The sequence below is a fragment of the Mariniphaga sediminis genome (genome assembly GCF_003573545.1).
Lineage (GTDB): Bacteria > Bacteroidota > Bacteroidia > Bacteroidales > Prolixibacteraceae > Mariniphaga > Mariniphaga sediminis.
Window position 1 is genome coordinate 115343 of record NZ_QWET01000007.1, and the last position, 57671, is coordinate 173013.

At 39.8% G+C, this 57671-nt stretch carries 52 protein-coding genes (2 of these 52 running past the window's edge); 8 read left to right on the plus strand and 44 right to left on the minus strand.

The genetic code is table 11. The features are described 5' to 3' along the window. Together D1164_RS10860 and D1164_RS10865 are read right to left on the minus strand one after the other, a co-directional pair. Positions 1-160, minus strand: partial view of a TM1266 family iron-only hydrogenase system putative regulator gene (locus D1164_RS10860; RefSeq protein WP_119350007.1) — the 5' portion only. 113 nt of this gene lie to the left of the window's left edge; only the first 160 of its 273 coding nucleotides appear in the window; its start codon is at positions 158-160; its stop codon lies beyond the left edge, outside the window. A 251-nt stretch (positions 161-411) separates the two neighbouring features. Then, positions 412-2457, minus strand: coding sequence for a hypothetical protein (locus tag D1164_RS10865; protein WP_119350198.1), 2046 nt, complete (start codon positions 2455-2457; stop codon positions 412-414). Positions 2458-2663: 206 nt separating this feature from the next. Between D1164_RS10865 and hydE the strand changes: the two genes are divergently transcribed. Further along, positions 2664-3743: a [FeFe] hydrogenase H-cluster radical SAM maturase HydE gene (gene hydE, locus D1164_RS10870; RefSeq protein WP_119350008.1), complete on the plus strand. Its 1080-nt coding sequence runs from the start codon at positions 2664-2666 to the stop codon at positions 3741-3743. 43 nt (positions 3744-3786) lie between these two features. Here the strand turns inward: hydE and D1164_RS10875 are convergent, their stop codons facing one another. The 38 genes from D1164_RS10875 to D1164_RS11055 all read right to left on the minus strand — a co-directional run bounded on the left by D1164_RS10875 (position 3787) and on the right by D1164_RS11055 (position 45011). Continuing rightward, entirely contained in the window at positions 3787-4542 is a 756-nt protein-coding gene (locus tag D1164_RS10875; protein WP_119350009.1) for a sulfite exporter TauE/SafE family protein, read from the minus strand. A gap of 196 nt (positions 4543-4738) precedes the next feature. Next, the gene (gene glyA, locus D1164_RS10880; RefSeq protein WP_119350010.1) at positions 4739-6019 is read right to left on the minus strand and encodes a serine hydroxymethyltransferase; all 1281 of its coding nucleotides are present in this window, start codon (positions 6017-6019) and stop codon (positions 4739-4741) included. A gap of 229 nt (positions 6020-6248) precedes the next feature. Next, positions 6249-7526: a right-handed parallel beta-helix repeat-containing protein gene (locus tag D1164_RS10885; protein ID WP_119350011.1), complete on the minus strand. Its 1278-nt coding sequence runs from the start codon at positions 7524-7526 to the stop codon at positions 6249-6251. Between the two features lie 46 nt (positions 7527-7572). Next, complete coding sequence (locus tag D1164_RS10890) at positions 7573-8820, minus strand: TolB-like translocation protein (RefSeq protein ID WP_147372154.1); 1248 nt, start codon at positions 8818-8820, stop codon at positions 7573-7575. Positions 8821-9018: 198 nt separating this feature from the next. Then, a complete protein-coding gene (locus D1164_RS10895) occupies positions 9019-10809 on the minus strand; it encodes an arylsulfatase (RefSeq protein WP_119350199.1) in 1791 nt (596 codons plus the stop codon). Then, entirely contained in the window at positions 10806-10970 is a 165-nt protein-coding gene (locus tag D1164_RS23765; protein ID WP_194074853.1) for a DUF1016 N-terminal domain-containing protein, read from the minus strand. Before D1164_RS23765 ends, D1164_RS10895 begins: the two co-directional genes overlap by 4 nt. Before the next feature lie 242 nt (positions 10971-11212). Beyond that, positions 11213-11902: a DUF6994 family protein gene (locus tag D1164_RS10900; protein ID WP_119350013.1), complete on the minus strand. Its 690-nt coding sequence runs from the start codon at positions 11900-11902 to the stop codon at positions 11213-11215. Between the two features lie 130 nt (positions 11903-12032). After that, positions 12033-12704 carry a hypothetical protein gene (locus D1164_RS10905; protein ID WP_147372155.1) on the minus strand — a complete coding sequence of 224 codons (672 nt, stop codon included), beginning with the start codon at positions 12702-12704 and terminating at the stop codon, positions 12033-12035. Positions 12705-12866: 162 nt separating this feature from the next. Beyond that, positions 12867-13865 carry a type II toxin-antitoxin system antitoxin SocA domain-containing protein gene (locus D1164_RS10910; RefSeq protein ID WP_119350015.1) on the minus strand — a complete coding sequence of 333 codons (999 nt, stop codon included), beginning with the start codon at positions 13863-13865 and terminating at the stop codon, positions 12867-12869. Positions 13866-13870: 5 nt separating this feature from the next. Then, on the minus strand, positions 13871-14170 hold the full coding sequence (locus D1164_RS10915; protein WP_241558282.1) for a toxin: 300 nt from the start codon (positions 14168-14170) through the stop codon (positions 13871-13873). A 333-nt stretch (positions 14171-14503) separates the two neighbouring features. Next, positions 14504-15082 carry a helix-turn-helix domain-containing protein gene (locus D1164_RS10920; protein WP_119350017.1) on the minus strand — a complete coding sequence of 193 codons (579 nt, stop codon included), beginning with the start codon at positions 15080-15082 and terminating at the stop codon, positions 14504-14506. A gap of 239 nt (positions 15083-15321) precedes the next feature. Continuing rightward, on the minus strand, positions 15322-15942 hold the full coding sequence (locus tag D1164_RS10925) for a hypothetical protein (protein WP_147372156.1): 621 nt from the start codon (positions 15940-15942) through the stop codon (positions 15322-15324). Positions 15943-16102: 160 nt separating this feature from the next. Continuing rightward, a complete protein-coding gene (locus D1164_RS10930) occupies positions 16103-16738 on the minus strand; it encodes a chloramphenicol acetyltransferase (protein WP_119350019.1) in 636 nt (211 codons plus the stop codon). A 156-nt stretch (positions 16739-16894) separates the two neighbouring features. Further along, positions 16895-17419, minus strand: coding sequence for an Imm63 family immunity protein (locus tag D1164_RS10935; RefSeq protein WP_119350020.1), 525 nt, complete (start codon positions 17417-17419; stop codon positions 16895-16897). 1 nt (position 17420) lies between these two features. Beyond that, positions 17421-17714, minus strand: coding sequence for a barstar family protein (locus D1164_RS10940; RefSeq protein ID WP_119350021.1), 294 nt, complete (start codon positions 17712-17714; stop codon positions 17421-17423). Next, complete coding sequence (locus D1164_RS10945; RefSeq protein ID WP_119350022.1) at positions 17689-19182, minus strand: serine hydrolase domain-containing protein; 1494 nt, start codon at positions 19180-19182, stop codon at positions 17689-17691. Before D1164_RS10945 ends, D1164_RS10940 begins: the two co-directional genes overlap by 26 nt. Before the next feature lie 277 nt (positions 19183-19459). After that, positions 19460-20011 carry a hypothetical protein gene (locus tag D1164_RS10950; RefSeq protein WP_119350023.1) on the minus strand — a complete coding sequence of 184 codons (552 nt, stop codon included), beginning with the start codon at positions 20009-20011 and terminating at the stop codon, positions 19460-19462. A 45-nt stretch (positions 20012-20056) separates the two neighbouring features. Beyond that, positions 20057-21178 (minus strand): Fic family protein, encoded by a 1122-nt coding sequence (locus tag D1164_RS10955; RefSeq protein ID WP_241558280.1) that lies wholly within the window; start codon positions 21176-21178, stop codon positions 20057-20059. Between the two features lie 137 nt (positions 21179-21315). Continuing rightward, positions 21316-21900 (minus strand): hypothetical protein, encoded by a 585-nt coding sequence (locus D1164_RS10960; RefSeq protein WP_119350024.1) that lies wholly within the window; start codon positions 21898-21900, stop codon positions 21316-21318. Between the two features lie 384 nt (positions 21901-22284). After that, the gene (locus D1164_RS10965) at positions 22285-22803 is read right to left on the minus strand and encodes a cupin domain-containing protein (RefSeq protein ID WP_119350025.1); all 519 of its coding nucleotides are present in this window, start codon (positions 22801-22803) and stop codon (positions 22285-22287) included. A 214-nt stretch (positions 22804-23017) separates the two neighbouring features. After that, entirely contained in the window at positions 23018-23941 is a 924-nt protein-coding gene (arsM, locus tag D1164_RS10970; protein ID WP_119350026.1) for an arsenite methyltransferase, read from the minus strand. Between the two features lie 12 nt (positions 23942-23953). Beyond that, entirely contained in the window at positions 23954-24673 is a 720-nt protein-coding gene (locus D1164_RS10975; protein WP_147372157.1) for a PIG-L deacetylase family protein, read from the minus strand. Between the two features lie 84 nt (positions 24674-24757). Then, positions 24758-24931: a hypothetical protein gene (locus D1164_RS23770; RefSeq protein ID WP_172594429.1), complete on the minus strand. Its 174-nt coding sequence runs from the start codon at positions 24929-24931 to the stop codon at positions 24758-24760. Positions 24932-25005: 74 nt separating this feature from the next. After that, complete coding sequence (gene sigZ / locus D1164_RS10985; RefSeq protein WP_119350029.1) at positions 25006-25554, minus strand: RNA polymerase sigma factor SigZ; 549 nt, start codon at positions 25552-25554, stop codon at positions 25006-25008. 371 nt (positions 25555-25925) lie between these two features. After that, positions 25926-26390: a hypothetical protein gene (locus tag D1164_RS10990; protein ID WP_119350030.1), complete on the minus strand. Its 465-nt coding sequence runs from the start codon at positions 26388-26390 to the stop codon at positions 25926-25928. Positions 26391-26464: 74 nt separating this feature from the next. Then, positions 26465-26707: a hypothetical protein gene (locus D1164_RS10995; protein WP_119350031.1), complete on the minus strand. Its 243-nt coding sequence runs from the start codon at positions 26705-26707 to the stop codon at positions 26465-26467. 282 nt (positions 26708-26989) lie between these two features. Beyond that, positions 26990-28729 carry a hypothetical protein gene (locus D1164_RS11000; protein ID WP_119350032.1) on the minus strand — a complete coding sequence of 580 codons (1740 nt, stop codon included), beginning with the start codon at positions 28727-28729 and terminating at the stop codon, positions 26990-26992. 148 nt (positions 28730-28877) lie between these two features. After that, positions 28878-30284 carry a Gfo/Idh/MocA family oxidoreductase gene (locus D1164_RS11005; protein WP_119350033.1) on the minus strand — a complete coding sequence of 469 codons (1407 nt, stop codon included), beginning with the start codon at positions 30282-30284 and terminating at the stop codon, positions 28878-28880. A 70-nt stretch (positions 30285-30354) separates the two neighbouring features. Then, positions 30355-31926: a sulfatase family protein gene (locus D1164_RS11010; RefSeq protein WP_119350034.1), complete on the minus strand. Its 1572-nt coding sequence runs from the start codon at positions 31924-31926 to the stop codon at positions 30355-30357. A 381-nt stretch (positions 31927-32307) separates the two neighbouring features. Next, a complete protein-coding gene (locus D1164_RS24030) occupies positions 32308-33561 on the minus strand; it encodes a 3-keto-disaccharide hydrolase (RefSeq protein WP_119350035.1) in 1254 nt (417 codons plus the stop codon). Between the two features lie 118 nt (positions 33562-33679). Further along, positions 33680-35152, minus strand: coding sequence for a Gfo/Idh/MocA family protein (locus tag D1164_RS11020; RefSeq protein ID WP_119350036.1), 1473 nt, complete (start codon positions 35150-35152; stop codon positions 33680-33682). Between the two features lie 67 nt (positions 35153-35219). Further along, complete coding sequence (locus tag D1164_RS11025) at positions 35220-35669, minus strand: hypothetical protein (protein ID WP_147372158.1); 450 nt, start codon at positions 35667-35669, stop codon at positions 35220-35222. Positions 35670-35704: 35 nt separating this feature from the next. After that, positions 35705-37315 (minus strand): RagB/SusD family nutrient uptake outer membrane protein, encoded by a 1611-nt coding sequence (locus D1164_RS11030; protein ID WP_119350038.1) that lies wholly within the window; start codon positions 37313-37315, stop codon positions 35705-35707. Between the two features lie 18 nt (positions 37316-37333). Next, the gene (locus tag D1164_RS11035; protein WP_172594430.1) at positions 37334-40759 is read right to left on the minus strand and encodes a SusC/RagA family TonB-linked outer membrane protein; all 3426 of its coding nucleotides are present in this window, start codon (positions 40757-40759) and stop codon (positions 37334-37336) included. 303 nt (positions 40760-41062) lie between these two features. Continuing rightward, complete coding sequence (locus tag D1164_RS11040; RefSeq protein WP_119350040.1) at positions 41063-42067, minus strand: FecR family protein; 1005 nt, start codon at positions 42065-42067, stop codon at positions 41063-41065. A 487-nt stretch (positions 42068-42554) separates the two neighbouring features. After that, on the minus strand, positions 42555-43208 hold the full coding sequence (locus tag D1164_RS11045) for a DUF4386 family protein (protein ID WP_119350041.1): 654 nt from the start codon (positions 43206-43208) through the stop codon (positions 42555-42557). A gap of 94 nt (positions 43209-43302) precedes the next feature. Beyond that, the gene (locus tag D1164_RS11050) at positions 43303-44226 is read right to left on the minus strand and encodes an AraC family transcriptional regulator (RefSeq protein ID WP_119350042.1); all 924 of its coding nucleotides are present in this window, start codon (positions 44224-44226) and stop codon (positions 43303-43305) included. A 440-nt stretch (positions 44227-44666) separates the two neighbouring features. Then, entirely contained in the window at positions 44667-45011 is a 345-nt protein-coding gene (locus tag D1164_RS11055; protein WP_119350201.1) for a translation initiation factor, read from the minus strand. A gap of 274 nt (positions 45012-45285) precedes the next feature. Here D1164_RS11055 and D1164_RS11060 point away from each other — a divergent pair, with 274 nt between their 5' ends. After that, complete coding sequence (locus D1164_RS11060; protein ID WP_147372160.1) at positions 45286-46146, plus strand: MBL fold metallo-hydrolase; 861 nt, start codon at positions 45286-45288, stop codon at positions 46144-46146. A gap of 146 nt (positions 46147-46292) precedes the next feature. Here D1164_RS11060 and D1164_RS11065 read toward each other — a convergent pair whose 3' ends face one another. Next, the gene (locus D1164_RS11065) at positions 46293-47819 is read right to left on the minus strand and encodes a DUF1846 domain-containing protein (RefSeq protein WP_119350044.1); all 1527 of its coding nucleotides are present in this window, start codon (positions 47817-47819) and stop codon (positions 46293-46295) included. Between the two features lie 83 nt (positions 47820-47902). After that, positions 47903-49249 carry a GntP family permease gene (locus D1164_RS11070; RefSeq protein ID WP_119350045.1) on the minus strand — a complete coding sequence of 449 codons (1347 nt, stop codon included), beginning with the start codon at positions 49247-49249 and terminating at the stop codon, positions 47903-47905. A gap of 156 nt (positions 49250-49405) precedes the next feature. Between D1164_RS11070 and D1164_RS11075 the strand changes: the two genes are divergently transcribed. The 3 genes from D1164_RS11075 to D1164_RS11085 all read left to right on the plus strand — a co-directional run bounded on the left by D1164_RS11075 (position 49406) and on the right by D1164_RS11085 (position 51540). Continuing rightward, a complete protein-coding gene (locus D1164_RS11075) occupies positions 49406-50809 on the plus strand; it encodes an RtcB family protein (RefSeq protein ID WP_119350046.1) in 1404 nt (467 codons plus the stop codon). Between the two features lie 135 nt (positions 50810-50944). Beyond that, positions 50945-51220, plus strand: a complete 276-nt coding sequence (locus D1164_RS11080; protein ID WP_119350047.1) for a type II toxin-antitoxin system RelE/ParE family toxin — start codon at positions 50945-50947, stop codon at positions 51218-51220. A gap of 17 nt (positions 51221-51237) precedes the next feature. After that, the gene (locus D1164_RS11085; RefSeq protein ID WP_119350048.1) at positions 51238-51540 is read left to right on the plus strand and encodes a HigA family addiction module antitoxin; all 303 of its coding nucleotides are present in this window, start codon (positions 51238-51240) and stop codon (positions 51538-51540) included. A gap of 248 nt (positions 51541-51788) precedes the next feature. Here the strand turns inward: D1164_RS11085 and D1164_RS11090 are convergent, their stop codons facing one another. Further along, a complete protein-coding gene (locus tag D1164_RS11090; protein WP_119350049.1) occupies positions 51789-52499 on the minus strand; it encodes a DUF3575 domain-containing protein in 711 nt (236 codons plus the stop codon). 316 nt (positions 52500-52815) lie between these two features. Here D1164_RS11090 and D1164_RS11100 point away from each other — a divergent pair, with 316 nt between their 5' ends. Beyond that, positions 52816-53154 carry a hypothetical protein gene (locus D1164_RS11100; protein ID WP_147372161.1) on the plus strand — a complete coding sequence of 113 codons (339 nt, stop codon included), beginning with the start codon at positions 52816-52818 and terminating at the stop codon, positions 53152-53154. A 210-nt stretch (positions 53155-53364) separates the two neighbouring features. Further along, positions 53365-54738 carry a sigma-54-dependent transcriptional regulator gene (locus D1164_RS11105; RefSeq protein WP_206610986.1) on the plus strand — a complete coding sequence of 458 codons (1374 nt, stop codon included), beginning with the start codon at positions 53365-53367 and terminating at the stop codon, positions 54736-54738. On the opposite strand, the gene D1164_RS11110 is transcribed toward D1164_RS11105, so the two are convergent. After that, positions 54705-57248, minus strand: coding sequence for an ATP-binding protein (locus D1164_RS11110; protein ID WP_119350052.1), 2544 nt, complete (start codon positions 57246-57248; stop codon positions 54705-54707). The two genes, D1164_RS11105 and D1164_RS11110, sit on opposite strands and share 34 nt — an antisense overlap. A gap of 269 nt (positions 57249-57517) precedes the next feature. Between D1164_RS11110 and rpsL the strand changes: the two genes are divergently transcribed. Next, positions 57518-57671, plus strand: partial view of a 30S ribosomal protein S12 gene (gene rpsL, locus D1164_RS11115; RefSeq protein WP_119350053.1) — the start only. 221 nt of this gene lie beyond the right edge of the window; the window shows 154 of its 375 coding nt (coding positions 1-154); its start codon is at positions 57518-57520; the stop codon falls past the right edge of the window.

Sequence of the window (57671 nt, forward strand, 5' to 3'; positions counted from 1 at the left end):
GGGTAATCACCGAAGTGTTTCCTTTTGCATTCGGTAAACCGGTTCGCGCCAGTATAAGGTCGGCATGTTCACTTAGTACGTTGTTTACCACACCCGAACATTTTTCACGATCATCGATAATAATTCCCACAAAACCGAGGCGTTTCTCGCTATTGTTCATATTTAAATCTTTATGCGGGAGATATCCGATATCTTTGGGAAGTAAATTCAGAATGGTAAGGATTTTATCCTTATGTATTTTTGTATCCTCATTCTTCCCTAAGGTCAGCCTTGCCTTCCCGCAGGATTTCGCATAAAAGTAATGCTAAAATGATTTTCGATGAATGTTAAATAACATTCATTTTTATGTTGTTGAATAGCTTTTGTGCAGCATTTTATCGGTTTCTATTTTCAATTCTTTATGTAAAACATTTAAAGCAAATGGTCAATTGCCTCCTGGGCGGCATCCAGAATAGGCTGGTTGGAGAGTGGTTGCCCAACGGCTTTTTGCATCCATACTTCCGGAGTGAGTTGCCCCAACGCAAAAATTCGTTCTACCTCCGGAGCAAACGGGTGCGATTTAAAGTGTTCTTCAAGCTGAAAATGGATTAAGTGCCCGTATGCATAGTTGGGCAGGTACATGGGAGAATTAATCATGTGCGAATAAACAGCCAGAATGGTTTGGTCTTCGATGCCGAACACCGGAGCAAAATATTTGTTCCACACGTTTTTACTGATTTCAAGCGTAGCATTTTTTAGTTCCTCCGCCGTGCAATCCGGATTGCTGTACATCCACTTCCACATTTGCATATCCACCATTGATACACCCATTATTTCGTAAACCGACCAGAGAATATCCAGTGTTTTCAGGTATTCTTTGTCCGGATTTTCATCTTTCATATTCAGCAGGAATAAGTCCCTTTCCTGAAAAACAAATGCGAGTGCTTCGGTAAACGCTGTGTTGGGTACGCCATTCATCGTATAATAGGGTACATCGTGCAGCGAAATGGTTTGTTCTACGTTGTGTCCGAATTCGTGAACCGCAATATTGTATCCTTTATAATCCATTCCTTCATCCGGAATACGGGTGCGCAACCGGGCTTTTTCCTCTTTCATGGATGCGCCCCAGGCATGGCCGGAACCACGTGCAGCATCGACGGTAATTTGGGAAGCGAGGAATGCGGCCTTTTCATTTTCAAATCCCAGGTTTTCCAAAATATTGACCAGGTCGTTTTCCAGCGCCATCGCGTCAGGATATCGTGTGCGGGTGATGGCATTCAGCTTTTCTTCGGGGATTGAACTGCGCGCTTTGAACCCGTCGTACCAGATGTCCCAGGGCTGCAAATCGCGTCCCAGCCGCTTTTTGATGATTTCTCCGGTTTGTTTGAGCTGGGGAGCGCTTAAAAACTCATGAAACAAAGCCTCCACCTCATTCTGCGGAATTTGCATGTAACCTGAAAACGATCTTTTTATGGCTGTATTGAGTACGGGATGATATGGATCGAACGCTTTAAATGCCCTGAAATAATTGATGATTTTCTGATACCTGGTTGCAGGCTCCGGAGTGGCTTCCACAGGTTTTCCGTTTTGAAGTACCTCGTTTTCATACGGTTTCCAGTTGTACTCTCCTGAATTGATGACTTTTTCAGGAATAGACTGGTCGATGATCCGTTGCATCACCCGGTAGATTATTGCCTGTTTTTCAAATCCGTTTTCGGAAAGGGCATAATTGGCTTTTAATTCGTCACGCAGGTTCCAGTGGCTGAGCAAAACCATATTTTCGGGGAAAAGCGTTTTCCCGTTTTTGTCGAGTAATTTTCCCATATAAATGTTGTATTCAGCAATGTAGGCATCTGCTTCTGCTGAAACGGCGGCACTTTTTTGATTGAGTTCAGAAGGCGCCCGCGAATTGAAAATATCACCCATTCTGGCGTATGCCCATTCCTGGTCGGACCAGTTTTTGCCCAGTTCATTTTTTTCTTCGGCAGAATAGAACGGGAAGTTCAGGGCTACCAGGAATGCAATTTTGTTGTCGTAAAAATCATTGTTCAAATGAGCGCCGGCGCTGTAAGCCGAAAACATGTGATCTACCGGATGGAGCGGACCGGTTTGTAAGTCCATGTTTTTTCTTAAGTCGAGGAGCATTTTATTAAAATGGCCAAAAAGGGATTCGAAATAATCAGACATTTTGGTAAAAACCATTTGTTTCTCCTCACTATTTCCGATATAATTGTCAGCACAAAAAGAAATAAAATCTTCTGCCGTACCATCGGTTTGCCGCCAAAGCGATGCCGCATGGCGTACTCCTTTTTCTACGTTTTGCCGGTTGATTTCAGGAAATTTTTCACTGATTTTCTGAATGGCGTCACCGGAATGTTTTTCTGTAATTATCATTTGTGTAGTTGATGTTTCTTTTGCTTTTTGCCCGCAACTCCATACAAGTATAAGAACAAAAATAAGGCTTAGTAACTGTTTCATATCCATGCCGTTTAAACGTTGATAAAAATTTCATGGAAAAATAGGGCATTCCCGGTTGAAATCCAATGATTTTATCACACAAAAAGGAAAATCAAATCGTACCTTCTCCTATATCGATTTCTGATTTCTGTGCACTGTGAAATGTTTTAATGAATATTTTTTGTCAATTGGTTTCTCATTGATTTCCAACTGCTATTTTTGTCATTGTGAAAACGGTTACCGAAATAGTAAATCAACAATTATTTTCTGCGGAAGACCTGCGCGTATTATTAACTGCGAAAGGCAGGGACAGGGAATTATTGTTTGCAAAGGCCCGTGAGGTAAAAGAATCGGTGACAGGAAAAAAAGTTTACTTCAGGGGGCTGGTAGAGTTTTCCAATGTTTGTTCGAAAGATTGTTTGTATTGCGGTATCAGGAAGAGCAATGGTAAAGTAGTACGCTATAACGCTACGGACGAAGAGATCCTTGAGGCTTGTCGTTTTGCCTGGGAAAAACGTTTTGGATCGGTGGTGCTTCAGTCAGGCGAACTGGAATCAAAGTCTTTTGTGCAAAGGGTGGACAAACTGGTGAAGAAGATCAAGCAACTTTCCAATAATGAATTGGGTATTACGCTGAGTTGCGGCGAACAATCACAGGAAACGTATCTCCGCTGGTTTGAAAGCGGTGCTCACCGCTACCTGTTGCGCATTGAAGCGTCGAATCGCGAACTGTATTATAAAATCCACCCGGATACACCCAAACATTCTTTTGAAAAGAGGGTAGAGGCACTTCAGTTTTTACGGGAAGCCGGATATCAGTTGGGCACGGGGGTAATGATTGGCCTGCCGTTTCAAACATCGGACGATTTAGTCAATGACTTGTTGTTTTTCAAGAAGATCGATATCGATATGTGTGGGATGGGGCCATACATTGAACATGAGCACACGCCGCTTTATCAATTCCGGCATCTGCTGCAACCCAAAATGGATCGATTTCACCTGGCGCTCAACATGATTGCTGTTTTGCGTCTTTTAATGCCCGACATCAATATTGCTGCTGCTACTGCGTTGCAGGCTATTGATCCGGCAGGTCGCGAAAAAGCGCTGACTGTGGGAGCCAATGTAATCATGCCCAATTTAACGCCTTGTGAATACCGCAAAGAGTACCTTCTTTACGAAGACAAACCCTGTCTGGATGAAGATGCAGCGCTTTGTCGCAACTGTCTTGAAGCCCGTATTGAATTGGCCGGAAGTGAAATAGGATATGATGAATGGGGCGATTCGAAACATTTTTTTAGCCGGCAGTAGCTCACCCGAGCATTTAGCAAGTAATTGTCATTTAAGCATTTCGTCAGCTAAACACGCCGAATAAATTCAAAATGACAATGACGAGAGCCAGGATTAAAACATAGCGGACATATTTTGCACCGCCTTTCACGGCAAAATGAACACCCAGCCAGGCGCCTGCCATGTTACCCACTGCCAAAACGAGACCGGCAAGCCAGTTCACCTGACCATAGAACATAAAAATGCCAATGGTAAAAATGGTGTAAACTAATACGATATATACCTTAATGGCATTGGCTTTTACCAGGTTGTGCCCGCATCCCAAAACCAGTCCGGCCAGCAATAAAAAACCCACTCCCATCTGGATAAATCCTCCGTATAACCCGATAAAAAAGAAAAGAATGTATTGCAGTAAAGTAGGCTTTGGATGTTGATTTTCTGCACGTTCGGCTACCCATGCGTTTGGTTTCAGGACTACCAGCAGAAGCATTCCTACCATCAGAATGGCAATTATTTTTTCGAGAACCAGCACATTCATTTCAACGGCGATCAATGCCCCGATGACAGAACCTGCTAAAGCCGGAAGTACCAGCCGGAAATCAGACGTCAGATCAAGCACCTTTTTTTGCCGGAACGTGTTAACCCCGATGATATTTTGAAATAAAATGGCAATGCGGTTGGTGCCGTTGGCAACATTGGCCGGCAGCCCTAAAAACATGAGCAGGGGAAGCGTAAGCATGGAACCACCACCGGCTGTGGTGTTAATAAAACCGGCAACCAGTCCGGTACCGAGGAGCGCTAAAATCAGATACCATTCCATCCGAACTTTACTATTTAAGGTTTAAGACTAAAGTACGATGTCTTAATGCAGTATTGAGTCCATTCTGAAAAGGTTTTATTGAATTTAAATCTTCAAAGTACAAAATCGTATTAAATTTTATACTTCCTGTTTTCAGAATGGACTCGATGTTTAATTCCCGTTAAATTATCTGCTCATCCAACTTTTCAACATGAGACTAATAAGCGAAAAGCGGATAATCTTTCATCATTTGGTGTACTTTCGCCCCAACTGTCTTCAGTGTTTTTTCGTCTTCGATATTTGAAATTACATCGTCAATCAGCTGCACGATAACCGGCATCAGGTTTTCTTTTACACCGCGGGTAGTGATGGCCGGGGTTCCCACGCGCAATCCGGAAGTTTGGAAAGGAGAGCGGCTATCAAACGGAACCATGTTTTTGTTGACCGTAATTTCGGCTTTTACCAGTGTGTTTTCTACCTGTTTCCCTGTAATTTCAGGAAACTTGGTACGCAGGTCAATAAGCATAGAGTGGTTGTCGGTTCCACCGGAAATCACTTTATATCCCAAATCCATAAAAGCTTGCGCCATTACCTGGGCGTTTTTTTGTACCTGCGCCTGGTATTCCCGGAAGGAAGGATCAAGCGCCTCGCCAAAGGCCACTGCTTTGGAGGCAATAACATGTTCCAGCGGACCACCTTGCTGTCCCGGAAATACAGAAGAATCGAATAAGGACGACATCATGCGAATTTCCCCTTTCCGGGTAGCTATTCCCCATGGATTTTCAAAGTCTTTTCCCATTAAAATAATACCACCGCGCGGGCCACGTAAGGTTTTGTGAGTAGTAGAAGTAACCACGTGGGCGTATTTTACAGGGTTTTCAAGTAAATCCGCAGCGATTAGTCCTGCGGGATGTGCCATATCCACCATGAACAAGGCGCCTGCTTTGTCCGCAATTTCGCGCATGCGCTGGTAGTCCCACTCACGGCTGTAAGCAGAAGCCCCGCCAATAATCAGCTTCGGTTTATGTTCCAGCGCCAACGCTTCCATTTCATCGTAATCAATCAGTCCGGTATCTTCTTTTACCCGATAAGCTATCGGATTATATAAAATTCCGGAACTGTTTACCGGTGAACCATGTGACAGGTGACCTCCGTGCGAGAGGTCGAGTCCCAGGAAAGTATCACCCGGCTGTAAAATAACGCTCAACACCGACGCATTGGCCTGCGCCCCGGAGTGTGGCTGTACATTGGCCCATTCTGCGCCATACAGTTTTTTGATACGTTCGATGGCCAGCAGCTCCGTTTGATCTACAAACTGGCAGCCACCGTAATACCTGTGCCCGGGGTAGCCTTCTGCATATTTATTGGTCATTACCGATCCCATGGCTTCCAGCACCTGATCGCTTACAAAATTTTCAGAGGCAATCAATTCAATGCCACTTAATTGCCGTTCACGTTCTTTCTGAATAATGTCAAAAACAAGCGTATCTCTTTTCATTTGTGCATAAACTTTGAAATTAAGGCCAAAGGTAAAACATTTTGAATGAGTGTTTGGAAGTTGCGCGGGGGAATTACGCACTAGTTTTAAACAATTAATTTTGGGATGACCTGCGAAAATCAAATTTACTACAAATACAAAAAACGGATGGAAATAACTCCACGACAGATTTTGCCTTTTTACAAGGGAAGGAGCTTTTTTGTCGCGGAGGAGGATGTTCTCATTTCAATTACTCTTTTATCACTTCCCCTTCCGGGTGTCCTTCCATTTTATTGTTTATCATTTCGGGGGGCAGGCCGTTGGCCTGGATGTAAACAGCCGCTTTTTGTGTTTGCTCTCCTGTACTTTGGAAAATATTGTCTTTCAGTATCAAATCACGAGCCGGCGAATTAATGGAGAAACCGTAACCACTGCCATTTGTTCCGTTGTTTTCAATGACATTTTCCAGAAAAGTATTGCGGTGTGGTGCATTCGATTCCCTCTCTCCCCTCAGGTGCACACCGTCGCTTCCGTTTTCAAAAATATGATTCCCGGTGAAAACCACATCGGTATCTTTGTGGCCGGTGCAAATGCCAAACCGTCCGTTGTGGTGAAAGCGGTTGTTTGTAACGCGGCTTTGGTAAACACGCCAGCAGATAAATAGTCCGTCGTTGTCGTTGTGGTGAACATCATTGTTTTCAATGGTAGTGAAAGGTGAGCCCGTTCCCGGGTGCATGCCGGTGTTGCCACTTCCCGAAATTTCGCTGTTGCGGATAGTTACATTTTCTGTGATTTGCCAACTGATGCCTTCGCCATTAAAATTTTTGACATGCACCTTGTCAACGATCACTTTTTTCGATTTAAAAACAAGAATGCCGGCGCTGTTGCATCCGTCGGCAAAAAAGTTTTCCTCCCGGTTTCCGTCCACCGTGAGGTTTGAGACAGTTACATTTGCGGCTTCTATAATTTCAATAACCGAAGAGGCATTGGATATCAGTCCATCCCTGTCTGATCGGTAGTCGCGTTTCAGGTAATCGTCAATATAGATAATATTATCGCGGATATCGGTAATATATGCGGTTGATACATTCCAACAGGAACTTTGGTCTCGGTCGGTAACCTGTATTTTCATTCCCGGGTCAAATCCGTCGGCATTTTCTACGGTGATTTTTAGTTCGCCATAATCGGCATCCACGATAAATTTTGTTTGCACTCCTTTTGCGCGTTTCAAAACTGTTTCCCTGCCGGAGCCGATCAGTCTTACATTCGAACTCATCCGCACCGGTGCGGTAATTTCAAATACTCCTGACGTCAGTTTTACCGTGCCGCCTGTTTTGGCTACTGCATCAATAGCCAACTGAATGGATTGGTTGTTGAATCCGCAAATATCGGCTTCGTTTCCGCCTACCGTCATCTCTTTTTCCACAACCTTTGGCGAAACCAGTGCATCGGCCTTTTCTGTAGCGTTTTGGGCCTTTATGAAAAGTGAGCCCGTTAGAAAGAGGAAAATCAGGAAAAAGTTTTTCATCGCAAACTGGTTTTAATTTTTACTATAAAAAGAAGAAAATTTTCTGCTACTCCAGGTGAATAATATAAACCTGCCGGCTGCCGGAGTGAGTGGAGTTGAATCCAATGATATTGCCGTTTGGACTCCACCGACAGTGAATGTCGCAGCGCCAGTGGCTGTTGAATTCCTCCGGTTGAGTAAAGCGTCCTAAAGGAAGGACAGCCTCCATTTTCATGTCCATCAGGTAGATTTTCTGTTCCCGCAACCCGCGACTGGGGTAGGTGTCTGTTACCATCCATTTTTGGTCCGGGGAGAAAGTGCCGTGTCCGTCGTAGTCCAGCAACCCATTTCCCAGGCGTTTGTAATCCTGCTTTCCAATGGTGAATAAAACGTGCGCATATTGTTTGGCATTGTAGTTCGCAGTTACCATCAGTTCATTGCCGTTCAGCCAGTCGAAATGCGAACCTTCCCAGCCATCGGGAAAGCAGCGCTGCAGGTTACTGCCGTCCCGGTTAACCGTAAACGAGGTGGTATTCCGGTTGGGTATGGCCCGTGCCAGCCAGAAGATTTTACTACCGTCGCGGCTGAATAAGGTGTGGTTGAAATATTCGATTCCTTCTTCCGGGATTTCCGGGACCATCTCTTTTACCTGCGCTATGGACACAATTAACTTTGCATCTCCGGTTTCCAGGTTCACGAGAAACAGACCGTCATCCTCCGGAAACTGCGTGTTTTCTTTGGCATCCTGGCCGTTGCCGCCGTAACCATAATCCGATCTGGTTTTGCGCAACCGTGCAAAGTTAATGCTTACGGCTTCTTTTCCGTTGGACGAAACAGCGCTGACAGGGTAGGGGATGATTTTGATTTCGGCTTTGGTGTGTACGTTCATAATGACAGAAACAAATTTCCCCTCGCGCAGATCGTTAAAAATGATAAGCGAATCGGGCGAAGTGCCCAGCCAGTGTGCCATACATCCCTGTTGAAAATTCCAGGCACGTGTTTGGGTTAGCGGAATAAAATCGTACGTTTTCATGTCAACCAGCCCCAATGTGGCCAAATCGTTTTCGTCCGGAAGCCGGTTTTTGATGTCGGTTTGTAAAACAGTGGCAAATTGCTGGTCGGCGCTCCATGAGTTAATGCCGTAATAGCTGGCAAACAGGTGTTCTTTGCTGCTTTTCGTGATTTGGATGGGCTCGGAAGGCTGGGGAAAGGTAACGGAGATGCCTGATTCTTTTGTGTTTGTGCTACAGGAAAATAAGGTTCCTGTTAATGCAACTAAAAATATTTGAAGAAGGGTTTGTCTATTTTTTTTCAATTTGTGAAGGAAAATCGGATAAAAAAAAAGTGTATAGTTTTTAATCATTTTGATCATTTATTATTGGTTGGATGTACCAAAGATAGAATTTTTCTTTCTATTACTGCGGGGCTTTAGCACTCTGGCAGCGAAGAATGTTGCGATAAATTACTGACCACACCTTTATATCCTGGCACAAGAATTAGTTTCAGGCGATTTTTATTGGCCGTTGGAAATGTCCTGCGGTAATACTTTTTCGAGTTCTACCCATAACGGAAGAATGCGTCGCCCTTCCGTCGCATAAAAAGGAACGAGGTCGCATTTCATTTTAGGAAAGTAGATATCATTCATTTCAATTATATCTGTCGGAATATTTTTATTTTCAGCCCGGATGATGGCTGAACGGGTTTCAAGGAACATTGTTCCCGCCGACTCCAACGGTTGGATGAATTTAAAACGGATGTTGTAATGCCCTTCCCTGATTTGCACCTTCCATAATCCGAATATTTCTTCCTGAGTCCAGATTCCCCGGGGGCCGCCAGCATCATTTCGGTTGAGGTAAACCGGGTTTTCCTGTTCGCTTCCTATTATAATCCGTGGTGGCTCCAGTAAATGTGGAGCGCTTGTTATTTCGAAAAGCAAACGATCCAGTTCTGCTTTCATTTCAACCGCCAATGTTTTGTTTGATGCAAGGATATTGTGCTGTTCATATTCATCTTCCCGGATATTGAAAAGTTCGAATCTTTCAACAGAAGCGTTGTATCCGGTATGCCCCACCAGTTTGAAGGGGCCTTTTTGCAGGGCTATGTTGTTGTATCGTTCGGGGTAGCGTCGTGTCCAGTAAAAAAACAGTGGTCTGTTTTCAAAAGTTTCGATTGATTCTCCGTTTAGTACAGGAAGAAGGCTTTTCCCATCGATAATCCGGTTTCCCGGTAAGTCGGCATGGCATAATTCCGAAAGTGTTGGTAATATGTCAATGTGGGCAGCAGGTACTTCAATGTCCCGGTTTCCTTTAAACAGGGCGGGTAACCTGAAATAAAAGGGTACGCGCACCCCGCCTCTGAAAACACTTCCCTTGCGGCCTCTCATGCCGGCAATGTACCGTCGTTGCTGCGGACCATTGTCGGTCATAAAAATAACGAGAGTATTTTCTGTAATGCGGAGTTCGTCGAGTTTTTGCAGCAGTTTACCCACGTTGTCATCGATATTGGAAACCATGGCATATACCTTTCGAGCATCTTCCCTGTCTTTTTCATTCATTTCCGGAAAGGGGCGGCTGTCATTTTGAAAGCCACTTTCCGGGTCGATGTTTTTGTACCTGTTGTAATATTCTTCCGGAACCTGCAACGGCGTGTGCGGAGCGTTAAAAGACAGGTAACAGAAAAACGGTTTCTGGTAGTTTTTTTCGATATACCCGATAGCTTCCCGGGCAAAAATATCGGAACAATAACCCCTGTAAGCTTTTTGTTTCCCATTGTGCCAGAGTAGGGGATCAAAATAGCTGCTGTCGCGTTTATAAAAGGTGGTAAAATCTCCGGGCTGGCCCATGCCGCCGGAAAGATGGATAAGCGATTCTTCGAATCCCTGGTCGCCGGGTCGGGAAGGGTAGTTATCGCCCAGGTGCCATTTGCCAAAGATTCCGGTAGTGTAGCCTTTTTGTTTTAACATTTCTGCAATGGTGACCTCCTCAGTTGCCATCATGGCGCCTCCATTGTATGTGTCGCGTATTCCGGTTCGCAGCGAATAGCGCCCAGTCATCAGGCTGGAGCGGGTAGGGGCGCAAACCGGTGAAACATAAAACTGGTTGAAACGGATGCTTTCGCGGGCAAAATTGTCGAGCACCGGCGTTTTTACATGTGGGTTGCCTGTAATTCCCAAATCACCGTATCCCTGGTCGTCCGTAATGATAATTATGACATTGGGATGTTGTTTTTTGTGCATTGAGTTCTGCCCCAATGCAGCTATTACCAGAAACGAGAGAGCAAGAATGATTTTACCGGTTTTAATCATAACATACATTTTTGTTCTTCTTCAACAATCATTCTTGCTATTTCAAAATAGGTCTGAACCATTGTTTTGTTTACTGTTTGAACAACAGTGTTTTGAATAAGTTTTAAAAGTTCTGCAACTCTATTGTAAAGATTTTTAGGATTATGTTTGATTCCGGTCATTTGCAATAATTTCAGTTATTACACAAATTTAGTTTTTTAATTTTCATCTTCATCAATCAGTAAATCTCATTTTTCGTCTCATATTTACGTTAGCAATAGTATTTTATCAGCTCCAGTGAAATAGATAATTTACATTAATCTATTTAAGAAGTACTTATGTGATGAATTAAAACTAACGCACTGCGCTGACCCTGCAATGCATTTATAATTTGTTAGTGGCTGGCTTTTTTATATTCATTCTCTCAGAAACTTTCTAAAATTCTTTTGTTACGACTATTCACCAAATCTATTGTTTGAGTTTTATATTTTTTATATTCATCAACTGTTTGAGGTAATGGTGATCGATTAAAGCTGTCAAATGGCAAAGAAAAATTTATTTGCCCTTTTTTACCAACAAAATCCTGCAACATAAAAAAATCAACATAGCCACTAAAATCAACAAATAAATCAAAAAAATCTTTGTATCTCATAAGTGTATCATAAAGTGGACTTTTTTCTTCTTGATAAAAGCGTCTAATGCATTCCAAAGTCAAATCAAACCTGTCGCAAATTATCCTGTTTATACCCCTTGCTTGATTTATAGTAAAACCATTCTTATTGTGAGCAGGAAAAATTATATGACCTCCAATAGTACGAACTTTATATTTTAATTCTTCTCTCTCCAAATCAGACAACCAACCATCAAATTTACCTTTATATTTTCCGTCAAAATGTGGACACATTCTATCGCTAGATAAATTATCGCCTAAGTTGTTTTTTATAAGTAATCTGCCATAGTTGTTGCGTATAATTTCCAAATCAAGAGTTTTTCCACACGGCAACGTTTTATTCCATAATAGTTTATGTGCTTTATACAATTTTTGACTGTCAGTATCAGGATCTCCACAATTACTATCTTTCCGAAAATCAAAATCGATATTAATTTTATTCATGTTAAAAATTCGTAGGTTAAAACCTGTCAAGCTTGCCTGTGACTGTTTGGCTATGAAGCGTAGCTTGTATTGTGCCTGCTGCAAACTATGCTTTATGAGCCTTTTTTAAGCACTGGCTTTTATTATTTATTCATTCAGTAATCACTGATATTCCCATTCCATGAATCGAAAATTCTGGATATTCAGTTATTACTGAATCAGGAATATACTCGTTGTAATATTGTTTTTCGAGCAAATGAAACTTCTCAATTTCATATCTTCTTGTCGTCTTTCCAAATTGGTCAAGAAAGTTGCTGATTTTTTGTTCAAGCCAGGAGTTCATTAAAAACTCATTTAGCTCTTCGTGCTTAATATTCTGCTGTCCAAACTGATTGATATAGTCCAGCGAGAGTTCAGTTGTCAAGTCTTTATAAAAAATTGGTGGTTCAAAATAAAGTGAACGGAGATTATCCATGTCAAAGTCTTCTTTAATCAGGGGTAAGCACTGATTTATCCTGTTAATTGTAGAGGCAAAAAGAGTTGGTTTTTGATTAAATACTCGTAGCTGAACAGAACTATCTCTAACATATTCAGTAAGCCCGATGCCAAGATCAAGAGTATCTTGTCCGACTATCCAACAGTAGGTATACGATTTTGAATAGAATCCAATTTCATATGACTTGTCAATTTTGTTTTCGATTTTCACCAGAACTGTGTCTTGAGCAGTTTTAACAGTTTCAGAGTCAGTCGACTCTTTGGACTGATTAGAATTATGGCAGGACAATAATACCAAAGTGATTATGAATGAAATTATCTGTTTCATTTTTTTTAGTATGGTACACAATAGATGGGTATATGAAACATTTGACATTTCAACGCGATTTTCTATCAAACCGTTACAAAGTTTATTAAATGTACTGCCCTTAAAATTAGTGCTTTCAGCTAAATCTGGCCGAGAGCGATGGGAAGATGTGCGGCTGGAGTCTCAATTTAATTCAAAACTATAATTATAGTCAATCAACTTTCTTTCTGCGTTATTATCAATCCAGGCTTTTTCTTTATGACTGATTTCAATAATCTCGTTTGTTGATGTGTTTTTAAATCTTTCTGCAACCGACTCTAATATTTGCAATTCATTTTCAGTAAACAATTCCTTGTCAAAAGTCTTGTTTGGATTTGTTTTAAATTGTTCTCCTGTACCACCATCGGCAAAATTGGTATAATAAATATCCAATTCGTCTTTGTTGGCTAAATATTCAAAAATACTATTGAAATTATTAGGTACAGGCCCCATTGGAATGGCTCGATACTGAACTCCACTCATTGAAAATCCTGATTGTTTATGCATGATAAAATCAGCATAGAATAACAGCTTATTTAACTTGGTTTTCCATGGTTCAAGTTTCTCGGTAAAAAACACAACCATTTCAGAAAACTTCCTAAAATCTGGTGTTTTAAATCCTGTTAAATTATTGGGACGGCATGTGCCAAAGAAGTAATTCTCCAATTGCTTTTCAAACTTGTTCTTCTTTTGCTCTTCCAATAAATTATCTATTGTCTTATGTGTTTTTTCTATAAATTTCTGGTCAAGTGTTGTGCAGTAATTAACCAGTTTTTTGAACTCATGTGGGTCGTCGGCCAACTGGATTAATTTTGCGTTTGACTGGTTTGGCACTTCGCCTCCTTCGTATTGACGATATCCGTTTGTGCCAAAACCCAATATCTCGGACATCTTTGCTGCCGAAAGATTGTATTTTTCTCGAATTGAAATAATTTGTTCCGGAAAGGGGATGCTGTATTTTACCCTGTATTGATTTACTAATTGATTGTAATTCAATTGGGCAAATGCATCATCTTCAAACTGCTCGCCTGTATCTTCGCATTTGTACGAATGAAATAACACCTTGAATTCGTCTTTGCGAAAACTCATGGTTCTCCACTCTTTTACAATGCTCATTTCTTTACCTGTAAATGGACTTTTCATGATGTTTATTTTTTTAATGGATAATTCATAGGGTGTTCGGCAATATGAAAAGAAATACAAACTGCTCCGTTGTTTTCAATTCCCATACTTACTTTGATGTACACTTCTTTCTTTTTTACCTGTTTGCCAAAAACCCACATAGGCAATATGCCACGCATTTTTTCGTCTAAAGGACCTTGTGAATAATCTTCAGCCTTTAACGAACTTATAATTTCTTTACGTTTGGCAGGTGAAATTTCTAAATCGTGCAGCGTTTGTTGATTCTTGCCGCGGTCATCAAGAAACAGTATGCCGAAAATTTCCATTTTCACCTTTAGTTCCTTTAAGTATTTTTCAACTTCTTGTTTGGATGCCATATATAAATTAAAATCGATGTAAAGATACGGTGTGTCTTTGTGTTTTGCAACTTTAAAGTTGATAAAATGTTACTGAATACATTCTGTTGAACTTTAAAGTTGGTTTTAACAAATTAAATCTCATTTCAAAATACTTAACCATTGAACAATGTAGGCGGGTTGACAAAAAAGCATGTGTGTGGTTGTGAAGGGCAGTCAAATTCTTGCTTTTGTGTGCTGGTATTTCCAACAGAAATCCCACCCGACCCGCAGGAGGTGACAATTTGTTGTGTTGCGTTTTTTTTAATTTAAAAATTTAATTGATGGAAAATATTTCACTTTCCCTTTTCTGTAGACAATAATTGTATTTAAAATAATCAATAAAATATTATATAAATATAATCCTCCGTATATAAAAAGTATGGAGCCAAATCCAAACGGAATCAGTGAAACACGTAAAATCACACTTAGGGTTGGTAAAATGAAGACAATAAATAGTATTATCGTCCATGTAATCTGAAAGTTCAGGATGGATTTGCCAATAGAATCTACATTTCTAATTTTGTCCTTTTTAATAACCCAAATGGCCAATGGAATTATTGTTCCGAGCAATGGAAATGCTAAAAATCCTAACTGAGATAAATTGAGCATTGTTAGTATATTCTTATCTTCTTGTACTCTCCATTCAATTACATCATCTGGTGATACTTTTAATGCTACAGCTAATCTTTTCAGAGTATCGCCTCGTGGAACAGATTCTCCATTTTCAATACGTTGAATAGTTCTCAGACTTAATCCTGTCTTGTCCGCAAGCTCCTCTTGGGATAGTCCTTGCTTAATTCTTAAATCTTTTACTCTTTTTTGTAATTCTAAATTTTTCATTGCTCATGAATTTTAAATTATTGAGTAAAAGTATATTGTCTCAATAGTCAGTTTAACGTCGAGTTTACGACTTTTATATGCCAACTTTGTCATTAGACCAAATTTCAGTTATTAGTACCAGTTTGTCAATATGCAATACAAGGGTTGGCATAAGTTTTTATAGCGGATTTCCGGAGCGACTTTCTGGCGGACAGAACGGAAAATAGTGCGGGAATGTCCCACTGCACCCGCCATAAAATTTATACATTGTTAGCTTTAGTTTTTTTATGTTTGTCAGTGCGGTACTCCAATTGCTTCCTGGTTATAAATTTATAGACACGTTTTGATTCCGATAAAGAAAAAATGAAAAGAATTGTCACAATTATAAATTCTCCAATAATGCCAAATTTTAGCCAGTTATTATTAAACTCCACAAATACTTTATTAAAGACAATGATGAAAAACATTGAAACTAATATCATGATTGATATTATAATCCAATAAAAAATACTTCTTGGTTTGAAAATGTAATTATTTACTATCTCTTTCTCCCAAAGACTTATGTTTTCATTACAGTAACTGTTGATTTTTTCTTCAAGTTTGATAATATAACCGCTATGAATATTTTGCACGCACATTTGAGAAATTGCATATAATACAAAAACAACTGCGAGCTGCGATAAAATTAATAAAATAAGGACTCTTGTTTGTTCGTGTTTAATTATATTCTCGTCCCAATATATCCCAAGTGCAAAAAGTAATATTGTCAGAAGAACAAAAATAGATTTTTGCATACCTTGTTCAAAAAGTATAATTTCTTTTCTGAGTTCATTCTTTTCGCTAAGAATTATATCTATCTTCTTGTCAACAGAAATTTTCATAGTAGTAAATTCAAAATTAAAGCTAACGGTCACTTGTAAGTTGTCGCTGCGAATTGCGGGTGATTGGCCGTCCGCAGGACGAAAGACAATCATGCGGGAATCCGAGGAGACAATCTACACCAAACACAGTAATGCAATTTACAAAACCTATGTGTAGGTTTTATTCCATTTCATCAATAAATGTTTGTAATTTATCAATATATTTTCCAACGTGAAATCCATCTATAAGTGAATGATTTGCCTGTACCGAAAAAGGCAACAATGTCTTTTCTCCTTGTTTATAATATTTTCCCCATGATATTCTCGGAACCGAATCGTTTTTATTCAATGATATAGTATGGGAGATATGGGTAAAAGAAATCCAGGGAATACAGGTAATGTATATCAAATCATCTCTTCCAATTAGTTTGTCCAGTCCAAAATAATCCTTTTGATTTTTACTTGTTTGATTAGCTGTTTTTTCAAACTCACAAATATCATCGGTTAACTCTACTGTTACCATTTTGAACAAATCATCTTCTTTGTTTTTGTTCATGTCGGTAAAAGAAGGATGTATCTTATCGTGTAACACGACTTTATCATCCCGTATCCGGTATTTAAAGTTTTCAATCTGGTTTATTACTGTCGTGGCAGCAAATACCATTGAATAATAAAACGACAATCCTTTTTGTTTGGTAAACTTCATAAAATTGGAGACATCTATATCCATACAAATATTGAATTGCGGATAATCCATTCTGTGAAAAAACTCATAGTGTTCTTTTCGTTTCCAATTTTCTAAATCAATAAATTTCATTTTTTTTTGTCTGTCAATTGTACAATGCTGTGTTCTTTTTTGCTTCTGACTAACGTAAAAATAAACATCAGATTATCAGTCGTTTGCTTTTTTGATGTTTTGCTCATTTTCATCTGTTCTACTCCTTCAATTTTACATTAGCATAAAAAGTCATTGCTAGCAGTTGTTTTTCCCATTTTCAGGATACTTTTCAAATGCTAATTTTTCAATTTCTTCTTCTGGCAATCCTTTTTCTTTTAACTCTCTGTAATATGTTGCCCTGAGTCCAGCTAAGTCATCGAACGGATGACTTTCTAGAATTTGCAAATGCTCCTCATGCTCTTTTCTACTCCAATTTTCGTTAAGAACAGAAAGAAGTTCTATTTGCTTGTCAAAGGCTATTCTTCTGCAATCTTTGTCCTCAATTCTATTTTTTAGTTCATATTTAAAAGCCATTGAGGTGGTAATACCTGAAAAAATCCAGTATAAAAGTTCATCAAGATTTTCAGTTGTTCTTCTTTCAAATTCTGCTCCTCTCTCAATTAGCACATAATGAAGTCTCCCTTGTTTGTCTATTTCAATAAGTGGTAGCGCGTCTCCAGATGAGAATCTATGTGTCGGTAACAAATTGGCAGGTGCATCAATCTTTTTCGCCAATTCTTCGACTTTTTTTCTAATATGTCGATACCCAATTTTTGCCATTTTAATCTATTATTTGAAATTCAATATGGTCATGTTTTCTTATTATGCCTGTCAATACCGAAATAAGTTCATCGCCCAAATTTTTCCTGCTTTTTGTAAAGTTTGTCCAGATAAGTTTTAGTGTTTCATTGTAACTGAAAACTCCAAAATCTCCACATAGAATATCATTAAAAGCGTCCAGGTTATGACCCGTTTTAACGTTTATATCTTTTGTTAGAACTCTGTCCACCTCGTCATAGAATGTTTCAAGGTCAGAAAAATTATCTCCGTCAATTATTGCAATTTTCTGTTCCATTTGCTTCATTTAGAATAACCGATAACGGCTTGTTATTTATTTGTTCGTCATCAATTTTTATAAATCTAATAATATTTCCTCTCTTTTGTTTTATCAAGAGTTCTTCAATTTTTCCGCTTCCATTCCTTTCAAAAATGAAGTCTCCTAAGAGTAGTTTTGAAGAATTAAATTCGTCAGGTTTACCTTCAATTGGTTTAAGAAGTATTTTCTCAATTGAATTTTCTGCGAATAAAGAATCTGTTTGTTCGTGGATTCGGTAGGTTATTAAAAGTTCAGTATTTAAATATATTCCATTGAAATCATTTAAGCCTTTCTGATAAACCAACTTTGTATTATCCTCTTTTTTTTCGGATTCTTCTCTGAATAAATTTTTGTATTTATTTATTTGTTCTCTTGGGACAGAGTCTTTTACAAACATTTCAGCAACAGAAAATGCGGAGCGCATAATATAACTTGAACCTGAATTGCTCAGTAAAACCAAACCAATATTGTGTTCTGGATACAATATTGTTAGATTTCTAAAACCCTGAAATACACCATCGTGCCAGTAACAATCATTTCCTCTTTTCATTAAACCATAAGCGTAAGGCACTTCTTTTCCAGTATTCAGGGTATCTGTTTCTAGCATTTGAATGATTAATGGATTTTTTCTAGAGTATTCGGATAATAAATATTTTGTCCAAGTAGTCATATCGATAAGATTGGAGTAGACAGAGCCTGTTCCTTGAGGGCTTATGTTATCACTTGTTCGGTTATACCTGTAATTTTCATACAAATATCCGTAAGCTCTATTATTTATCAGGTCTGCACTGCTTCTTTGGAAAACAGTTTCAGTCAGACCTGCTGGCTTAAATACATTTTGGTTTATCCAGTCAAAATAACTTGTGTCAGTCACGTTAGTTATTAATTGTCCTAGCAAAACATAATTTGATGAGCAATATTGAAATTTATTACCTGTCAGAAAATTCAGATTCGATTGACTCTTGATTATTTTGTAGATATTTTGATGTGTTGCAACATTGTTGAAAGTTTGTCCAGATGCAAGAAATATATACGGCCAATCCCAAATTCCACTAGTATGATGGATTAAATTTCTAACCTGTATAGATTCCCAAAGTTTATTCTCATTTTGAATATAATTTGCAACTTCAAGACTTGGATTAATCCTTTTTTCTTGGATTAATTTTGAAATACCATAGCCAGTAAATTGTTTCGACACCGAAGCTAAACCAAAGAGAGTTGAACTTGTAATTGGTATCTTATGCTCTAAGTCAGATAATCCAAAACAATTCTGGTAAACAATCTTTCCCTCTTTCACAACAGCAATTGCACAACCAGGTCTTTCCGATTCATTAAATACAGAATATAGACTATCTATTATTACATCATAATTCTTAATGGAATTCTGCGCACTTAAACCAATTGTAAGAAGAGAAAAGAGAATCAGTAATTTCAGTTTTGCTATCATTTTCGTTGTCTTGTCTTCAATAATAAACGCTAACGGCAGTCTGTCTAAAAAGTAAAATTAAGCCGCCGAGATTTCAATATTTCATTCTTTTCAAAGTTAGTTACCCGAATAATTACTCCTTATAAAAGGTTTTTAGACAGTTTGACGGTCACTTGTAAGTTGTCGTTGCGGATTTCGGCGCGCGTTCCTGTCCGAAGGACACGGAACTACGAAACGAGAATCCGCAGTTGGCGAACCAGCGAACCCCGCCCTGCAATGTGTTCTTTGTTACCATTAGTTATTTATAATATTTTTCCCAGATTTCATCCAATTCTTTTCCTGTCCGTCCATATTTCTTAATATAGTATGCTGCACCTTTATACCTTGCTTTAATATCTTCTCTTTCCTCATAAACATTGGAATAAGATTCTATAATTGGTTTATCTAACAATATTTTGGAGTATTTAAATTTGTTTTCCCCTTCTAAAGTTACGAGTGTTTTATATTTCAGTCCAATTATTGCTTTTTCAAAGTCTTCGCTGTCAAAGTCAAATGATTGACTCTCTAGTTTTATTATGCTGTCATTATATTGGATATCAATAACCAGAAAATAGTGGTGGATTCTGTTACTCTCAGTCTCATATTTATAAGTTAATCTGCATTCAACTTCTGTTCCGTATTTTTTTATCGTTTCTCGTGCATTCTCTCTTGACTTATCTGCAATTTGTCCTAAATATGAAATTCCAATAATCATTGCAATGGCAATAATAGAAAGTATTATTCCGGCAGATTTCATAGAGATTTTTGGCGAATTTTTCTTGTTATTATTTAACTTTTTCTTAGTCGTCATATCAGTTAAATCTGGTTTTTGTTACAGACTGGGTTTTAATTTTTACTATTCTATATCTACCAATTCATAACTTGTACTTCGTCCGCCTCCTTCAGTTTTTCTCAAAATATTTTTATTTATTAAGTCCTGAATATCTCTCAAAGCAGTATCTGTTGAGCATTTGGTAATTTTTGCCCATTTCGATGAAGTCAATTTTCCATCAAATCCATCAAGTAATTTATTAAGAAGTAATTTTTGCCTGTCATTCTGAAGTTTCGTTGCATTTAAATTCCAGAATTTGTGTTTGTAAATTACTTTCCCCAGAACTTGGTTTGAAGAATTTAGCGCATTGAATAAGCACATTAAAAACCATTCCAGCCAATTTGTAATTTCTACAGTTCCTTTTTGTGTTTTTTCAAGATTATTGTAGTACTGCTTCCTTTCTCTGCTTATTTGTGCAGACATGCTATAAAATCGTTGTGATATTCCGTCCGACTTTGCTAATTGCATATCAGTTATTGCTCTGGCTATTCTACCATTTCCGTCTTCAAAAGGGTGAATAGTGACAAACCACAAATGCGCAATTCCTGCTTTAATAACAGGGTCTTGTCCTTCATTTTTGTTGAACCATTCTAAAAATTGGTTTATTTCATTCTCAATAGTTGAAGCGTCCGGAGCCTGATAGTGAACTTTTTCTTTTCCCAAAGCACCGGAAACGACTTGCATTGGGCCTGTTGAGTCGTCTCTCCAGTTTCCAACAATCATTTTATACATTCCACTTCTTCCAGTTGGGAATAGGGCAGCATGCCAATCAAAAAGTCTTTCTTTTGTTAGTGGTAGAGAATAATTTTGTGTGGCATCCAACATCATTTCTACAACTCCTTCAACATCTCTGTCGGATGGAATTAATCCTGAAATTTCCATTCCCAGACGACGAGCCAACGATGAGCGCACTTGCTCCCGATCTAAAATTTCTCCCTCAATTTCGTTTGATTTTATAACATCAAGAGTCAATGTTTCTAGTGTTGCTTCATTTCTAAGATCAAAACCCAGTGATTCCATTTTACCCACAAGCTTTCCTTGTAAGTTTCTTACTTTTCCTAACAACGAGAGCAGTTTTTCATTGTCCCATTTAAAGTTAGCCCAACCTTCTTTTTGATATATGTAAATTTTTATTCTCCGCAACATTTGCGATAAATATACTACTTATTCTCCGCATATTCATTTTAATCGTCGCAGATTATGCGACAAATAAAGATATTAATCGCCGCATATTGTTTTTTTAAACCCCGCCCTGCAATATGTACATTGTTATGGGCTGGGTTTTATTTTAATCTGTAAGCAATACCTAAACTTAAACATATTGCTGTCATTTTCTGATTTCCGTCCTCCAACTTCGGATTTGAAATAAAGTAGTCACTACTAATCAATAAACACCATTTTTTTGCAAAATTATAACGAAATGACGCACCCAAATCAAATGAGATTCTGGTTCCTTCATTTTTTTCATATTCACTTAGGTCAGATGTCGCTGACACAAAACCAATCATTCCCTTCAAATCAAAATCAAGTTTTTCAATAACAGGAATTGATAACATTGGACCTCCCATCAAACCGCCATAGCTCCATATTGCATCAACTCCATTAATATTGGCAGAATAGGCAGCACCAAACCAAGATGCAGAAATTCCAACGTATTGCCCAAAAATGTATCCAAAATTTATTGGGTTAAAATTGATTCCCCATTCAGCAAAACCAGCATTGACATTACTAGGTGAATTATCAGCAAAATCACCAATGGGAAACGATGGTCCTAATGAAATACCAATTAAACCTTTTCTATCTAAACTTTGCGCAAATACATTGCCACTCAGTACAACTAGGGATAAAATAATAATGAACTTTTTCATTCGAATTCGTTTTAGCTTTATAATAGGTTGTCGTCTTGTTATATTATTATTTACTACTAAAAGTTAATTCTAAGATTTTTTTGATGGTAATTTTTGTTTGTCCGCTTGGGTTACTTCCTTTTTTAACCTTCCGACTAACGTCAAAGTTAATCTTTTGATTTATTGACATTTAGTTGTTTTGCTTTTTCTCATTAAATAATGGCTAAAAAAAGACGTTAGCAAAAAAACTCAACTGTTTTACAACCAGTAGGAGGATTGCCCATAACGGTCACTTGTATGTGGTCGGGCGAGATTTCGAAAAGAAATCCAATCAGACCCGCAGGAAAGTGGGCAATTGGTCTGACCTGTCAGACCGCTAAAACCCCGCCTGCCATATACAATTTGTTAGCGGCTGGTGTTATTTTTTTTATTCTTAATCTTTTTCCATTTTTCTTTAATATCTTTTTCACCATCGAAATAGTTTACTTGTGAATCGTTTTTAAATATCTCCATTGTTGGTGCAATTAAAATTTTATTCGAATCAGGGTATACTGCAACATCGTATCCAATAAATGTCCTAACGTCCAGGAATATACAAACCTCACTGGTGTGATTATATAATTGGTGAGCACCCTTTTCCCCTTTCTCGAAGAAGATCAAATCTCCAGTATTTACAATTTCTAATCCTTGGGGAGTTCTCAATGTTGCAGAACCAGAAATTATCATAAAAAGCTCTTCTGCATACCGATGAAAATGGTAGGGAGCTGAGTATTGGTCGGGATTTAATTGTCTTAAATCAAAGTTTAAGTTTTCAGGATTAATTCCCTTATTTATTCTTGAAACATCTGTGAAAATCTTGTAATTGTCAGTTTTATTAGGTGTTTCTTGAAATTCTCTTTGGTCTGATTTCAAAATTTTTGCCATAATCTAAAATCTTTTTAAAATCAAAACTATCAAGTTGCTTTATCGTTTTCCACTTGCCGCCAACGTGTTTGTATATGAAAAGTTGCGTTTATTTACACGCAACTTTTCGGTTTAATTCGGATCATAAATATATGAAAAAGCGAATGGATTAAGTATTTGTCAGCCATTTTTTATATACGTTGTTAGCTGCTGTGCTTTCGGTGAACATTGTTAATCAGCAACAACCTGTTTCTCCGCTTGATTCCGTTCCGCAACAACTTGCTTTTTCAGATGTAGTATTTTTTTCGCTTCCACAACATCCACTATCGGTCGTTTCGCAACAGCTACCTTCGTCTAATTTGTCCGCATAGATTGTTACGCTATAAATTCCTGAACCTGATTGTTTAAATTTATCCAATTCTTCTTGATTTAGGTATTTTAACAACAAGTCGTTTGGTAAGTCTATTTTTCGTTCTGTTTTAATTTGGATATTCTTAAATCCTGCCGATTTAATAATTCCTAAATATTCGCCTTTTTCACTTGCTCCTGCCACGCAACCTGAATATAACTCTGCTGCCTCCAAAATTCCTTTTGGAAGTGAACCAATATAAACAATATCGGAAATACTAAAATGCCCACCTGTTTTTAAAGTTCTGAAAACTTCGTTAAATGCTTTTGTCTTGTTAGGTACAAGGTTCATAACACAATTACTTATTACCACATCTGCTACGGAACTTGTAATATTCTGCATATCTTCGATTTCACCTAATACAAATTCTACATTTTGATAGCCCAATTTTTGAGTGTTCTGCAAGGCTTTTATAACCATTTCGGGTGTCATATCAATCCCAATTACCTTTCCAGTTTCGCCTACAATCCTACGAGCAATAAATGCATCATTTCCAGCACCAGAACCAAGGTCGATAACTGTGTCGCCTTCGTTAATATTTGCGATTTCCGTTGGAAGTCCACAACCCAATGATAAGTCTGAGTCTTTTTCATAGCCTTCTATGTTTTCATAGTTTTCAGCCATTGAAGTGCTAAACTCGTCTGTGGTGCAACATTCTGAATCTGTAGAACAGCAACCTACTTGAATATTGCCTTTCGCAATGTTTCCATAGGATTTTCTGATTTCTTCTTTAATTGTTTCTGTATACATTCTTTTTGAAATTTAATTGTTTATTAATTCGGTTATTGATGAAAGCATTTTTGGATGCGTTTCATTTTCTAATTCAAAATAAGTTTTATCTCCAATTCTGTCAATTACATTAGTGGTCTTGACCATTTCTTGGTAGGTGTCGTAACAAAGCAAGGCCTCTTTCATTTTTTGAATATTGGCATTGCCCAATTTTTCGGTTACCATAATATCCTCTTTTTTCGTCCAAGTAACTCTTGGTATTCCGCCTTCAAAGAACATAGGAAGTCCAGTATCTATAACGGTGAAATATGCAAGTCGTTTCCAAAATTGTAATGTATCTTTTTTGCCGAAAAAAAGCCTTTTGATGATATGATGCAGTGCAATATGGTCGTGATGTCCACTTCCACCGTGAACAGGATAGGTGATGACTACACTGGGTTGGTAGTGCTGCAACCAATTTAATATTTCGATTTCAAGATGAAAAGGATTGACTTTTGCAAGTCCACCATCTTGGTAATCTAAAATGGTCATTTCTGAAATGCCTAAAGTCTTTTGCACTTTTTGCATTTCTTTTTCTCTTACTGCTCCCATTTCAGAAATGGACAAACCAAGGTTGTGTCTTACTTTGGTAGCTCCTCCTTTTGTAAGTGTCAGAAGAATAACCTCGTTTCCTTCTTTAATCTGTTTGTCGATTGCTCCAGCTGGTCCAAATGATTCGTCATCAGGATGTGGAACGATGTACATGATTTCCATATTGTCTTTTGATTTGTTTATATAAACACGCAAAACGGTTAAAAAAGACGCAAAAAAAAGCGAGCTACGGCTCGCTTTAGAAAATTAGTCGCAACTTTTAGTGCAACAACTTTTTGTTTCCAAATCGGTCGGACAACATTTTGTTTTATCGCAACATTCGGTTTTTGTTTTTTCGGTTACTTTTTGGTCATTTATTCCTGCATACACTGCAAGTGAAGTAACAAAAGCAACCAAAACAATGATTACAATTTTTTTCATTGTTGTTAAAATTTTGGGATTCAGGCAATATCACCCTTATGTATATGATGTAGAAATATAAAAAAGGCGCAAAATTAGGAACAAGCGCAATTCTTATCTTCTGTGTCCCTCAAGTTTCCATAACTGTCGCTTGGATAATTGCAACAAGCTAATATGAGTTCTTTCAGTTTTTCTTTGCCTCTCTGAACTCTTGACTTTGCACCTGAATAGGAAATATTAAGCTGTTCCGCCAAATCTTTTTGACTGATATTTTCAAATTCCGATTTGGTCAATGCCACTTGGTATTTTTCTGGAAGTTGTTTGATGAAAGGTTTTATACAGCAATCTGCGATAGTAGCGTTTAAAGATTCGGTTTCCTCTTCGGAAATAAGCGTATAGTCGTTTTCAATGTTATTTTTTTTGTCAGATTTTCTAAAGTGGTCGATTGTAGTGTTACGTGCTATTCCATAAATATATTGCTGTACACTTTTAGCTTGTGCAATTTTGTCAGCATTATTTATTATTTTAAGAAATACATCCTGTAAAATGTCATTGGCTATATTTTCGTCCTTTACTTTTTTTAGTATGAAGTTTTTTAATTCTATATGGAAATCATTCCAAATATTTTCGGTTATGTCGTTCATTAAATTTGTCAATTTTGTTCCTTTCCTATACTAGGACGTAGAAAAGTTTAAAAGGACGCAAAATGTTTTTTCAGCATTTCGACTAACGTCAAAGTTAATCTTTTGATTTATTGATATTTAGTTGTTTTGCTTTTTCTCATTAAATAATGGCTAAAAAAAGACGTTAGCAAAAAAACTCAACTGTTTTACAACCAGTAGGAGGATTGCCGCTAACGGTCACTTGTAAGTTGTCATTGCTGATTTCGGAGAGTGTTCCTGTCCGAAAGATACGGAACTGCGAAACGAGAATCCGCAGTTGGCGTACCACCAAACCCCGCCCTGCAATATGTACATTGTTATAGCCAGTTTTTTATTTCATTTATCTCGTAATTTTACTTCTTATTCCAGTTTAGGTCAAACTTTTTAATTATATCCCCATTTTCGTTAATCGAATCATTTGGAATAGCAGGACTTAACGAATGAAATGGGGAATATCCTTCTTGTTTATGATACCAGTGTTTTTCGAGTTTTGAATATCTTCCACAGCATTCTAAAGAAAAATATGTGAATTTATCATCTGCATTTTCTATCTGAACATTTATCCATTCAGGGATTGCATATTCCATCCACAATAAATCAATTACCTCTTCTGCTTCAATTGGTTTTGATGTTTGATTCAATTTTTCTACTTCTGGAAATGTAATCTCACCGTCTTCTAATCCATCTCTAAAGTTGGAACTTATTTTAACAATAAATTTAAATTGTTCTGGCAGTTTATTAATTACCATCTCCTTTGTGAAAGGGTAAACTTTATTTACTGCTTTTATCAGATTATTATAGAATTCTTTTTTGTTCATTATTTATTATACATCGTTGAAACATATTTATCTCAAACTCTTTTTCAGTTGTTTTTACTTTCATAATGTTTAGGCTATTCACATTGAAAGTTTCTACCTATTTCTTTGTCGAATTCATTAATTAGTTTTTCCAGAATTTCCAATGGCAAATCAGTTCGGAATGTTGAAATTTGAATCTTCTTTAAATTATCATTTCTAAAAATCTCGGCAACAATTTCATTTCTATCATTATCCCAAAGTTCAATGCCGAGTCCATCTCGGACAATGTCACTGGCAATTATTATTTTATAATTGATATTGTCAACTGTAATACTCATCTTTTAAAATTCCGACTAACGTCAAAGTTAATCTTTTGATTTATTGATATTTAGTTGTTTTGCTTTTTCTCATTAAATAATGGCTAAAAAAAGACGTTAGCAAAAAAACTCAACTGTTTTACAACCAGTAGGAGGATTGGCTATAACGGTTGGTACATGTTGTCGGGGCGGATTTCGGAGAGCGTTCCTGTCCGGTAGGACACGGAACTGCGAAACGAGAATCCGCAGTTGGCGTACCACCGAACCCCGCCCTGCAATATGTACTGTGTTGTGTGTAGTTTTTTATTTTTCATTTAACGAATTGCTTGTATTTCTCAGTCCTATATAAAGTTTATCATATATTTTTTCACATGCTGTCAGATAGTTGCCGGTTATTTCGTTTGAGTCTATTCCTAAAGACTTAAAAGCTTTAATAAGTTTTTGGACTGAATTACTTCCTTCTTGATGTGAGTCTAATTGCCTTAAAATATTTAGTGCTTCCAAAAGTTTCATTAATTCCATTTCTTCATAGTCATTCACAAGTCGTGAATTTATTTCACCGGAATCATTTTTTAAGTCCAATCCAGTTTCATTTGAGATTCTGATATAATTGAGAATGAGATTTAACAGTTTGATGCTTCTAAACTGTTCAGAAGGTGACTTTTTGAAATTATCGAGGTCAACTCTTATAATATTTTTTAGAATATTTCGCAATTCTTTCTCTACCAGATTTTCTACAAGAAATAAATGTAATTTCTTCTGTCGGACAAGGAATGCATCTTTTGATAATGTATGCGCTAGATGGTGCGTGATTGGTTTTATGCTGGCATTATTATACCAAGCGTAATAATTCAGGTCTTTTCTATTTATTTTTATTAAATCCTGGCTTGAGAGTTTTAATCCAAAATTGTCGTTTAAAATCGTCGCTAGAAGTTCGCCAAAACGAAGATAACTGAATACTAGTTTTTTTGACCTTTCTGCTATATTTTCTTTGGTTTCATCAATCTTGGATTTATCCACCTGATATTTATTCCAATAGGATATAACTTCATTAGGAGTTCCTTCATATAATTTAAAAAGTTCGATTTCAATGTGATTTCTTCCAATTCGATTACATCTTGTGACAGACCATTGATTTTTATAGCTCACGCCACCAGTTTCAGGGCAGACGCTATAATTCTCGTCTTGTTCATATTTTCCAAGGACTTCATCCGAAACGTAAACATAATCCCAATGTTTTGCATTTAATCGGGTAATTTTATCCTTATACCCTGACCAGTAGTGAGCTTTTTCTTTTCTGTCCCATTTGCTGAAAGGAATATTATTTCCAAGCTTTATTTGCCTAAAACCCGTTACCTCAGTGAAAATCTCATTTTCGGAAATTTTATTGATTCGAAAATGGCTAAATTTTGTAGTTTTTTCGAAAAATCTATTCTGTCCGAGTAGCCCTTCGAGTTCGGTATTCAGTGGTAATATTCTTGTTTCACAATAAACTTGGATTAGCGTTTTCTTTTTTAGCATCAAATAATCCTGTAAATAATCTTTACGGATTTTGACATAGCTTTTTGAATAAATTGGAAAATCATAAACAGATTTGGGAATGGACTGCACAACATCCATCTGCGGTTTACTTAAATCATCCCAATTTATATTTGTTTCTGTCAATCTTGGGGTTAAACCATAAGTCAATAAAAAGTATGGGTCAATCTGGAAGGTGATATTATTCGCAGATTCCCAAGATATAACAAGAGGTTTTACCTTGTCAAGTCCTTCTACTCTTGTAACAAAAACAGTTGATTCTCCTTCATACTCGTAATTCTCGTCATATGCTGGACGCACTGAGCTATCCGATGTTTGATTTATTTCATCGGGTTTTATATGTTCTATTAGTTCAGGGTTAATCAGTAAAGTTTGATAATCTCGTGTAGAATTTATTCCAGATTGCAATTCATGTGTATTTAATTCACTAACATAAATGTATTCTCTTTCTATAGGAGAAAAATTTTTTACGTCGGCAAATATGTCGGGGAACCAATTTTCCATTTAATTATCTTATCTCAATGTTCGTTCTATTTTAAAATTACACACAACGACTGTATATATGTACTTCCCTCCCTGCACTGTGATAAAAAGGGGAAGTCCGGTTTTATCGTTTTGTTCGGAATAAAACCGGATTTGCCGGAAGCTGATTTTACGAGCAATTTCCTCTTGTAGGATGCGGCTTAATGTCTGTCAGCTCCTCGATTCTTACCGGCCGTTTTTCATCGATAGATTTTCGTGCAGCAATTCCAATCAGGCACGACATAGCGCCATCCCGTGTGCCAGCCGCATGTTTTAAGGGATCGGACATATCCGGATAACGGAAAATTTTATCCTGCAAACGGGAATCGCCTCCGCCGTGTCCACCTTGTCCGGCTCTGATTTTTAAAATTTGATGTTCACGATCGAAGTTATTCATCACAAAAATTTCATCATGGTCGATTTCCCCCTGATCTTCCTGATTCATCTCTGCCGCATGCAGGGTTGCCTGGTTAATTTTTTCCTGCCTGCGCCAGGGGATTCCGCTCCACGACTCCACGCGCCCTTCTTTCCCGTTAAATGCAATGCGCCAGCCTTCGTAAGGAGAATAGGTTGTAAGCGAATAATTGACAACGATATCGTTTGCATATTTAATTTGAAGAGACATTTTATCATAAATGTCAATTTGCTCCCGCCACAGGCAATTATCCCGGATGTAACCATCGTATTTTTCGTTTGCCACATAGAGTTCCATCGACCGTTTGTCTTTTGTAATATCCCAGTAGTACTGGCATTTATCGGTGTACGCACAGTTTCGGCAATTTGCCCCTCTGAATGAATTGTTTTTTCCGTAATGTTCCAATGCGCCGTAAGCTGTAATTTCAACCGGGTCGGAATCGATAAACCAGTTCAGTATATCAAAATGGTGCGTGGCCTTATGGACCAGAAGGGTACCTCCCTTGTCGCGCTCTCCGTGCCACCTTCTGAAGTAAGATGCGCCATGGTACACATTAAGATACCAGTGGAAATCAACGGAAGTAATTTTTCCTACCGGTTTTTTAACCAGAAATTCTTTTAATGCAGTGGGAAGGGTGGCATACCGCATATTAAAACCGACAATACATTTTTTGCCTGTCCGTTTTTCAGCATCCAGAATGGCCTGTAGTTTTGTTTCATCGGTGGTAATGGGTTTTTCCGTCAATACATCCACCCCCAGTTCCATACTTCTGATAATAAACTCATGGTGATTGGAGTCCATGGTGGTTACCATAACCAGGTCGGGCTTTGTTTCGGCTATCATTTTGTCGAAATCAGTATAAACCGGACAATCGACACCCATGTACTTTTTGGCCAGTTCCAGTCTCCCGGGATTGATGTCGCACAGCCCGACAAAAGCGACCAGATCACTGTAGTTGTCCACAATCCGTTTTCCCCAGAAGCTTGTTCCCCGGCTTCCGGTACCTACCAAAACGACCTTTTTTTTATTGTTCCCGGCAACGGCAGCACCTACCGGATTTGAAAGAATTGAAGTGCCGGCAGCAATTCCGGCCGAAGCAGCAATAAAGTTTCTACGTTTCATGATATTGGTTTAAAATTTCCTGACGATAAAAGTAGCAAAATAACTATGCTGAAAGCTCCTGAAAACACGGCTATTTTCCTCGTATATGGCCTTTTTCAATTATTTCATTCATGAGCGAAGACAATTCAGCTACTTTTTCAGGATGCTGAAAGTATATATTATTGTTTTCAACAACATCTTCCTTCATATTATAAAGCTGGCCGGAAGGTCCTTTTTTAACCGGCGGTAGTTTGGTGGGATAGGAAAAACCGCCGGATCCAAGGCCGTCAATGAACTTCCAGTTTCCCATGCGGATGCCATAGAACCCGTCCGATGAATGGTGCACCATGGATTCACGAACCACTTTTTCTGTTTCGCCATTTAAAACATGCCAAAAACTGAAACTGTCTTCAGCCTGGTTGGCTTCCGGTTTTTGCCCGGTGAGGTGGCAAAAGGTGGCAAAAAAATCAGTGAGGCTTACAAGTTGCTTGCAGGATGCCGCTTTTTTTATTTTTTCCGGCCATGAGATAATCAATGGAATCCGATGGCCTCCGTCCCACACATCCCCTTTTTGTCCTTTGCGGCCCTGATTGGAGTCGTGGGCATAGAGCTCAATCTCTTCCTGCGGCCAGTAAGCCCCGTTGTCGCTTGAAAAAATAAGCATTGTATTTTTTGTTATCCCGTTACGAATGAGCGCCTGTTTAATTTGTTCCACGGTATGGTCAACATCCAGCACAAAGTCGCCGTAAAGTCCCACCGATGATTTTCCCCTTGACTGCTCCGACGGCATCCAGGGAGTGTGTGGCGCAGTTAGCGGCAGATAAAGAAAAAAGGGTTTGTCCGGATTTTCGTCAACCTGTTTTTCAATAAATCTCACTCCTTCTTTCGTAATTTCAGAAAGACAGTTTTCTACCCTGAATGACCGGGACATTTCGCCCTGCCGCCACCAAACGCCTTTTTCCCAGTAAACCGCCAAATCGTTGGTATGCTTTTTATCCCAGGCATATTCGGTATTTTCCAATCGGGCGGGGTAGTGGTCAGTGGTTAAAATCATATCGGCATCAACTGCTTTATGGTTCCGGAGAAAAACGTAAGGCGGAATGTCGAGAGAGGCCGGATGGATGAATGAGTAATCAAATCCATAATCATTGGGGCCGCTGGTTACTTCCTTGCTGAAATCCACGTTTGACCAGCCTGTTTCCCAATCCATTCCCGGATTTTTCCCGTTGTTGGTTTGCCAGCCCAGTCCCAGATGCCATTTGCCAATACAGGCAGTAGTATAACCCGCATTTTTCAACAGGGTCGCCAGGGTTTTCCGTTCCGGTTCAATTACCGGTGGGGTGAACCCTCCGATGCCATGGGCTGCGTGCTCCGACCGAAAAGCATATCTCCCGGTAAGCAGTCCGTACCGCGACGGTGTACAAACCGATGCACTGGCATGCGCTTCAGTAAAAGTAATTCCTTCATCGACCAGTTTGTCTATGGCCGGTGTTTGCGTTCGCGCTGCCGGATTCAGGGCGCTCACGTCGCCGTACCCCATGTCGTCTGCAAAAATGATAACGATGTTGGGTAACGGCGAGTTACCCGAGGCTGAAGCATTGCAAAGTGAAAACAAGTATAGAATGCTGGCAAAAAATGAGATAGTAACCCAGGATAGCTTCATGATAATCAAGTTTAATTACGAAATATTAAAGATATTAGGTAATTCGTTATCAGTCAAGTTTTCAACCCGGTTTTTGCTCCTTGCTCTGTCCATTCCGGCAACACCTCCTTAATGCCTGTAAACAACCAGTTTATTGCTGAATCAGTTGGAAATACCTCTCTGAATAGTATTTCAGAAGTTCATTTGCGCCCGAAATTTTTATTTGCTCCAACTTGTATTATATAAGTACCAATACGAATCAAGTGTTGAATTTCTGATAATCAGCTAATATCAACTCTTGATTCGCATTACTAAGCAAAATCCATTTTCCGTTTAGAGAAACCGATATGAGTACTTTAGCGTTTCCCGATAACCAATGATTATGTAAATATAAGGAGCATTTTAAAGTTCCCGGATTTTCAAATTTTTAAACCAGACGGTATATCCATGATCCTGAAGTCCAATGTAACCTTCTTTTGAAACACCTTCGATAAAACCCGGAAAGTTTTTGAATTTACTGTTTTGAACAAGCTCATCCCATTCCTTTGTCCATAACGTATACTCAACAACTTTTCTTCCGTTCATCGTATGACTTACTTTCCCGTCCTGAACTTTAATAACTACCGTATTCCAGAAGCCTGCAGGATTAACAGTTCCCGGGTCGGCAGCAATCATGTCGTATAACGAACCAGCCAGGTGGGAGTCTATTTTATTGTCTGTTGCATTTTCATTATCTAAAACTTGTATCTCAGGGGCGGCATAATAAATTTTTTTGCCCGGTGTTTCCCGAATATTGTAGAAAATTCCTGAATTTGCCATTTCACCGGCTTTCCAGTCGATGGAAAGTTCAAAGTTCTTGAATTTTTTATCGCCAAATATAATGTCTCCGTTGGCGCCTTGTCCGGGCTTTTTCCCTTTCCCTAAATGTACTTTCATTGTTTCATCTTCAATAACCCAGTTCTCAGGCATTTTTGTTCCGTCGTATTGCCTCCATCCATTAAAGTTTTTGCCGTTAAACAGTAATTTCCATCCTGATTCTTTTTCTTGTTTTGAAAGGCTGTTATCTTTCTTCAGGTTTTTGTAATATAGTTCTTTTGCCTCGATTTTCATTCCGGGGTTGTGTCCCTGAATGGCAAAATACCCGGATTGGTATTCATCATCTTCATATTTCATAACCAATTCATCATTAATCCAAAAGGTTATATTATTCCCAACCGCTTTAATTTTGTATGAAAACCACTCTCCGTCTTTTGTTATTAGCTTTTCGGCTTTACCGGTAGGTGTTCCCGGTTTCCACAACCATCCGGTATGAGCGTCCTGGTTATGACAGATTTGGGCTTCGTATCCCCTGGGAAATCCATCGGGATTATTTTCCGGTGGAACTGCCCTGAAATAAAATCCGCTGTTTGTTTTTTCACCGGTGATACGGAACATTCCTTTGAATTCAAAATCAGAGGCTGTGGTGTAGGTGTAAATGTGGCCCATGCCACCTTCGCCAACAAGCACTCCATTTTGAACTGCCCACGTTGCTTTGCCCCGGATAAACCATCCTGTTAAATCTTTGCCGTTAAACAGGGAAACCCAATCAGACTGAGCATATATGGCACCGGAGTTTAAAAAAGAGACCGTAAAGAATAACAATAAAAGTTTTTTCATGATTCAAAATTTAATTATTTAGGTTTTACAAAGTAATAAATTAATGACTGTTTGAGATTTTTTAGACTAAAAAGTTTAAACCCCAAACAGTCATTATAAGAAAAGGGCAATTACTTATTTAAGAAGGCATATCAGGAAGAGACCACCCTTCGCGATACGTATGTTTGATCAAATCTTCCGCAAATGCCCTGGCGTTAATAGGTTCGCTCCAGACTTTGTTAAATCGTGGATGTCCGTCAATTATTTCCAGTCCATCATCAATACAGAATTTGAACTCTTCATTGTCGCGGATATTCGTGAATTGCATATTGAGTCCATCCCAATGCAATTCTTTATTCAAATCCTGCAGGCGAACCGCGAGAACTCCCATAACCACCATTTCGTTAAACGGTCCGGCTTCTGAGAATGGAGAAGCTGTTTCAACCCGGTTTTCCGGGGTTTCTTTACAGGCTCTAATCCAGTCTTGTTCATGACTTATTTCGATACGCGGAATGGATTGGGCCACGTTGGGTACCCGGCCCGACAGCAGCCATGGTTTCCGTCCGTAACAACCGCATATCAGCTTATCTTTTGTGCCATGAAATAGGACACCTCCTCCATGGTAATTCATATCGCGCCCTTCGGGCCAGTCAGATGGTTTCATGGGGCGCATTCCGCCATCCATCCAGGTTACTTCTACTTCGGGAAGGTCTATTTTTATGCCGCGTTCCTTTGGTCTTTCAGGAAAGATAAGTTTTACTGTTTCGCTGTCAGGTGCGGAGTCTGTCATTAACAGTGTGGATACTCCCTGTACCCTGGTAGGATAGCCCAGCTTAAGCCCCATAAATACGGGGTGAAGTATATGGCAGGCCATATCGCCAAGGGCACCGGTTCCAAAATCCCACCACCCTCTGAAAGTCCAGGGGGTGTACATTCTGTGATATGGACGAAATTTGGCAGGGCCGATAAACAAATCCCAGTTCATGGTTTCCGGCGGCCACATTCCTGTTTTAGGAGCAGCCAGTCCCTGGGGCCATAGCGGACGATCTGTAAAAGCTTCCACTTTGGTTACTTCACCTATTTCATTATTCCACAGCCACTCCTGTATTAAGCGAACCCCTTCTTCCGAAGAACCCTGGTTTCCCATAGAAGTGGCTACTTTGTACTTTTCTGCCAGTTTGGTCAGAAGCCTTGATTCATATACCGAATGGGTTAAAGGTTTCTGAACAAAAACATGTTTGTTCAGGGTCATGGCGTGGGCTGCAACAATAGCATGGTTATGGTCTGCTGTAGCCACCAGCACGGCATCTATTGACTTCCCCATTTCATCGTACATTTTTCGCCAGTCCCAGTATTTTTTTGCTTTTGGGAAATAATCAAAACATCGTTTGCTGTGAGCCCAGTCAACATCGCACAAGGCAACAATATTCTCCGTTTCCATTTGCTTGAGGTTCCCAAAACCCATCCCGCCAATACCAACTCCGGCGATGTTCAGTTTGTCGCTGGGCGCTTTATGGCCCAGGCCTGCTACCACATTGCTTGGGACGATTGAGAAACCGGCTGCTGCTGTGGCTGTGGTTGTGATGAAATTCCTTCGGTTAATATTTTCCATGGTAAATAGTTTTAAAAAAATTGGCGGAATAGTACATAAGCTTATTCCGCCAATGGTGTAAAGAGATTTAGTTGGCCTCTTTTAAAACAATTTCAATAATTCCTGAATCCGTTTTTCCGGAAAATACAATCGTTACAGCATCGCCCACTTCAAGCAATTTGGCTTCTTGCCTGGAGTAGGTAACCGAGGTTTTGTGGTCTTCGCCCACCGTAATACTTTTTTCAGTACCCGACACAGGAAGCAGTTGCTCGGCACCCCCCGGATCCCAGGAAGGTACCTGTTGCATCAGCACCGTAGAAACCATTGTGTCGCCCGGCTTTGCATTGGGGAAATAACAATTTATGGTGAAAGAATCATCCGCAATAGTAACTTCATCTGCAGTAACTTCTGAGATTTCGGAAATAATTACGTTTCCGTTTTCATCGTATGGAATGTCAAAGTATGGTTGCTCTGTGCAGCTCATCAATAAAGCTGTAACAACGATTAACGATAGCGATATGATAATTTTTGTCTTCATCTTTTTAAAATTTAAATTTTGAAAGTCACAACAAATTAGTTTGGCAAATACCCAAAGTTTTGCTGTATAATGCCATTATTATTCATCTCATCGCCCGGTATAGGTGAGAGCAAATGCTGGGGAGTAAACGAAAAGTTGAATAGTTGAGGTTTATGCCCAATGAAATTTTCCATAGCCGATATTTCATGGTCGCCATAAACCAGGCATTTCCTGGTGCGCCGCTGATCCCATAGCATTTTGTTTTCAAAAATCAACTCCCACGCCCTTTCACTCAAAATATCTTTCAGTGTCAGGTTCGCTGCCGATATTGGAGCAAGTTCTGCTCTTTCCCGGATTTCGTTAATCCCTTTTTCAATATCGTCATCAGATACCGATTGCCCTAATTGCTTTAACGCCCAGTTGACTTCGGTAAGCATTAATAAAATTTCGCCATAGCGATAATGGGTCCAGTTTAATCCGGAACCATTTACGGATTTAACAGCTGCTGCATCATAGTATTTCCATAAATGTGGAATAAACCTCACAGTATCTAAAACATCGTCAATGTTTGTATCCCAGGTAAAGAAAAACTGGCGTTCCTGTGCCCGTTTGTCATTGGCACCATATGAGCTTGTGTAACCCACCCAGGGAGTAAATGAACCGTTTTCATCCGATTTCGAGATTTTTGTCAACAGCGGAAGCGCTTTTTGAATGATTTCATTGTTGTAATCTGACTCTGTTGAGTATTGAACCTGAAAGATGGCTTCGCCCTTATTGTTCATTGCCGGATTGTTAAAATCATTGTATGTGCCCAGCTCATATTTTCCGTACAAGGCATCCAGTTGTGTTTTTGCCTTTTGTAAAAAGTTGAGGCCGCCAGCAACCGGATAATCCTGCATCGACCATGAACCACTTGTACACCAGCTATTGCTTGGGTTTGTTGCAACTTCCTGGTATGGGTAACCCGCAGCAGTTAAGTATACATCTGCCAAAATGGCCCTGGCAACATCCTGCGTAACACGTCCATCGGTCGATTTTCCGGCAGGAAGCCTGTTTATGGCACCTTCAAGATCCGGAATAATTATTTCATCGTAAATGGTTTTAAGGCTTGTCCGTTCCATTTCCGCTGCAAATACATCACTCACAGGTTCTGTTATCATAATGGCATCGCCCCAGTACCTGACAATACAGAAATAGAAGAAGGCCCTCAATGTTCGAACTTCTGCATCAAATCGGTTAAACTCCTCATCTGTAAGTTCGATGGTAGGTAATTGCTGTATGGCAAGGTTGCAGTCCTGTACACCATGATACCAGTTACTCCATTGGTTATTGAAATTATCCAGTAAATCCCCGGTGACCTGGTTTGTTTGGTATTTGTCAAACTGAGAGTGTGGTTCGATTGTATATGCTCCACCAGTAGGGAACTCAAGTGTATTGGGCAGGTTATTTCCCCAATCCCTTGCTCCGTGTGTCCAGGTTCTTAACATTCTGTATGAACCTATGGCAAAAGCTTCACCATATTCTTTTCCGGTGATATCTGCAGAAGTTGTAAGTTCTCCGGTTGGTACCTCTTCCAAAAAATTCTCACAACCATTTAATGTAAGTAAGATTGCCACTAAAAGTGTAGTGAACCTTAATGTTTTATTATATTTTATTTTGGTGTTCATAATATTATCATTTTAAGATTAGAAACTTACATTAACCCCTAAGCTGAAATTGGTAGGCGTAGGATACTGATACTTATCAATATTCGGGATATTGGCACGCTGCTTATCCTGTGAGCTGCCTTCAGGATCATAACCTTCCAGTTTTTGTCCGGTTATCAGGAAGAAATTTTCCATAGCATAGAAAACCCGCATTCGTTTAAGCCCGAATTTATTTACAAAGGTATATCCCAAAGATGCCGACTGGCCCCTGATAAATGAACCGTCGTACATTTGGTGGGTATCTGTATAGGAGTCGTAACGGGCCCCGGCATTTCCTGCACGTACCTGAGCAACCATTGTTCCCGTCTGATGGTCGGGCCGCCAGGCATTTAAAACCCTGTTAACCATGCCGGAAACAAACTGACGGTCTTCGGCCGATTCGTGAACGATTGATTTATTTACACCGTAAACGAACTGAATATTGATATTGGCATCAAAGTTTTTGTAACTAAATGAATTAATCAGGCCTCCGTATCCCTTTGGGTAGGCGTGACCAATAATATCACCATCGGTAATAAGCTCAATTTTGCCGTCCTGGTTAACATCTTCAAACTTAAGATCGCCAGGCAGCCTTCCATAGCGGGCAGCCTCTACGGCTTCCTCGGTGCCCCAAACTCCCATACGGTTTAGTCCAAAGAATGAACCAATTGGTTCCCCAACCCGATAGACAGAAGTGGCATTTCCTGCTCCAGTATCAACATAAACATCAGCATTTGTCGGTCCAAGTTCAAGTACTTTGTTTCTGTTGTTGGTAAGGGTGAGGGTCGTTGTCCAGCTAAAATCGTTTCTGTCAATATTCCGGGTGGTCAATTCAATTTCAAAACCTTTGTTCTCTACTGCACCATAGTTTACCCAGGCGGTTCCGCTTGTGGTTGACTCGGGTAACGGAAGCTCAAATAGCATGTCAGTCGTTTTCTTGTAGTAAAAATCCAACACAAGGTTTATTCTGTTTTGAAATAACCCAAGGTCAAGACCCAAATCATACTGGGTTGTGGTTTCCCATTTCAGGTTAGGGTTACCGGTTGAACCGGGATAAAGACCTGCATATTTACCATTGCCAAACATAACGGTAGCGTTATTAATGTACTGTTGTGTTACATAACTACCAATTTCCTGGTTCCCTGTTTGACCGGCACTGGCACGTAATTTTAAATTGGAAATGGCCTCAGAGTCAGACATGAATCCTTCCTCGGAGATCCTCCATGCACCCCCAATTGACGGAAAGAAAGCGTACTTGTTGTTTTCGCCAAATTTGGAAGAACCGTCGTATCTCCCAGTTACCGTTAACATATATCTTCCCAGGTAGCTGTAGTTGAAACGGGCAAAGTAGGAGTTCAATGCACTTCTTGTACTTGAAGAATGAGCTTGTGGAGTATCGGCCCCTGCATTCAGGTTATTGTGCAAATAAAAGTTTGACGTAAAATTGTATGCCCTGGCTTCAACCCAGTCATACATATCTTCCGACCACGAAAGCCCTAACATACCCATAATGTTGTGGTTCCCTATTGTTTTGTTGTAGTTAAAGTAGTTTTGGTTTTGCCAATAGAACCATCTGGCATTGCTTCCTCTAGCATCGGATTTCCTTGTTCCCTGGAAATCTCCGTTGAACCACCTGCTATCTTCACTTCTGTTATCAACAGAAAAGTCGGTTTTAAAACTTAAGTCAGGTGTAATTTGGGCATTCAGAATAGCTCCGCCCCTAAATTGTGTGTCGATATAATATCCGTCTCTTTGATCCATTACATACACAATATTTCTCCAGTTTTCCCCTACGGCGAAGTCCCTTCCGGTACTGTACAATCCTGCATAAATGCCGTACGTATCCGGATCGTCAGGATATTTCACCGGTAAGATAGGCCATGTTTCAGCTACCGTTCTGGTTTGGTCGTCACCCCTTGTTTTTTTGGATCTGGAGAACGCCATATTGGCACTTAAGTCCAGCCAGTCGTTAATCTGAACATCTGCGGTGGTGGATGCATTGGTACGTTTATAATACGATTCCAACATGAGACCATCCTGGTCGATGTGCCCGAGAGACAGGGAGAGTCTTGCTTTTTCTGAACCACCACTTACATCTACATAATGGTCGTGTGACCAGGCCGGGTTAAAAGCATAGTCTTCCCAATCTGAATAGAATCTCGGCTTGTAATACTTTCCATCGTTCCCCATAAAATCAAGCCCGGGCAGGTATTGTCCCTGACCCACTTCTTCGAACAGATGGGGCATTTCTGACCAGGAAAGTCCTGTACCTCTGCCGCCGCGAAAATCTTTGGATAAATCGAGAGTTCCGTATTTTGGCGTATTGTTAAAAGCCTGCTCGTAGAGATACATAAACTGGTCGGCAGTTACGGTATAATTGTGCCTTGTCATTATACTGTATGATACAGAACCACTGTAATTAACCTGAATATCTCCTGCCGCACCTCTTTTGGTTTGAATAATGATTACCCCATTTGCTCCCCGGGTACCATATATTGCAGTTGCAGAGGCATCTTTTAAAACATCAATACTTTCTATGTCATTTGGGTTCAGATTATGCAGTGCATTTTTTACACCCACAATTCCATCCACAACAAAAAGAGGATCGCTGTTTGTATTTATGGAGTTTGTACCCCTGATACGAATCTGAGGACGTGAACCCGGTTCCCCAGCAGCCATTTTGATAACCTGGACACCTGAAATTTTATTCTGCAGGGCCTGACCAATATTTGTAACAGGCCTGTCAATCAGTTTTTCAGGTGTGACACTGGCTACGGAACCGGTAAGATCACTTTTTTTCATGGTGCCATAACCCACTGCAACAATCTCTTCAATGCCAATATAATCGGCTTCCATCTTCACATTAATTTGTGATTGCCCATTTACCTGAATTTCCTGAGAAATCATTCCTACAAACGAAAATATAAGTGTAGCGTCCTCCGGAATATTGGATAAAGAATAGTTCCCGTCGGTGTCAGTCACTGTACCTTTTGTGGTTCCTTTAACGACAACCGTAACGCCAGGTAAAGGGTGGTCGGTGGCATCCGTTACTGTTCCGAAAACAGATTGTTGCTGGGCTGACATATTTCGCCCTGCTGAAGGCAGAAAGTCATTGCCAAATCCAGCCCCGGTTTTTCTCACTACAATATATCTGTCTATGACAGTATAATCGAAGTTAGTCCCTTTAGTTGCCCGGTCAAGTATTTCCATTACCGTGGCATTTTGGGCTTCCATGGTAAGGTTATCCAGCAATGTAAGCTCTTCTTTTTGGTAATAGAACAAGAATTCGCTTTTTGCTTCAATTTGTTTGATGAGTTCAACCATGTTCCCATCTTTTAATGAGATGTTCAGGCGGGTGTTTTGTGAATAAGTTGAAGCCGAAGCCCCCGCCAGGAAGAGAAGTATGAGCATTAACGTTAGTTTCATTTTTAATAATAATTCTCTCAAAAGTCGGTTTAAACCGACTTGGGTTTCATGATTTTCCATAACTTTACGCAGTTTTAATGATTATTACACTTAGTTTTAGTCACAACGGTGGGCATGTGGGGCATGCCCATCGCTTTTTTATTTGCTTTCAACAAATATACTTTTCGCAGTAACCCCTGCAGGTTAATCCCGATTTAGATGATTTATTCCATTATTAATTGGCATTAGGGAATCTTAGTCGGGGTTCATTGGTGTAGAATCTCTCACACCTTGTTTAGGATCATAGTTTTACTTCATAGGCATTTATTTTTTTGAAATGATTATTATGTCTTTTGTATCCAGGTTTCTTACAAATTCCGCTTCAACAGATAAAAGCATACAGATCGCTTTCATTGACTGATCTATAGGTTTATTTTTGAGAACGGTTCCAGTAAACCGAATGTTCTTTGCCTCATCGCTGGTAAACCGGATTTCCACGTTGTACCATCGTTCCATCCTGCGGGCAACTTCGGCCAGGCATTTACCGTCAAATTTGATTTCTCCTTTTATCCAACTTTCATAAAAGGTGGTATTTACTTCCGCGGTTTTAATTTTTTTTGTCGGATCATCAGGTAAGGTTATTTGCTGCCTTGGATTAAGCTGCTTTAATGATCTTCCTTTAAAATCATTTAATTGTACAGAACCTTCAACCAGGGTTACCTGGCTGAACCTTTCGTCGGGATAGGCGATGGCGGCAAACTTTGTTCCCAGCACTTCTACCTCGTTATTTTTTATTTGTACCTTAAACGGAATTTCATCTTTTTTTACTTCGAAAAAAGCTTCACCGTCCAGTTTTACTTTCCTGTCATTTTCTCCAAAATTATTGGCATAGCGCAGTGTAGTACCCGAATTGAGCCACACATGGGTGCCGTCACTGAGGGTTAATTCCGACATTTGTCCAAGGGGTACAAAAATTTTGGTATAGCCGATTGACCTTTTTTGAAAAGGCTTCCAATCTATTTGAAGAAGGGTGCCAATACTAATAGCCAGAATAATAATGGCGGCGTATTTGGTAATGTTAAGGTACAGTTTAGTGTTCTTGTTTTTAAAGTTAAGAGTTATTCTTTGCCACGAATGTCTTTCTGAACTTTGGGCTAAGGGTTTTGTTTCGGAGAGGTTCCCGTGGAGGTTATTTACCACATTATAAATTTTCCGGTTTTCGGGATGCTTCAAAAGTTCTTCCAATTCCATTTTTTCTTTGTCGTTAGCTTCATTGTGAACTTTTGAAGCGCAGAGCTCCCATATTTTATCCTGGTTTGTTTTTTCCATTTATTATATCATTTATCTTTTGCTAAAGAACGACCAGAAGTTCCAGCCGTTCTTTTTAGCCTAAACTATGAACAACCGGATGTGGTTTATCAGTTGCCATTTGCAAAAAGACGGAAAATTGAATGGGGGAGGGTGACAGAAAAGCAAATTATTTTTAATAAAATTTAAGGTTGGATAGATTCTGGTTGATTTGCAGTGTGTTGGTAAGGGTGATTGTTTAGAATAATATTTAAATTTTGGAAGAATGAGAAAACCGCCTTGTCTTCATGCTCGTACCTCAAATGAATCCACTCCCCGTCTGACAGCACAGCCGGGCAGTTCCTGCCAGGAAGAGTGGATTTTTGTTGTGAGGGTGTTTATGTAGTTTAAAAATCTGCTAAAAGTGTCTGTTTTAAATCAGGTTATAATAAATATGAGATTTTCAGTGCAATCTTCTATATGTGTAAAACACAGTTTCAATGGCGCAAATAATGATTGATATTTTAAGTTAGCTAATGTTATGTTTGTTTCTTAAAAAGGAAAAACCAATAGGTATTAGCGCAAACGATATCACTACCGAAGCGATTAAGGAGAGCAAATCGATATCAGGGTTGAAGAACAATAATGACCCGGCAATAAGTGCAATACTCTGCCACGTTGGGATAATGTTGGTTTTTAAAAAACCGATACCAGCCAAAATCATGGCTACAGGAATAAACAGATATAGTTGTGCCAGCCACATATAGCCTTTGTATTGTATCATAGCTTCAAGGCCTGGTGTTAGCACGGCAAACTGCTCATCGGGAAGGGTATTAAAGGCAGAAGGTACCAGGGCCAAAGCACCTTTGTCAACGCCAAGCATAAAGCTTCCGAAAATCCCAAAAATTAGCACCCCAAAACTAAGAACCGGACTTTTGTCTCGGAGCATTTTGTAAAAACCAGACATGATTCCGATGAATAAGAATCCTGAGAACATCACACCAATGTGCCCCACTTCGAGTAAATGGTTATTTCGGAATTCATTGGCAAAATCTTGTCCTTTGTCCATTACGTCCAAAGACAGTAATTTGGGATGAGCTGCAAAACCAATAATGAGCAATATAGACACTAAAAAAAACGAAAGGCCAATGATTGTGCGTTTTAAGAAATCGGTTTTGTTCATATCCAAATGTTTTAAAAGTATGCCCCAAAACTAAAATCAAGGCATATCGTTATTTTAACGATTCTTGCATTTCACTTAACATTTCTTGCGAATTTTATTCCGGAATGATAGCAAGGTAAAATTGATAAGTCGTTTCGTTTGATTTTATTGGATTAAAATTTCCTGAGTGTATTAAAACAGCAGGTGTATGGTTTATTTTATACCCACTTTGAGGCAACCAATTATTTACTACATTGGAAACGGCCTGAATCATTTCAGGTAATCCACCATCATAACTAAACCTTGCATATATTCTTGATGGGACTTCCAGGTAATTGACTTCTCCGGATAGAGGAGGCTTAATGTCTACTGTCATGCAGGTTTGTATCCTACACTTGTCGAGTGGTGTGAAAATCGGATAATCCAATATCAGGGCAAAGGTTTCTGTGCTTTTTGTTACTAAATTATGTCCATTAGCCCAGTTCGTGACTCTTTGAAAACTATTGGCTATTGCATCTGAATCTTTCAAATATGCATTCAAAAAAATCACTTTTTTGGGAGGTAATTTTACAACTTCTACATCGAAGCGCTTTGCTTTGACATTGTTTTCGGGAGCTGTAAAATGTTCTTTCTTTAATATGCTTTGGTCAGAAAAAGACATGACTGATTGTAGGATAGTAATTTTTTCCTGACCATTTTTATTCCTAAACGCATCAGGGCTTACTTTATAATAGTTCTTAAAAGCCCTGGAAAAAGATTCCAGGGAATTAAAGCCGTATTTAATAGCCACTTCAAGTATCGAAGTATGTGGCTCAACGGCCATCATATGAGCAGCCGCTTCGAGTCTGATTCGCTGTATATACTGTTTGGGGGTTTCGCCCACAACCGATTTGAAAATTCGTTGAAAATGGAAAGTGGAAAAATTTGCAACGAAGGCTAATTTCGATAGAGTAAGTTTTTGCTCTAAATTTTGCTCAATAAAATGCTTGACCTTGTTTATGCGTTTTATATGTAGTTTTTGAGTCAAATTGGGTTTCACTATTCTATTTTGAAGATGTTGTGTAGAGTAAATGGAATTTTTGTGTCATACCGTCTGACCGTAAACAGGCAAATATATGAAACGTTTGTTTTTTTAAAGCGATTTTTATCAAACAGTTGCAAGGTTTATTAAAATGAGTAGCTTAATGAACCACCTTGTTTTCATGCTCGTACCTCGCATGAATCCACTCCCCGTCTGACTGTGCAGCCGGGCAGGTTTTTGCCAGGAGGAGAAATTTCTGCTTTGGGCATGTTTTTGTTTAGGTTTAAAATTATAGCAAAGTTTCCGGCTGTTCCTTTTCCCCTCCTGACTTTGTTAGGAGGGGACATCCGGTCAAAGGTTCGAAAGGCCGGATGGGGTGGTTCCTACTAGTACCTGAAATAATAAATGAGAAATGAACAGCTACCTCTTCGTGATTAACGGAGCTACTCTTCTGATTTTTATCCCCCGGATTGTTTCACTTTGTACCCTTCCTGTTGAAGGAGCGCTATTATTTTTGATCGAAAATCCCCCTGAACCAAAATTTCTCCGTCCTTCACACTGCCACCAACCCCACACTTGGTTTTCAGTAGCTTGCCCAAAGCTTTCAATTCCTCTTCTTTTCCCACAAAACCGGTAATCAGCGTAACACTTTTTCCTTTGCGTTTTTTACGGTCGAGACTTACAATCAGATTCTGTTGTTGCGGCGGAAGCGTATCCTCTTCCTTTCCGGTTTCCTTTTCAAACTCAAAATCGGGATTGGTGGAATACACAACTCCAAGTCTTTCTTTCCAGTCATTCGACATATTTTTCCTCCCAATATTTTTTGTGCAAATATCAATCAACTTAAAACTACGCCGAAAATACGAATTCTTGAGATACCACAAAAGCACGCATTTACAAAAGCCATTCACGGCTGGCATTCAGGTTTAAATTATTCAGTGAAATTTTGTGCAGGAGATTTTCAACTCTATAAAATTTGGGGGGCAGATTGATATTTCAAATGCAAACAAAGAAAATGGTATCGTTCAATATCATATAATTTTTTGTACCTTTTTTGACAAATCAATACTTCAAAAAATGAAAACAATACTTCTTTTTATAATAGCAGAAATTCTGTTTGGGGTTCTGGTAAAAGGTCAGTATCAGGAGGAGTCACCTATTACCATTGAAAAAATATCGGATAATCTTTTTCAGCTTATTGGCGGTCGGGGGGCTAATGCTGGTATGTATATTGGTGACAATGCAGTGTTGATTATTGACGCCAAAATGGATGAAAAATCAGTGGAGGGAATTTTTACGGCAGTTAAAAGTTTTACGGATAAACCTGTTAAATACCTTGTAAATACTCATAGCGATGGCGACCATGTGAAGGGGAATGAGTTTTTTCCGGAAGAGGTAGTTATTGTAGCCCATAAAAATTGCCGGAAAGAGTTTTTTCATCCCGGCCGCGACGGGACTCCTTCCAGATGGGCCGATGCAAAATTATTTCCATTTATTCCGCAGGTAACCTTTGACAATCAGATGCAAATTCATCTCGGAAGTAAAACAGTCGAACTTTATTATTTTGGTGTGGGGCATACAACAGGTGATATTGTAGTCTATTTCCCGGAAGAAAAAACGGCCTTTATTGGTGACCAGGTGTTTTTTGGGAGGCCACAACTCATTCATTCTTATAAAGGAGGCAACTCTTTTGAACATGTAAAAACTGTTGAAAAAATGCTGGAAGCACTGGATGCTCTCCGGTTTTGCAGTGGACATGCCGAAATGAAAACCCGGGAGGATATTGAAATTCACCTGGAAGAAATAAAAAGGTTTCAGCAAAAAGTAAAAGCATTGATTAACGAAGGGAAAAAACTGGAACAGGTTCAGAGCGAATTTACCACCGAAGAAAGTAGGTTGGCAGAATCGGTGTACAACGAAATTAAGGCGATACGTTAGGTCTCACTCTGTGTTAAAGTTGACATATTCTTTTTGCAGTCCTAATCTCCGCGCAAATAATCTGTTGCGCAGCTTTATTTTGGGAGATATCAGAGCGCAGAAAGAATATGTGTTATTCTCTGTTTGAGTCGATGAGTTTTTGGCTATCAGCCATTTACAAAAAGCCTTTTACTGGAATATTGCGGATCACAAGTCAGGTTTACCTTCAATTTTCGTAATCCTGCTTCGTCCCCCGGCGTTGGAATGTGGGTAAGGTGAACTTCGCAGTCACGCAGCCATTTCAGGTTTTCAAGCGCCATTTGTGCTGCCGGATTCGACAAGGCGCTTATCCCAAGCACAATCAACGTCTCATCTAAATCCAGGCTAACCATTTTGCCATGCAGTATGTTCTTTTTCAAATGAGTGACCGAGTCAATGATGTTCTGGGGCAAGAGGTGCATACTATCGGGAAGGCCGGCCAAATGCTTGGTAGCGTTCAGAATGAGGCTCGAAGCGGCATGCATCAGCGGAGAGTTTTTGCCGGTTATAATTGTCCCGTCATGCAGTTCAACCGAGGCTCCGCAATAAATTCCTGCGTTTCCTTTTCCGGTTTCCTCTGCATTGGCAGCTGCTTTCCGGGCAGGCACAACCACATTGCGGTCTTCCGGTATGGCACCTGCTTTTTGCATAATTTCATCAATCCGGTTGAGTGTTTCTTTTTCGGTTAACCCCAGGGCATATTCCACTGCGCACCTGAAATACCGCCTGATGATTTCCTGATGCGACGCTTCCGCAATAATCCGGTCATTTACAATCCCTGCACTTGCCCGGTTTACACCCATGTCGGTCGGGGATTGGTACATAGATGCACTGCCCGTTATTTTTTCAATAATTCTTTTGAGCAGATGAAATGCTTCGATATCGCGGTTATAATTCACCACCTTTTTATTATAAGCTTTTAAATGATGCTCATCTATCAGTACTTCATCTTTTAAATCGACAGTAGCCGCTTCATAAGCAACATTAACCTTATGATCTACAGGCAGGTCCCAGATGGGAAATGTTTCGAATTTTGCATAACCAGCCTGCATGCCGCTTTTGTATTCGTGATAAAGGTTGCAAAGGCAGGTGGCCAGTTTCCCGCTTCCGGGGCCCGGCCCTGTGACTACCACAATCGGTTTTTCTGTTTTGATGTATTCGTTTGCACCGTATCCTTCATCGCTTACAATCAGGTCGACATCGGTTGGATACCCTTTGGTGGGATAATGCAAATAGACTTTTATCCCCCTCATTTCGAGTTTGTTTTTGAAGGCTTTTGCCGGAAGTTGATTCTGGTAACGGGTAATCACCACTGCCGTAATTTCAATTCCCCATTCCCTGAAATCATCAATGGTTTTCAGGGAATCAACGTCGTAAGTAATACCAAAGTCGGCACGTACTTTTTTTCGCTCTATATCACCTGCATGGATACAAAGAATTACGTCTATTTTGTCTTTTAACAATTGCAAAAGCCGCATCTTCACGTTCGGATCAAAACCCGGAAGTACCCGCGCTGCATGATAGTCGTACAGAATTTTACCTCCAAATTCAAGGTAAAGCCTGTGATTAAATCTTTCCACCCGTTCAAGAATAGCAGCGGTCTGCTCTCTGAGGTATTTTTCGTTGTCGAATCCGATACGGTTTTTGTCTTCCATTTTTACTCCTTCAAGATAATATTACCTGTTTTTTTTGAAGCCACAATATTAGTAAAATCCCGCTAAGTAGTTCCAAATATATCTCAGGGAAAAAGCAAACTCAACACAAAAATAAAGGCCATGGCTGTGGTTCCCTGGATAAGCGTTGCCATCGTATGCGTTTTGTAACCTGTTTTCACATCCATTCCTGAAAATTGTGTAACCACCCAAAAAAAGCTGTCGTTGGCATGGGAGATGGTCATGGCGCCGGCTCCCGTAGCCATTACGGCCAGCACTTTACCATTGAGCGAGTCGAGGCCAATAGTGGAAAGCAGTGGAGCGATGAGCGCAGAAGTGGCAACCAGCGAAACAGTAGAAGACCCTTGGGCAGTTTTAAATGCTGCTGCAATAATGAATGGCAGAAAAATGCCAAGCTGGTAATCTGCCAGCATGTTTCCGATGGTTTCGCCAATTTGTGTTTCTTTCAGAATGGAACCAAAAGCGCCGCCTGCCCCGGTTATCAGGAGTATGGGAGCCGCTGCACTGATACCGTCGCCAATCCATCCTGTCAGGGTTTCCTTGTTAAAAGCGGGAAACAGTAAAAATGCCAGCAATAATCCAATGAGCAGGGCATTAACCGGTTGACCGGCAAAATCTACAAAGGTGAAAAAGAAACCACTCCCCAAAGGCCTGGATGGGTAAGTTGCAACCGAACGAACAGCAATAAGCAGAATCGGGGCAATGATGGGCATTAGCGATTTGGTGGCAGAAGGAAGCTGTATATTTTCAGGAAGGGTTTGTATTGCTTTTTCATCGTCGTCGCTGGTTTTGTATCTTTTCCCTGCAAAAGAAGCCCAGAAATAACCGGCAAACATGGCAAATAATGCCACGGCCAGGCCAAAAAGAATCACCACACCCAACTGATCGTCAAGGCCAAGGTTGCCTGCCGCAGCAATGGGACCGGGAGTGGGTGGAATAAAAGTGTGGGCTGCATATAATCCGGTAGCCAGCGAAATGGAAAGTGCCACCGACGATTTCCCGGTTTTTTGTACCAGCGATTTTTTTAACGATGAAAGAATAACATACGCCGAATCGCAAAATACCGGGATAGAAACAATGTACCCGATGATGGACATTGCCAGACCGGGAAACCTTTTCCCCACCAGCTTCAATACCAGTTCTGCCAGTTTGATGGCCGCATTGGATTTTTCCAAAATGGTACCGATAATCGTTCCCAAAACGATAACAATGCCAATATAGGCCATGATATCACCAAATCCGCGGGAAATAGTAACGGCAATATTTCCCACAGGCAGCCCGGCCAGCGCCCCGGCCAGATAAGAAGCCAGCAGCAATACAATAAAAGGGTGCAGTTTTAGTCGGGTGGTTCCCAGGATTATGAACAGTACAGAAATAAAAAGAACAGTTATAAGCCAAAGTCCTTCGGGCATAATTTATATATTTATTCGGTTTACAATATTTTTTGGTGTGGTTCCTTTTTGGGGACAAAGATTAATGCAAATATTAAACGGAACAACAGGGTGATAATTTTCGTTCTCATGATGATTTATAGCTGATATGCGCTAAAAATAGCTGATTTTTTTGGTATGAAAAAAATAAAACTGCGAGGGAAAGAGGTAAAGCGTCTCGGTTATGCTAACGACCGCGCTATTTCACTTGCCATTCATTTGGCTGGAAGGCATTTTAAACGATCTGAAAAAATGGAAGTTTTGGAAACGCTGGAGAAAATCAACCTGGCTCCGGAAAGCTACCTGAACGATTCCCTTTGGGGCGAACTGGCGCAATTTCTGACTCAAAAATCCGGAAAAATTCAACATAAAAAGAAACCGAAAGGGAGTAAATCCGCCCTGGATTTTAAAATTTATGGCGAAGAAAATATCGATCCGGAAGCGGTTCGCCAAATGGAAACAGCCATGAAACTTCCCATTTCGGTAAAAGGGGCGCTGATGGCTGATGCTCATGTTGGATATGGTCTGCCCATCGGTGGTGTGCTGGCTGCCTATAATGCGGTGATCCCTTACGGCGTGGGAATGGATATCGGTTGTCGCATGTGTCTTTCTGTATTCTCTTCCTCTCCCCAAAAAATAGACGGGGAACGCGACCGGATTAAAAATGCTTTAATGAATGAAACCCGCTTTGGGCTGGCAGAGTTTAAGGATGAACGTGAGCATGAGATATTGGAGCGTAAGGAATTTCAGGAGATTAAATTTCTCAAAAAGTTCCATAAAAAGTTTGCCAACCAACTGGGTACTTCCGGGCATGGAAATCATTTTGTGGATGTGGGGGTAGTGAAAATTTCGGAGTTTTCACAACGGCTCCATTTAGAGCCGGGTGAATATTTTGCCGTGTTGAGCCATTCAGGCTCCCGTAATTTTGGAGCGGAGGTGTGCAAACATTACACACGTATTGCCAGAGAAAAGCTGGAACTCTCGGGTGAAGCCGCCCGGTTGGCCTGGTTGGATCTCGATTCGGAAGAAGGGCAGGAGTATTGGGCTGCCATGCAACTGGCCGGCGACTATTCGCATGCCAATCACCGGATTATTCACCGGCGGCTGGCAAAGGCGCTGGGCGAAAAAACAGTTGCCATCATCGAAAATCACCATAACTTTGCCTGGAAGGAAAAGCTGGATACGGGGGAAGAAATTATTATCCATCGGAAAGGAGCTACCCCGGCAGGCACGGAAAATATCGGGATCATTCCCGGTACTATGGCATCTCCGGCATTTATTGTCTCCGGCAGGGGAAACGAGGATGCCCTGCAGTCGGCCTCGCATGGCGCCGGTCGTTTGATGTCGCGCAACCAGGCCAAACAGACTTTTACCGAAAGCCAGTTGAAAAAACATCTCGCAGCAAAGAGAGTGGAACTCCTGGGAGGTGGAATCGACGAATCACCTTTCGCATACAAAGATATTTATGAGGTAATGAGGGCCCAGGAGGACCTGGTGGATATACTTGGTGTGTTTTATCCTAAAATTGTCCGGATGGAATGAGTGTGTGAGTAAGATGATAAATAAATCAATCTCTATATAATAATGTTGTGGTTCATTTTGCCCAGAGACTTCGGAAATGGTTTTGTAAATTGAAACAAATAATTATCTTTGACGTTAGTAATGTAAGACGACAGCATGATTGTTTCGTTTGGCTCAAAGGATACAGAAAAGATTTGGAATGGGGATCGAGTTAAAAGGATTCCTTTTGAAATTCAGCAGATTGGACGGAGGAAATTGAGAATGATTAATAACTCGCAAAATTGGTCTGATTTGAGAATTCCACCTTCTAATCGACTTGAGAAATTACAAGACTCAGATTTTTGCAGTATCAGGATTAATAACCAATGGAGAATTGTGTTTCGCTGGACTGACAATAATGCACATGATGTTGAGATAATGGACTATCATTAAAAATTGGAGGATAAAAAATGGACAGATTAGCAAATATTCACCCAGGAGAGATTTTATTAGAGGAATTTTTACATCCTCTTGGGATAACAGCATATAGATTGTCAAAAGACACAGACATTCCACAGACAAGGATTTCTCAGATAATTAAAGGGAAAAGAAGAATTACAGCTGATACTGCCTTGAGATTAGGCTCTTATTTTGGAACAACTGCAAAATTCTGGCTTGGATTACAAGATGATTATGATATCGAAGAAGAAAAAGAGCATAAAAGAGAAATCCTGATTAGAATAAAGAAAAACGCACCACAACACGTGGTATAAGTCATGGCTGGAATTGGCTCGATTAGACACAGTCGAATCTCGTGCCTGCCCCAGTTTCGGTCGGACCACTCAGACTTGTCTGACCGCCATTACCTCATACCACCAACGGTATCCCTGCTTTTAATCGGAAGAGACTGAAATAAAACGTTCCGCATGTTTTTACATTCTTTTCGGCCCAACTTTTTGTTTGAGGTTTACAAATTCAGCAACACAATAAATGCAGAAAACCACAATCCTTTTAAAGGATATTAAAAGGCAATTCCCAGGCTTATTCCAACCCTGAAACCTGGGAAAAAGAAAGGTAACCACGTGGTCAGGTTGTCGTCGTTTACTTCATGTTCCAGCCTTTTATGCAGGTAGTTAATATCTTTAAAAACATTGCTCACATCTTCGGTAATGGACCCATAATCGAACCCTGCTTCCGGTTGTCTGAGCTGGTACTTGAGGGTTACAGAGTGATGGTCGATTCCGGCGCCAAAAAAGTAGAGATCCAGTGTAAATCTTTCTTCGATAATTAACTGGTACCCCAGTTGAGCCCCTATTCCAACGGAATTTAGCCGCGTGTCAACTGTGTGTGCCCTGTCATCAATTTCATCGGAAAATTTCATTTTCTGATTACTATAACGGGCATACGGGGCAATATAAAGTCCTTGCAGCGGTTCCTTTCCGGTGACGTAGAAACGGTATTCCAAAGAGGTGTTAATCCCGCCCTTACTTTCCTCCAGCGTATAAGCCGAAGGGGTAATTGTCTTTTCATTGAAAAAGGGACTGAGGGTGGGTTCCATATATCCTAACTTTAGAAGAATCGATTGCTTTTGATTTGCCTTCCATTCATAGTTGAGATTGAAATGGCCCAGGAATGCATCTGAAAAACCGGCTTTGATTACATTATTTTGAGCAATAGCCGGGGTACAGAACAGCAACAGTAACCCGGTTAAAATTTTGGTATGTTTTTTCATCGTATATGGGTTTTAAAAAGTAAGTTCAATTTATGGATTTTCTACCAATCATCCTTTTTTTTAGATAAAAAGTTCTAATAAGATATTTTTGTGTTTATTCTTTTTTGTGGAAATATTCTACAACAGAAATGTGTAATCCCCGAGCGGAAAGATTGCGGTATTGCCTTGTTTTTTTGTGAGAATAAGGTCGCTTCTGTTTGTTTATCAGTTGGTTTCAGTAATGGTTGTTTCCTGATTTTCTTTTCTGGCACGGTTATTCCAAATACCATTGTCAAGCGAGTAATTTATTAAATGTTGAATTAAAATGTTTAGAGCTATGAAAAAGAGAATGGTAATGTCAATCGGATTATTGTTGATGGGTTTAGGAATAACAACAACTGTAATTGCTGCCGCACCGGAACAGCCAATGGTGGTGATGCAGGAAGAAGTAACGTTCAAGGAAATTCAAAAGGAAGAACTTCCTGAAACCGTAACGGCTGCAATTCAGGATGCGTATGCTGACTACACCTTGTCAAAAGCGTATGTGGGAAGTGATAGTTCTTATAAAGTAGAACTTACCCAGGGAGATGAAAACATCGCGGTATTTTTTAATGCCAATGGTGAGTTTTTGAAAGTTGAAAGAGCAGATAAGGGAGGCACTGAAGAGCCGCAATAATAAAGTCAAAAATTTAATACACACAAATATCAATATTTCATTTCTCAAAAAAGAAGCTGATCATTTAGTATTACTTCTTTGCTGCAAGAATGAGATTTAAGTGCCTGAAACCTCTGTCATCAAGAAATATCTTTTTGGCAGGGGTTCTTTCGTGTGTTTGTCGCTGTTAAAAAGTTACAATAATTAATACAGAAGGTCGTTTTTATTGGTATGAATAAATTGAACGGGCGCGAATCTCATTCTATGGCAAGTATTCTGATTATAGATGACGATGTTACATTTTGTATGATGCTGAAAACGCTGCTTGAAAAAAGCGGCTACCAGGTTACAAGCGTCTTTTCGCCTGTAGAAGCGAAACGGATCATTGAATCCCGCAGGTTCGACATCGTTTTTACCGACCTTCGGATGCCCGACATCAGCGGGATGGAATTAATCCGGCTTATTAAAAATAAAGAGCCAAAAACCCAGATTATTATGATGACGGGATATGCTGATATCTCGACAGCCATCGAATCAATAAAAAAGGGTGCTTTTAATTATATCCCCAAACCGCTTAACCGCGATGAGGTTTTGAATATTGTTCAGGAAGCCCTAGAGCAAGTCAATGACGAACCTTTGGAAAAAGGGACAACGCATTGGAATGCCTCAGCATATCTTGAGGGAATTGGCCGGCCATCGCAGCGGCTGAAAGAGTATATTGAACTGGTGGCCCCAACGCCTATGTCGGTTTTGCTGGTGGGGGAGAGTGGTACCGGGAAAGAATATGCAGCGCGGTTTATTCATGAAAAAAGTAAACGGGCCCGGCGTCCTTTTGTGGCAGTCGATTGCGGAGCCATTCCTTCGGAACTGGTTGCCAGCGAATTTTTTGGTCATGTAAAAGGATCGTTTACCGGCGCCATATCCGATAAAACAGGCTACTTTGAAGCAGCCAGCGGGGGAACTCTGTTTTTAGACGAAGTGGGGAACTTATCTTATAATACCCAAATACAGTTGCTGCGGGTTTTGCAGGAGAAGTCAGTGAAACCGGTAGGAAGTAACCGTGAGGTGCCGGTGGATGTACGGATAATTGCAGCTACCAACGAAAACCTTCAGGAGGCTCAGGATAAAGGGGATTTTAGAAATGATTTATATCACCGGCTAAACGAATTTCAGATAAACGTGCCTCCTCTGCGGGAAAGGAAGTCTGACATTATGGTATTTGCAAATTTCTTTCTGGAACAGGCAAATGAGTACCTCGATAAGTCGGTTGCCGGTTTTGAAAAAGATGTGGAGCAGGTTTTTCTGGATTATCCCTGGCCCGGGAATTTGCGCGAAATGAAAAACATGGTTAAGCGGGCTACTTTACTGGCACGGGGGGAAATGATTACATGGAAGGAAATTCCTGAAGAATTATATACGCGTAAATCGATTGATGGTGAATTTGCCCTGTTTAACAAAGAAGATGAAACCCAAGCCATTCAGAAGGCCCTGGAGGCAGCTGATTATAATAAAAGTGAAGCCGCACGCCTGCTTAAAATTGACCGGAAAACCCTGTATAATAAACTAAAACTTTACAATATAAACGTTCCCGGTAAAGATATGTGATGATCTTTTCCAATTTTTTTCATAATGGTTTCAACCATGGAAAGGGCTAATTCGCCTGTTGCGAGCCATTCCTCTTTCCTTTCTTTTCCGTAATCATTCCGTTCCAGTTTTTCCAGTGGCCTTATCACTTTTTTGGCTTCCAGCTGCCTGAACATTGGAAGCATTTTATGGGCCAGTTCGGTAAGCGACTCAAAATCGCTGTTGTGAAGATGTTGCCTGAATAGCTGGATGTTTTGAGCAGTTGATTCAATAAAGGAAGCGAGAATGTCACGGGTAGTTTCCGGATCGTCAGAAGCAAAAGCTTTTATTGCATCAATGTTGTAATCACTGTTTGTTTTGGTATGATTGTTTGGTATCTGGCGAAGGCCGGCCTTTTCCCTGTTCATAACAAGGGCAACCTGTTTTAAAAGTTCTTCGGGACGAAAGGGTTTTTGAAGAAAGGTGGAAAATCCTGCATTCTCATATACCTGTTTTCTCGGCAATTCTCCTGATACAGCAATGGCTCGTGCCTTTCCGCTGGAATTTTTTCTGAAAAAGTACAACAATTCAAATCCGCTCATGCGGGGCATCCTGATGTCTGTAATGAGCAGATCGAATGATTCTTTTCGTATGGCCTTCAGCGCTTCCCGTGGTTCTGAAAAGGCATTTACACGGAGCCGGGCAGCCCGGAGTACGGTAGCTGTCATGTCAAGTAAAACAGAATCGTCATCTACCAGCAAAACCTTTTCTCCGTTAAACGAAAATTGATTGATATCGGGAATGGGGGGCATTGTTGCCATTCGTTGTTTTCCGGATGTATAAGCAGGCAGAGGCTGCAAAGGAAACATTACTGTAAAATGACTGCCCTTTCTGTGTTGACTTTTGAAGGTAATCGATCCGTTCATCAATTCAACAAGGCGTTTTGTGATGGTAAGCCCCAGCCCTGTCCCTTCATATTGGCGCCCTTCTTCCGAAGAAACCTGCGAGAATTCTTCAAAAATAAGCGGGGCATTCTCTGCAACGATACCGATTCCGGTGTCAATCACATCAAACTGTATCCAATCTGTCTGGTCTTCTGTTTTTTGTACAATTCCTTTCACGGTAACTTTTCCGCTATCGGTAAATTTAATAGCATTGGAAATCAAGTTTCCCAAAATCTGTTTTATCCTTATGGGATCGGAAGTGTAAACAGTATCGGGCCGCAGTTGATTTTGCCATTCCAGTTCGAGTTTTTTTTCTGCTGCGAGAGGGTAAAAACCGGAAATGACCTCATCTGTAAGATCGTTCAGGTTAAATCGTATGTTTTCAAATTTAAATTTTCCTGTCTGAAGCCGGGCAAAATCCATCAGGTCGTTAATCAGCCTGAGAATATATTCTGCCGACTGTTGGATATTTTCGAGGTAGCTTTTCTGTTGTGTTGTTGCATTTTCCCTCTCCGTGAGTTGCGCGTAGCCAATGATTGAACTTAACGGGGATTTGAGATCGTGGGTAATGCTTAGCATAAACTGTTCTTTGCTTTTCAGGAGCATTTCCGAGTAGGCTTTCTCTTTTTCGAGATTTTGACGGTAGTGCTGGCTTCGGGAAATATCCTGTAAAATGAGTATAAGAAATCCTGTAATCACAAGCAAAGCAATAATGCCGAGCAAAATGATAATGTTGGTCATGTCTGCAATCCGCTCTTGTTGTATTTCAACTTTTCTTATTGAACTAATAAGTTCTTCATTTTCGAACTTCGAGAGCATCTGCCTGATTTGGAGCGTAATGGTTTTGTCGTTATCTGCAATATCCTGCTCTTTTTTTACCAGCTTTTTTTCATAAGCCACACTTTCTTCCCTGATGTCTTCAATGACAGAAGATAAAAATTGCCGGACAGAATCTGCCGGGTTGAATGCGTTTAAAATACTATCGACCTTCATCGATTGATTCACTACTACTTTGAGTGTTGTGTCGGGTTTTTCATGGGGTGAAAATACATGAACAAGCCGCTCAAAAAACTTTTTCTTTTTTTGTTTTATAATAACGCTGTCTTTTCGGGTAGATACTGTTTTATAAATACTTAGAAGTTGGTTTATGGAATCTTCGTTACTGGTTAAGCGCAGCATGGCTTTTTCATACATTTTTTCAGACGAGCCGGCATTTTTTATGGCAACCAGTTCTTTCAGGTTTTGCCTTTTTTTTGCCAGCAATTTTCCAATACTGTCGGCGTGCATTTGCTGCAGCGGACTCCCGGCAATTTTTCCAAGCGAGTCGATTTGGACGGAGATTGAATCCATTAACACATTATATGCTTTGTGGTGACCCCTTTTTCCGGTTTGTAAATAACTCCTTTCCAGCCCTTCCGCTTCATATAAATTGGTTAATATTGAATTGGTAATAAGTATCTTATCATTTACCGGGCTGATGTCCACCTGGTTTTTATACAGCTCCAGCGTTTCATTGTAAATCAGCCATACCGTAGCCGATGCAATGATTACAAGAGTTATATATCCCAAAAAGATGTTGATTTTAACCGATTTCAAGCGTTTGGCCATAAAATAAGCATTATGTGTTTTATCATCATAAAACGATAGGAAATAAGTGAAGTTGTGTAAAGGAAATAAAATTACGCAATCTCAATTTTAATTTTTTGAAAAAAAAGCTTGAAATGGTTTGTTCTTTGCTCAAAATTAGTACTTTTGCGTGCCGTTTTTCAGGGGGAAACTGTATTTTACTTCTGGAAATCATGGTTTTTATTGAAATTTAACATACTTTTGCAGTCCATTTTTTGGATTGATATTAACAAATAAAAAAACAGGTATTTATGCCAACGATTCAACAGTTAGTTAGAAAAGGAAGACAAAACAAGGTGGAGAAAAGTAAATCTCCGGCTCTTGACTCGTGTCCGCAGCGTCGCGGTGTGTGTGTGCGTGTTTACACTACTACTCCGAAGAAGCCGAATTCAGCTATGCGTAAAG

Bases quoted from the DNA above. Each gene is read 5' to 3' on its own strand.
- D1164_RS10865 (WP_119350198.1), bottom strand. From the start codon at position 2,457: ATGAAACAGTTACTAAGCCTTATTTTTGTTCTTATACTTGTATGGAGT.
- D1164_RS10875 (WP_119350009.1), bottom strand. From the start codon at position 4,542: ATGGAATGGTATCTGATTTTAGCGCTCCTCGGTACCGGACTGGTTGCC.
- glyA (WP_119350010.1), bottom strand. From the start codon at position 6,019: ATGAAAAGAGATACGCTTGTTTTTGACATTATTCAGAAAGAACGTGAA.
- D1164_RS10885 (WP_119350011.1), bottom strand. From the start codon at position 7,526: ATGAAAAACTTTTTCCTGATTTTCCTCTTTCTAACGGGCTCACTTTTC.
- D1164_RS10895 (WP_119350199.1), bottom strand. From the start codon at position 10,809: ATGATTAAAACCGGTAAAATCATTCTTGCTCTCTCGTTTCTGGTAATA.
- D1164_RS23765 (WP_194074853.1), bottom strand. From the start codon at position 10,970: ATGACCGGAATCAAACATAATCCTAAAAATCTTTACAATAGAGTTGCA.
- D1164_RS10900 (WP_119350013.1), bottom strand. From the start codon at position 11,902: ATGAATAAAATTAATATCGATTTTGATTTTCGGAAAGATAGTAATTGT.
- D1164_RS10905 (WP_147372155.1), bottom strand. From the start codon at position 12,704: ATGAAACAGATAATTTCATTCATAATCACTTTGGTATTATTGTCCTGC.
- D1164_RS10910 (WP_119350015.1), bottom strand. From the start codon at position 13,865: ATGAAAAGTCCATTTACAGGTAAAGAAATGAGCATTGTAAAAGAGTGG.
- D1164_RS10915 (WP_241558282.1), bottom strand. From the start codon at position 14,170: ATGGAAATTTTCGGCATACTGTTTCTTGATGACCGCGGCAAGAATCAA.
- D1164_RS10920 (WP_119350017.1), bottom strand. From the start codon at position 15,082: ATGAAAAATTTAGAATTACAAAAAAGAGTAAAAGATTTAAGAATTAAG.
- D1164_RS10925 (WP_147372156.1), bottom strand. From the start codon at position 15,942: ATGAAAATTTCTGTTGACAAGAAGATAGATATAATTCTTAGCGAAAAG.
- D1164_RS10930 (WP_119350019.1), bottom strand. From the start codon at position 16,738: ATGAAATTTATTGATTTAGAAAATTGGAAACGAAAAGAACACTATGAG.
- D1164_RS10935 (WP_119350020.1), bottom strand. From the start codon at position 17,419: ATGGCAAAAATTGGGTATCGACATATTAGAAAAAAAGTCGAAGAATTG.
- D1164_RS10940 (WP_119350021.1), bottom strand. From the start codon at position 17,714: ATGGAACAGAAAATTGCAATAATTGACGGAGATAATTTTTCTGACCTT.
- D1164_RS10945 (WP_119350022.1), bottom strand. From the start codon at position 19,182: ATGATAGCAAAACTGAAATTACTGATTCTCTTTTCTCTTCTTACAATT.
- D1164_RS10950 (WP_119350023.1), bottom strand. From the start codon at position 20,011: ATGACGACTAAGAAAAAGTTAAATAATAACAAGAAAAATTCGCCAAAA.
- D1164_RS10955 (WP_241558280.1), bottom strand. From the start codon at position 21,178: ATGTTGCGGAGAATAAAAATTTACATATATCAAAAAGAAGGTTGGGCT.
- D1164_RS10960 (WP_119350024.1), bottom strand. From the start codon at position 21,900: ATGAAAAAGTTCATTATTATTTTATCCCTAGTTGTACTGAGTGGCAAT.
- D1164_RS10965 (WP_119350025.1), bottom strand. From the start codon at position 22,803: ATGGCAAAAATTTTGAAATCAGACCAAAGAGAATTTCAAGAAACACCT.
- arsM (WP_119350026.1), bottom strand. From the start codon at position 23,941: ATGTATACAGAAACAATTAAAGAAGAAATCAGAAAATCCTATGGAAAC.
- D1164_RS10975 (WP_147372157.1), bottom strand. From the start codon at position 24,673: ATGGAAATCATGTACATCGTTCCACATCCTGATGACGAATCATTTGGA.
- D1164_RS23770 (WP_172594429.1), bottom strand. From the start codon at position 24,931: ATGAAAAAAATTGTAATCATTGTTTTGGTTGCTTTTGTTACTTCACTT.
- sigZ (WP_119350029.1), bottom strand. From the start codon at position 25,554: ATGAACGACATAACCGAAAATATTTGGAATGATTTCCATATAGAATTA.
- D1164_RS10990 (WP_119350030.1), bottom strand. From the start codon at position 26,390: ATGAACAAAAAAGAATTCTATAATAATCTGATAAAAGCAGTAAATAAA.
- D1164_RS10995 (WP_119350031.1), bottom strand. From the start codon at position 26,707: ATGAGTATTACAGTTGACAATATCAATTATAAAATAATAATTGCCAGT.
- D1164_RS11000 (WP_119350032.1), bottom strand. From the start codon at position 28,729: ATGGAAAATTGGTTCCCCGACATATTTGCCGACGTAAAAAATTTTTCT.
- D1164_RS11005 (WP_119350033.1), bottom strand. From the start codon at position 30,284: ATGAAACGTAGAAACTTTATTGCTGCTTCGGCCGGAATTGCTGCCGGC.
- D1164_RS11010 (WP_119350034.1), bottom strand. From the start codon at position 31,926: ATGAAGCTATCCTGGGTTACTATCTCATTTTTTGCCAGCATTCTATAC.
- D1164_RS24030 (WP_119350035.1), bottom strand. From the start codon at position 33,561: ATGAAAAAACTTTTATTGTTATTCTTTACGGTCTCTTTTTTAAACTCC.
- D1164_RS11020 (WP_119350036.1), bottom strand. From the start codon at position 35,152: ATGGAAAATATTAACCGAAGGAATTTCATCACAACCACAGCCACAGCA.
- D1164_RS11025 (WP_147372158.1), bottom strand. From the start codon at position 35,669: ATGAAGACAAAAATTATCATATCGCTATCGTTAATCGTTGTTACAGCT.
- D1164_RS11030 (WP_119350038.1), bottom strand. From the start codon at position 37,315: ATGAACACCAAAATAAAATATAATAAAACATTAAGGTTCACTACACTT.
- D1164_RS11035 (WP_172594430.1), bottom strand. From the start codon at position 40,759: ATGAAACTAACGTTAATGCTCATACTTCTCTTCCTGGCGGGGGCTTCG.
- D1164_RS11040 (WP_119350040.1), bottom strand. From the start codon at position 42,067: ATGGAAAAAACAAACCAGGATAAAATATGGGAGCTCTGCGCTTCAAAA.
- D1164_RS11045 (WP_119350041.1), bottom strand. From the start codon at position 43,208: ATGAACAAAACCGATTTCTTAAAACGCACAATCATTGGCCTTTCGTTT.
- D1164_RS11055 (WP_119350201.1), bottom strand. From the start codon at position 45,011: ATGTCGAATGACTGGAAAGAAAGACTTGGAGTTGTGTATTCCACCAAT.
- D1164_RS11060 (WP_147372160.1), top strand. From the start codon at position 45,286: ATGAAAACAATACTTCTTTTTATAATAGCAGAAATTCTGTTTGGGGTT.
- D1164_RS11065 (WP_119350044.1), bottom strand. From the start codon at position 47,819: ATGGAAGACAAAAACCGTATCGGATTCGACAACGAAAAATACCTCAGA.
- D1164_RS11070 (WP_119350045.1), bottom strand. From the start codon at position 49,249: ATGCCCGAAGGACTTTGGCTTATAACTGTTCTTTTTATTTCTGTACTG.
- D1164_RS11075 (WP_119350046.1), top strand. From the start codon at position 49,406: ATGAAAAAAATAAAACTGCGAGGGAAAGAGGTAAAGCGTCTCGGTTAT.
- D1164_RS11080 (WP_119350047.1), top strand. From the start codon at position 50,945: ATGATTGTTTCGTTTGGCTCAAAGGATACAGAAAAGATTTGGAATGGG.
- D1164_RS11085 (WP_119350048.1), top strand. From the start codon at position 51,238: ATGGACAGATTAGCAAATATTCACCCAGGAGAGATTTTATTAGAGGAA.
- D1164_RS11090 (WP_119350049.1), bottom strand. From the start codon at position 52,499: ATGAAAAAACATACCAAAATTTTAACCGGGTTACTGTTGCTGTTCTGT.
- D1164_RS11100 (WP_147372161.1), top strand. From the start codon at position 52,816: ATGAAAAAGAGAATGGTAATGTCAATCGGATTATTGTTGATGGGTTTA.
- D1164_RS11105 (WP_206610986.1), top strand. From the start codon at position 53,365: ATGAATAAATTGAACGGGCGCGAATCTCATTCTATGGCAAGTATTCTG.
- D1164_RS11110 (WP_119350052.1), bottom strand. From the start codon at position 57,248: ATGGCCAAACGCTTGAAATCGGTTAAAATCAACATCTTTTTGGGATAT.